Source organism: Modestobacter lapidis, assembly GCF_054780755.1.
The window spans coordinates 1-55,853 of record NZ_BAAGVS010000011.1; the positions used below are offsets into that span (position 1 = coordinate 1).

Here is a 55,853-nt window from a genome sequence, read left to right on the forward strand (position 1 = left end):
CGGCCACGACGGCGGCCGGATCGTCTGCGAGGGCACCCCCGCCGCCCTCGTCACCGACCGCTCCACGCTCACCGGCGAGCATCTCGCCGCCTACGTCAGCACCTGACCGAGGCCCGCACGGGCATCGCGGGACGAGGAGATCGGTGCTAGGTCGACCGGGGGTCCGAGCCGAGCAGCTGCGGCAGCCAGAACAGCACCGCGGCGGCCAGCGCGGTGGCCACCAGGAAGCTGCCGGTGCCGCCCTCGCCGACGTAGGCCCAGAGCAGGCCGAGCACCGGGGCGAGGAACGGCAGCACGCCGTCCGCGCGGGCCTGCCGGGCCATCCCGATGTCCGGGGCGGCCGGGTCGACGCCCACCTGCCGCAGGTCACCGCGCGGGGCGCGGTCGCGCAGCCGGCCCGCCGGCCACACCTCGGTGCCGCCGACCACCGGCAGCACCAGGCGGTCCCGGCCGGTGTTCCCGTGCACCGTGATCCCGCTGTCCGGGGCCAGCCGCTCCAGCTCCGGCGCCCAGTGCACCGGTAGCCAGCGGAGCCCGGCCGGCGTGGCCAGCTCCAGCCAGCTGCGCACGACCAGGCCCTGCCGGCTCACCACGTGCGTGGCACGCACGGAGCCGGCCGGACGGCGGCGAAGCCGGGGCCGGCCGAGCAGCCGGCCGGCGGTGAGCGCGGTGACTCCGGCCAGGACGACGAGCAGGGCGACCAGCCCGAAGACCAGGTCGGCGACCGAGCCCGAGGCGGCGTCCCCGTCGGCGTGCACCACCACCGGTCCGTGGTCGTCAGCGGGGTCTTCCGCGGGGTCCTCGTCGGGGTCGTAACGCACGGTGAGCGCCGCGCCGGACGGGACGTCGGCCGGGCGGCGCAGCACCAGCTTGCCGGTCCGGTCGCGGCCCTCCGCGTCCCGGAAGGTCACCGTCAGCCCGCGGCCGTCCGGCGGGCCGCCGTCCGCGCTGACCGTGGCGGGCGCCGAGGCGGTGGCGGCGGCCAGCGGAGCCCGGGCGCCCGGCAGCCGGGCGGCGAGCACGCAGACCGCGACCAGGCCGACGACCAGCACCGGGACCAGCCCGAGCAGCAGCTGGCGGACCGCGCGGCGGTGCCGGCGCGGCCGGGTCGGGGTGCTCATCGCCGGCCATGCTCCCAGGCCGGGCGGCAGCGACCGGGTGTCCGCCGACGGCGCGGGTGTCCCGCCCGGTGCGGCGGGCTGGCTAGGCTGCTCGCCGTGGCCAGCATCGACGCAGTCGGCGCGCGAGAGATCCTCGACTCGCGCGGAAACCCCACCGTGGAGGTCGAGGTAGCCCTCGACGACGGGACGATCACCCGGGCAGCCGTCCCGAGCGGTGCCTCCACCGGCGCCTTCGAGGCGGTGGAACTGCGCGACGGCGGAAGCCGGTACAACGGCAAGGGCGTGACGCAGGCCGTCGACGGCGTGCTCGACGTCATCGGTCCCGAGCTCGTCGGCTTCGAGGCCTCCGAGCAGCGGCTGGTCGACCAGCGGCTGATCGACCTCGACGGCACGCCGGACAAGTCCCGGCTGGGCGCCAACGCCATCCTGGGCGTGAGTCTCGCCGTGGCGAAGGCCGCGGCCGAGTCCGCCGGGCTGCCCCTGTTCCGCTACGTCGGCGGCCCCTCGGCGCACCTGCTGCCGGTGCCGATGATGAACATCCTCAACGGCGGTGCGCACGCCGACAGCAACGTCGACGTCCAGGAGTTCATGATCGCCCCGATCGGGGCGGCGACCTTCGCCGAGGCGCTGGCCGTCGGCACCGAGACCTACCACGCGCTGAAGTCGGTGCTGAAGAAGCGCGGCCTGGCCACCGGCCTGGGCGACGAGGGTGGCTTCGCCCCGTCGCTGCCCAGCAACCGGGACGCCCTGGACCTGATCGTGGAAGCGGTGGAGAAGGCCGGCTACAGCGTCGGAACCGACATCGCCTTCGCCCTGGACGTGGCCGCCACCGAGTTCCACACCGACGGCGGATACGACTTCGAGGGGCAGACCCGGTCGGCCGGGTACCTCGTCGACTACTACAAGAGCCTGGTCGACGCCTACCCGATCGTCTCGATCGAGGACCCCCTCGACGAGGAGGACTGGGACGGCTGGGTGTCGATGACCGAGGCGCTCGGCGACCGCGTGCAGATCGTCGGCGACGACCTGTTCGTCACCAACCCCACCCGGCTCGCCGACGGCATCGGCCGCGGCGCGGCCAACGCGCTGCTGGTGAAGGTCAACCAGATCGGCACGCTCACCGAGACCCTCGACGCGGTCAACCTCGCCCACCGCTCCGGGTACCGCTCGATGATGAGCCACCGCTCCGGCGAGACCGAGGACACCACGATCGCCGACCTGGCGGTGGCCACCGACTGCGGCCAGATCAAGACCGGTGCCCCCGCCCGCAGCGAGCGGGTCGCCAAGTACAACCAGCTGCTGCGCATCGAGGAGGAGCTCGACGACGCCGCCCGCTACGCCGGCGCCGCCGCCTTCCCGAGGCTGGCTGCCGCCCGGTCCGCATGAGCACGTCGGCCCGTACCCGGCCGGGGAGGGCGGGGGGCAGCCGCCGCCGGGCCTCTTCCCGGCCGGTGCGGGCCGGCGCGCGCGGCGCGGTGGACAGCCGGCCGGGACGGCGGAGCACCCGCGGCCCGGCCCGCAGCCCCGGCCAACCCCGGCGCGGCCCCCGGTTCACCGGCCGGGCGGTACTGCTCGGCGCCCTGGTGCTGCTGCTCGCGATGACCCTCGCCGGACCGGTGCGGCAGTACGTCGCCGGCCGCCAGGAGCTGGCCGAGCTCGCGGCCCAGCAGGACGCGCTCACCCAGCGGGCCGCGGACCTGCAGGCCCAGCTGGATCGGCAGGCCGATCCCGCCTACATCGCGCAACGGGCCCGGGAACGGCTGACCTACGTGCTGCCCGGTGACCGGCTCGTCGTGGTGGGCGACGTCGGCGACGCCGGTACCGGCGCCGGCGACGAGGAGCTCCCCGCCCCGGGCACCGGCCGGGGCGCCCCGGTTCCCTGGTACACGGCGCTGCTGGAGTCGGTGGCCGCCGCCGACGGGTGACGGACCCCCTCGCCCCCACCACCGTGCTTTTTCGGGCTCAAGTACGCGTGCTTGAGCCCGAAAGAGCACGGGGTCAGGGGGAGGGGGCGTGCGGGGGCGCGGAGCGCCTGCCGCAGACTCGACCGGGTGAGTCACCCCGGAACCCGCCCGCCGCAGCCGGAACCCGTGTCCCCGGCCGAGCGGGCCGTCATCGGCCGGCAGCTCGGCCGTCCGCCCCGCGCGCTGGTCGGCGTCGCCCACCGGTGCCCGTGCGGCCAGCCCGACGTCGTCGAGACCTCGCCGCGGCTGGAGGACGGCACGCCCTTCCCGACGCTGTACTACCTCACCTGCCCGCGGGCGACGGCGGCCGCGAGCCGGCTGGAATCCACCGGCCGGATGCGCGACTGGCAGGACGACCTGGCCGCCGACCCGGAACTGTCGGCGGCCTACCTGGCCGCGCACGAGTCGTTCCTGGCCACCCGTGACGCTCGCGACGTGCTGCCCACCCGGGCCAGCGCGGGCGGGATGCCCGACCGGGTGAAGTGCCTGCACGCGCTGGCCGGGCACGCCCTGGCCGCCGGGCCCGGGGTGAACCCGATCGGTGACCGGGCGGTCGAGGAGATGGGCCGATGGTGGACGGCCGGGCCGTGCGCCGTGCCGTCCGCTGCTCCTCCGGCCCAGCCCGCCACCCCCGCCGACGGGGCCGCCGGCCGGCCGAGGAGTGGCGCGTGACCCGGGTCGCCGCCATCGACTGCGGCACCAACTCGATCCGGTTGCTCGTCACCGACGTCCCGCCTGAGGGGCCGCACCGCGACCTGCTGCGGCGGATGGAGGTCGTTCGTCTCGGCGAGGGCGTCGACGCCACCGGCCGGCTGGCCCCGCAGGCGATCGAGCGCACCCGGGGCGTGCTGGCCCAGTACGCCGCGCAGGCCCGCGAACTGGGCGCCGAGCGGGTCCGGATGGTCGCCACCAGCGCGACCCGGGACGCCGCCAACCGGGCGGAGTTCGAGGCGATGGTCATCGCGACGCTCGGGCAGCTGCCCGACGTGGCCACCGGGGTGGAGGAGGCCGGGCTGTCCTACCTGGGCGCCACCGCCTCGCTGGCCACCGCGGCCGCCGCCCACGGGAGTGCGGCGCCACGGCCGCCCTACCTGGTGGTCGACATCGGCGGCGGCTCGACGGAGTTCGTGCTCGGCGACGCCTCGGGCGTGCGGGCGGCCCGCTCGGTGGACGTCGGCTGCGTCCGGCTCACCGAACGGCACCTGCGCAGCGACCCGCCGCCGCCGGACGAGGTGCAGGCCGCCGAGGCCGACATCCGGGCGGCCCTGGCGCAGGTGGCCACCGACGTGCCGGTCGGCGAGACGGCCACGCTCGTCGGGCTGGCCGGCTCGGTGACGACGGTGGCCGCGCTGGCCCTGGGGCTGCCCGCCTACGACGCGACGGCCATCCACGGGTCGCGGATCCCGGTCGGCGCCGTCCGGTCGGTGACCGCGGGGCTGCTCACCGCCACCCGCGCCCGGCGGGCGGCCCTGCCGGTGATGCACCCGGGCCGGGTCGACGTCATCGGCGCCGGTGCCCTGGTGCTGCGGGTGGTCATGGACGCCTTCGATCTCGACGAGGTCGTGGTCAGCGAGCACGACATCCTCGACGGCATCGCCCTCCGTCTCGCGCGTTCCTGACGCCGCCCGCGGCCCGAAGGACCCCCTCCTCCCCACCCCTCGCAAGCTCGGGGCGGTGCCCTGGCGGGGGCCTACGCGGCGCTGTCGGCGTTCAGGCCGGGCGGCAGCTTGCCGGTCAGCTTCTGGTAGGTCGCCGCCGCGCCCCGGGCGGCGACCAGCCGGGCGGAGGCGTACAGCACGCCGGTGGCCGCCGACCAGGCCAGCGCGTCGGGCCAGGTCACCCCCGGTGCCGCCGGGTTCTTCGGCGGCGGGTAGCCACGGAGCCTCAGCCACGCCGAATCGGCCGCCTTCTTGACGACGATGCCGCTGGGGATGGCCATCCCCAGCCCGAGCACCTTGTACAACAGCGGGGTCTTGACCTTCTGCTTCTTCGCCACGACGGCGATCATGCCGTGGGGGGCGCTGCCCCGCTCGCTCCGTTCCGTGCTGTGCTGTCGGCATGGCACGCGACGCCGACGGCTACCCGGTCACCGCCAGCCCGGCGGGCGTGCGGCGGAGCGCCGCCGCCACCCGCGACCTCGCCGTCCTGGACGAGCGGATCTCGGGCTGCCGGGCCTGCCCGCGCCTGGTGCGCTGGCGGGAAGAGGTGGCGATGGTCAAGCGGGCCTCCTTCCGCGGCGAGGACTACTGGGGCCGGCCGGTACCGGGGCTCGGGCCGGCCGACGCGCGGATCGCCGTCGTCGGGCTGGCCCCGGCGGCGCACGGCGGCAACCGCACCGGCCGGGTGTTCACCGGTGACCGCAGCGGTGACTGGATCTTCGCCGCGCTGTGGCGGGCCGGGCTGGCCAACCAGCCCACCTCCACCCACCTCGGCGACGGGCTCGAGCTCACCGACGTCCGGGTCTGCGCCTCGGTGCGCTGCGCTCCGCCGGCCAACGCCCCCACGCCCGGGGAGCGGGACACCTGCTCGCCCTGGCTGGCCCGCGAGCTGGAGCTGCTGCCCCGGCTGCGGGTGGTCGTCGTGCTCGGCGGCTTCGGTTGGACGGCGCTGTGGCCGGTGCTGGGCGCCGCCGGGTACGCGGTTCCCCGGCCGCGGCCGGCCTTCGGGCACGGCGTCGAGGTTCCCCTGGCCGGTCCGCGACGGCCGCTGACCCTGCTGGGCAGCTACCACGTCAGCCAGCAGAACACCTTCACCGGCAAGCTCACCGAGCCGATGCTCGACGCCGTGCTGGCCCGCGCGAACGAGCTGGCCGCCGGCGGGGGGACGACCTCGTCGTCGGGTCGCGGACCGGCCGGACGCGAATAGGGTGGTCGCATGGCCAAGCGACCGGTGATCCTGATCGTGGGTGGTGGCTACGTCGGCCTCTACACCGCGCTGCGACTGCAGAAGAAGCTGAGCCGCGGGCGGGCCGACGTCATCGTGGTCGATCCCCAGCCGCACATGACCTACCAGCCGTTCCTGCCCGAGGCGGCGGCCGGGTCGGTCGAGCCGCGGCACGTCGTCGTGCCGCTGCGGCGCACCCTCGACAAATGCCGGGTGATCACCGGCGCCGTCACCGGGCTGACCCACGCGGACCGGACGGCGCAGGTCACCCCCGCCGTGGGCGATGCGTTCGAGGTCCGGTACGACGTGCTGGTCATGGCCGCGGGCTCGGTCGCGCGCACCCTGCCGATCCCGGGGCTCCGGGAACGCGGGATCGGCTTCAAGAACGTCGGCGAGGCCATCTACCTGCGCAACCACGTGCTCGCCCGGCTGGACGCGGCCAGCTCCACCGACGACCCGGCGGTGCGCCGCAAGGCGCTCACGTTCACCTTCGTGGGGGGCGGCTACGCCGGCATCGAGGCGTTCGCCGAGCTCGAGGACATGGCCCGGTACGCCGTTGAGCGCGACTACCCGCGGCTCACCCCGGAGGACATGCGCTGGGTGCTGGTCGAGGCGACCGGCCGGATCCTGCCCGAGGTCGACCTGGACATGGGGGAGTGGACCGTCCAGCAGCTCATCGCCCGGGGGATGGAGCTGAAGCTGGAGACCCGGCTGGAGTCGGTGACGGCCGACGGCATCGTCACCACCGGCGACGGCGACTCCTTCGCCAGCGACACCCTCGTCTGGACGGCGGGCACCAAGCCGCACCCGATGCTGGCCGCCACCGACCTGCCCCTCGACGAGCGGGGCCGGGTGTGCTGTGAGGCGACGCTGCAGGTCGTCGGGATGGACGGCGCGTGGGCCGCCGGCGACCTGGCCGCCGTCCCGGACCTGACCAAGGACGAGCCAGGGGCCACCACCGCGCCCAACGCCCAGCACGCCGTCCGGCAGGCCAAGCAGCTGGCGGACAACATCGTCGCGGTGCTGGCCGGGCAGGAGCCGGCGCCCTACCGGCACGCCTACGCCGGTTCCGTCGCCAGTCTGGGCCTGCACAAGGGCGTCGCCCAGGTCTACGGCGTCAAGCTCAAGGGCTGGCCGGCCTGGATGATGCACCGCCTCTACCACGTCAGCCGGGTGCCCACCTTCAACCGCAAGGTGCGGGTCATCGCCGACTGGGCGCTGGCGTCGGTGTTCCGGCGGGAGGTCATCTCGCTGGGCCAGCTGCAGGATCCCCGCCACGAGTTCCTCGCCGCGGCGACCGGCGGTGCGCCGCTGCCGCCGCCGTCCGACGGCGACAAGGCCCAGTCCGGTGGGGGCCCGGCGGCCCGGGCCGGCTGAGCGGGCCGCCCCCGGTTCGGGCGCCAGGGTAGTTTCCGTCCCCGGTGTGGCCCCCGTAGCCCAATCGGCAGAGGCAGGCCCCTTAAAAGGGTTCCAGTGTCGGTTCGAACCCGACCGGGGGCACAGCGTGACGACGTGCCCGCTGGGTCGCCGAGCCCGACGTCACCTGCCGCAAGGTGGTTGACGGTGCACCGACGGCAGGAGACGGTCCCGGCGCGAGCCCGAGCATTCGGGCGTACGCCGACGAACAAGCGAGGCCGTCATGGTGCCGATCGCCCTCCGCAGCTGCGCCGACCCGGCTCGCGGGAGTTGAGGTGTCCCGTGCGTGGGCCCGTCGGCTGACGTGCGCCGCTGCCGCGCTGGCCGTCGGGCTCTCCCCGCTCGTCGTGACGACCACCGCGGTCGCGGCCGAGGACCCCGCCGTCGAGGCGCCCGCGCCGGAGTCGCCCGCGCCCGCCGAGGGGGCTGAGCCGCCGCTGGTCAGCGGGGTGGAGGCCAGCAAGGCCGCCCTGGTCCGCATCGAGACCTCGGCCGTGGCGGAGATCGTGCACATCGACCACTCGTCCGGCGACGTCGACCTGGTCCGGGGGCGCTACTCGGTCCCGGTCGCCTCCGGAACGGGCGTGTTCGTCTCCGCGGACGGCGTCATCACGACGGCCGGCCGGAACGTGATCCTCGACGAGAAGCAGGTCGGGATCTCCGCCGCCAACCAGCTGTTCACCGACCAGCTCGCGCAGACACTGGTCGGCAACGACGGTGACCTCTCCCGGCGCGCCCGGTCGACCGATCCCCGGTGGGACCCGCACCTCCAGCACTGCTACGACCGGGTGGACCACTGCGTGCTCTTCACGGTTCCCCAGTACGAGGTGTTCCCGTACACCACGACCGGGGTCAGCGCCCCGGCCGACCTGATCACGGCGCCCGGTGGGCCGGCCGACGTGGCGGTGCTCCGGATCAGCGGCGGCGGCGGAACGCCGACGGCGGAGCTTGCCCCGGCCGACCGGCCGGCGCCCGCGGAGGCGCTGCTGACCGGGTTCGACCAGCTCCCGCGCCCCGACCTCGCGGCCGCCACCATGCCGGTGCGGGCGGACGCCGCGACCGGTGGCCTCAGCGCCGAGGGCGATCTCGGCGGGGCGCTGGGCAACGGGATGACCGGGGGCGCCGTCCTCGACCCGGCCACCGGCGAGCTGGCCGGGCTGGCGACGACGGCGGACGACGGTGCCCCGCTGCTCATCCCGGCCGGGGCCGTCCGCACCGCGCTCGACGCCGCCGGCACCTCGCCGGACCCCTCGGAGTTCGACGCGGTGTTCCGCCGGGGCCTGGACCACATGGCCAGCGGGCACACGCCCGGCTCGGCCGTCGGCGCGTTCGAGGAGTCGCTGACCTACTACGACTCGGCGCTGGCCGACCAGTACCTGCAGCGGGCGCGGGAGCAGGCGGGCGCATCGGGCCAGGCGGCCTCGGCTGCCGGCGCGGACGACGGTGGATTCCCCGGCGGGCCGATCGGGTGGCTGGTCCTCCTGCTCGTCGCCGTCCTCGTCGCCGTGGCCGTCGCCCTGCTGCTCCGTCGCCGCCGCGCGGCGGCCGGCCGGCGCGGCGGAGGCGGTCCGGGCGGCGGTGCCCCGGTGCCGTCCGGACCGGCTCCGGGCCCGCCCGGGGCCGCGGCCCCCACGGCCGCTGCGGCCGGTGGCCTGACCGCTGCCCGCCCGGCCGGCTCGCCGGCCGGAGAGGTGCCACCGCCGCTGGACCCGACCGCCGAGGGGCGGAAGCCGGAGCCGGTCAGCGCGGCGGTGTCCGCGGTCGGCGCCGGGTCGTCGGCCCCCGGGGGCACGACGATGATCGCCCGGCCACCGCTGCGGGGCGCCCCTCCGGCCGCGGTACCCGGCGCCGGGTCGCCGCCCCGGCCGGCCCCGCGCAGCGGCGACAGCGCAGCGGGCGCCGCGGTGCCCGGCTCGGCCGGCCAGCCGGCCTTCTGCAGCGACTGCGGGCAGAAGCTGCGGGACGGCGCCCGCTTCTGCGGCGCGTGCGGTGCCCGGGCCGACTGAGATGGTGTCCCCGTTGCTCCTGCTCGAGCCGGGTGCGCAGTTCGGGAGCTACCTGGTCGAGTCGGTCGTCGGCCGCGGTGGGATGGGGGTGGTCTACCGCGCACGGGACACCCGGCTGGACCGGCCGGTCGCCCTGAAGCTCCTGGCACCGGAGCTCACGGTCAACGCCACGTTCCGCGCCCGGTTCGTCCGGGAGTCCCGGCTGGCCGCCGCCGCGGACCACCCGAACATCATCCCGATCTACGAGGCGGGGGACGCCGACGGGCTGCTGTACCTGGCGATGCGCTTCGTGCGCGGCGTCGACCTGCGGGCCGACCTCGACCGGCGGACGCTGCTGCCCGTGCCGGAGGCTCTCGACGTCCTCCGGCAGACGGCGGCCGCGCTGGACGCCGCGCACCAGGCAGGCCTGGTGCACCGTGACGTCAAACCGGCCAACATCCTGCTCGCCGACGCCCCGCCCGGGGTCCGTCGCCACGTGTACCTCACCGACTTCGGTCTGACCAAACGCTCGTCGTCGGTCTCCGGGCTGACCACGACCGGCCACTTCCTCGGCACGCTGGACTACGTGGCACCCGAGCAGATCCGCGGGGAGCCGGTCGATGCCCGGGCCGACGTGTACGCGCTGGCCTGCGTGGCCTACGCCGTCCTGACCGGGCGCCCGCCCTTCGACAAGGACGACGAGGCCGCCATCCTCTGGTCGCACATGTCGGCGGAGCCGCCGCGGGCCAGCGCGATGCGCCCCGAACTGCCGGCCGCCCTGGACTCCGCACTCGCCGCCGGCCTGGCGAAGGCCAGGGAGGACCGCCCGCCCAGTTGCGGCGCGCTGGTGGCGCTGCTGGGCGGGGCCGAGCCGGGGCCCGGCGCGCCGCCGCGGGGACGACGGGGCATCTGGCGCGGCCGCCAGGGCTCCACCGGGCTGCCGGCGCCGCGGTCGGGCTCGCACCCCGGCCCGGCCGCGGACCCGGCACCGGCCTCCTCCCTCGCCCCGGGGCACGCGTCGGCCTCGGCGCACGCGCCGGCCCCGGACGCGGCTCCGGATCTGGCGGTCGCCGCGGACGCCGCCCCGCCCGGTCGCGCACCGGCCCGCCGGCGGCTCGGCGGCCTCCGCCACGTGCTGGCCGTCGCGGCGGTGCTGGCGGTGGCCGTCGCCGCCGGCCTGGTGGTGCTGCCGCGGGGCGGGGAGGACTGGGGGCAGTTCAGCGACCCCGGGCTGCCGTACACCCTCGAGGTGCCGGCGGACTGGACGCCACGGACGATGGACGCCGGTGACAGCACGGTCACCGTGCTCGCACCGACCGACCTCCTCGGCCTCTTCGCCGACGATCCCGCCGCCATGGCCGCGGCGGCGGAAGCCGCCCGCAGCGATCCCGGCTCGGTGGTCGGGCTGGCGATCTACCACCGTCCCCGGCTCGACGGGGCCTCCCTCCGGTCGGTGGTGGGGTCCGCCCGGGCGCTCCTGCCGGGAGCCGAGGGGACGCTGACCCCCCGGGGCAGGGCGCCGGTCGGGGAGCTCGAGGCCGAGGTCATGACCGGCTCCTTCGCCCTCTCGGCCGAGCAGAGCCTGCGGGTGCGGGTGCTGGCGGTCGAGTCCACCCCGCACCAGCTGTTCGTCTTCTTCGCCCCGCCGGCGGTGTTCGCCGAGACCTCCGGGACGTTCGACCGGGTCGCCGGCTCGCTGCGCACCACGGGTTGACGCGAACTCGAGGAGGAGGGGCCATGACGCGGACTCCCGACGTGGGGGAGCGAGTGCTGCACATCGTCGGTGAGGGGCGTGCCTGGTCCTTCCGGCCGGCCCAGCCGGTGGTGGTCGGCCGCGACCCCAGCTGCGACGTCCACGTTCCCGACGCCCTGGTCAGTGGCATGCACCTGGGCATCCGCTGCGACGGGAACGGCTGGCTGCTGCGCGACCTGGGCAGCCGGAACGGCACCTGGGTCGACGGGGTGCCCGAGCAGCGCGCCCGGGTGGCGCCCGACCGGGAGGTCAGCGTCCGGGTCGGCGGCCAGGACGGCCCCGAGCTGCGCCTGAGCTGCGCTCCCGCCGCGCCGGCCGACGAGCAGCTCCCCGCGGCCCGGCGGGTCATCGTGGTCGGCCGCGATCCTGCCTGCGACGTCGTCGTGGCCACCGATCCGCTGATGTCCCGGCGCCACGCGGCGGTGGAGACCGGCGCCGAGGCGGCGCTGACCGACCTGGGCAGCTTCAACGGCACCTACCTCAACGGGCACCGCGTCTCCGGCCGGACGCCGCTGGCGGTCGGCGACAGCGTCGGGGTGGGCGGGACCAGCTTCCGGTGGGACGGGCGCACGCTCAGTCCGGTGGGCGTCCAGCAGGCGGCGCTCGTCGCCCGGCACCTGGCCGTGACCACGGCGAAGGGCACCCGGCTCCTGGACGACGTGACGCTCACCGTGCGCACCGGGGAGCTGGTCGCCGTCATCGGGCCGTCCGGCGCGGGCAAGTCGACGCTGCTGGGGGCCCTCACCGGGCTGCGCCCCGCCGGCGCGGGCCGGGTCACCTGGAACGGGCGCGACCTGTACGAGGAGTACGAGCAGTTGCGGTTCTCCGTCGGCCTGGTGCCCCAGGACGACATCCTGCACCGGCAGCTCACCGTGCGGCGGGCCCTGGACTTCGCCGCCCGGCTCCGGCTGCCACCGGACACGTCCGCCGCCGAGCGGGACCAGCGGGTGCGGGACGTGCTCGCCGAGGTGCGGCTGACCCCGCAGATCGACCAGCGGATCGACTCGCTGTCCGGTGGGCAGCGCAAGCGCATCTCGATCGCGCTGGAGCTGCTCACCGCACCACAGATGCTGTTCCTCGACGAGCCCACCTCCGGGCTGGACGCCGGGCTGGACCGGCAGGTGATGGAGGGGCTGCGCGTGCTGGCCGATGCCGGCCGGGTGGTCCTCGTCGTCACGCACAGCGTGCTCGCCCTCGACCAGTGCGACCGGGTGCTGCTGCTGGCGCCGGGAGGAAAGGTCGCGTTCTACGGGCCGCCCGAGCGGTTGCTGCCCTTCTTCGGCGTTCCCGACTTCCCCGGGGTCTTCGCCGCCCTGGACGACCCGGCCTGGGTGACCCGGTTCGCCGAGTCCTCCGTGCGCCGGGCCTACGTCGAGCCCACCTCCACCGGAACGCCCGCACCGGTACCCGCGGGGCATGCGCCGGTGCCCGCGCGGCCGGCGCCGCTGCGCCAGCTGGTCACCCTCATCAGACGCAACCTCGCGGTGGTGGCCGCCGACCGGCTGTTCCTGGTGCTCCTGCTGGGCATGCCCCTGCTGCTGGCCGCGATGGCGCACGCGTTCCCGGGGGAGGCCGGGCTGTCGATGGAGCGGGCGGGCGGCAACCCGCACGAGCCCACCCAGCGCATGATCGTGCTGGTCGTCGGGGCGGCTCTGATGGGCACCGCCCTGGCGGTGCGCGAGCTCGTGGCCGAGCGGCCGATCTACCGCCGCGAGCACGCGGTGGGCCTCTCGCCCGCGGCCTACCTGGCCAGCAAGGTGGTGGTGCTGGGCGGCTGCGTGGCGCTGCAGTCGCTGGCGTTCACCCTGCTGGCGCTGGCCGGGCTGCCCGGACCCGACGACACCCGGCTGCTGCCGTGGGGGCGGCTGGAGGTCGCGGTCGCGGTGGCCGGGGTCGGCGTGGCCATGTGCATCGCCGCGCTCGCCGTCTCGGCGCTGGCCCGGTCGGCCGACCAGACCATGCCGGCCCTGGTGGCCCTGGTCATGTGCCAGCTGGTGTTCTGCGGCGGGCTGTTCCCGCTGTCCGGGCGCGTGGGGCTGGAGCAGCTCGGCTGGGTGCTGCCGGCCCGCACCGGGTACGCCGCGACGGCCTCGACGGTGGGCGTGCAGCCCCTGGGCGGGGAGCAGACCGAACCCCTCTTCGAGCCCACCACCGGGCAGTGGTTGGTCGACATCGGGCTGCTGGCGGCGCAGTCGGCGGCCTTCCTGGCCCTCGCCGCGTGGGCGCTGTCGCGGTCGGTGGCCCGGGGGGAGGCCGGCCGCTGACCGCTCCGGGGCCACCCGTCCGGAGGACACCGGCCGGGTCAGGAACGCGCCGGGGCCCTGCGACGTTGGACTGACAGCGTGGGGTGGACCAAGCTGAGCCCCACGGACCGACCAGTCACCTCGAGGAGATGACGATGCCCAGCAGCAATCCGGCCTTCAGCCGGGGGTTCCCCGCCGCCGGCAACGGCCAGTACGCCAGTTGGGGCACCGCCCCCCAGCAGACGTACGGCGGGGCGCCCACGCAGCACGACCCGTACACCGCTCCGTCGCCGTACGCGGCCACGAGCACCACCTACCTGACGATGGACGACGTCGTCACCAAGACCGGCATCAGCTTCCTGGTGACCGTCCTGGCCGCCGCGGCGGTCTGGGCGATGCCGGGCGAGGCGGCCTGGGGCCTGGCGCTCCCGGCGGTCCTGGTGGCCTTCGTCGTCGGTCTGGTCATCTCGTTCAAGCAGATCGCCAGCCCGGTCGCCACGCTCGCCTACGCCGCCCTGATGGGTGCCGGCCTCGGCGCGATCAGCGAGGCGTTCAACAGCATCTACCCCGGCATCGTCATGCAGGCGATCATCGGCACCTTCGGTGTCTTCGGCGGCATGCTGCTGGTCTACAAGACCGGTGCCATCCGGGTCACCCCCAAGCTGACCCGCTGGATCGTCGGCGCCATGATCGGCGTCCTGGTCCTGATGGTGGCCAACCTGATCGGCGGCCTGTTCGGCGCCGACCTCGGCCTGCGTGACGGCGGCCCGGTGGCGATCATCTTCAGCCTCGTCGTGATCGGGGTGGCCGCGTTCTCGTTGCTGCTCGACTTCGACATGGCCGACGAGGCGATCCGCCGCGGTGCCCCCGCCAAGTTCGCCTGGTACATCGCCTTCGGCCTGCTGGTCACGGTCGTCTGGCTGTACCTGGAGATCCTGCGTCTGCTCAGCTACTTCCGCGAGTAAGAGCAGGACCACACGACCGTGGCCCGGTCCCCGCGAGGGGACCGGGCCACGGTCGTTCTTCAGGACAGGCGCTCGACCACCATCGCCATGCCCTGGCCGCCGCCGACGCACATCGTCTCCAGGCCGAACTGGCCGTCCCGCGCGCGCAGACCGTTGAGCAGGGTGCCGGTGATCCGCGCCCCGGTCATGCCGAACGGGTGGCCGACGGCGATCGCGCCGCCGTGCACGTTCAGCTTGTCGATGTCGATGCCCAGGTCGCGGTAACTGGGGATCACCTGCGCGGCGAACGCCTCGTTGATCTCCACCAGGTCGATGTCGGAGATCGACATGCCCGCCCGGGCCAGCGCCTGCTCCGTCGCCGCGACCGGGCCGTAGCCCATGATCTCCGGCGACAGGCCGGTGACCCCGGTGGAGACCACCCGGGCCAGCGGCGTGATGCCGAGCTCGCGGGCCCTGGTGTCGCTCATGACCACGAGGGCGGCGGCCCCGTCGTTGAGCGGGCAGGCATTGCCGGCGGTGACCCGGCCGTCGGGACGGAACACCGGCTTGAGGGCCGAGATGGCCTCGATCGTGGTGCCGGCGCGGGGGCCGTCGTCCGCGCTGACCACCGACCCGTCGGGCAGCGTGACCGGGGTGATCTCGCGGGCCCAGAAACCGTCCGCGATGGCCTGTTCGGCACGGTTCTGGCTGCGGACAGCGAACTCGTCCATCTCCTGCCGCGAGACGTCCTTCAGCAGCGCCAGGTTCTCCGCCGTCTGCCCCATCGCGATGTAGGCGTCGGGGAGCTCGCCGTCCTCCCGCGGGTCGCGCCAGCTCTCCGCACCGCTCTCGGCGGTCTTGGCGACCGTGGCCTGGGCGGCGCTGAACCGCGGGTTCTGGGTGTCGGGCAGCGAGTCAGAGCTGCCCTTGGCGAACCGGGACACCATCTCGACGCCGGCGGAGACGAACACGTCGCCCTCGCCGGCCTTGATGGCGTGCAGCGCCATCCGGGTGGTCTGCAGCGACGAGGAGCAGTAGCGGGTGACCGTGGTGCCGGGCAGGTGGTCCATGCCGAGCAGCACCGCGACGATGCGGCCCATGTTGTACCCCTGCTCGCCGCCGGGCAGGCCGCAGCCGAGCATGAGGTCGTCGATGTCGGTGGGGTCGAGCTGGGGCACCTGGTCCAGCGCGGCGCGCACGATGGTGGCGGCCAGGTCGTCGGGGCGCAGGTCCTTCAGGGAGCCCTTGAACGCCCGCCCGATGGGTGAGCGCGCGGTGGCGACGATGACGGCTTCGGGCATGGGTCCTCCACGATGAGGCGCCACCGGACGGGCGGCGACGGACGTCGGGTCGACGCCGAACCTACTCCCCGGTAGGCGGCTCAGCCGGGTCGCCGGAGGCGGCCGGACGAGCCGTTCCCCCGGGGGCGGCGATGGCCGGCGGACGGCGCCGCCGCAGCCGCGCCCAGGGCCCGCGGGGGCCGGTCTCCTCGCCGCGCACATCGGTGGCCTGCACCTCGGTACCGGTGCGCCCGGCGGCACGGGCGGCGGCCTGGGCGACCGGACGGACGGTGTCCCGGCGCATCCGCAGGCCCCGGTCGGCTGCGGCCGGCCACACGCCGACGGCGTCGGCGACCGAGGGCAGCAGCACCGCGGCGGCGGCGGCGTACCCGGCCGCGGAAGGGTGGAACTCGTCGCTGCTGAACAGCTCCCGGTCGGTGGCGAACTTCGGGCCGAGCACGGAGCCCAGCGACACCGTCCGGCCGCCCTCGGCGACCACGGCGATCGTCTGGGCGGCTGCGAGCTGCCGGCTCCAGCGCCGGGCGAGGACCCGCAGCGGCTGACGGATCGGCCGGATCGTGCCGAGGTCCGGGCAGGTGCCGACGACGACCTGGCAGCCGGCGGCGACCAGCACCCGGACCGCCTCGGCGAGGTTGCGCACCGAGTCGGCGGGGCGGGCCCGGTTGGTGACGTCGTTGGCCCCGATCATGATCACGGCCACGTCGGGCTCCTCGGCCAGGGCCAGTTCGACCTGTGCGGCCAGCCGGGCCGAGGTGGCGCCGGTGCCGGCCAGCCGCACGAACCGGACGGGCCGTTCGGCGAGCTCGGTCAGCGCCGAGGCGATCAGCACGCCGGGGGTCTGCTCGGCCCGGTGGACGCCCAGCCCGACGGCGCTCGAGTCGCCGAGCATGGCCAGCACGATGGGCCTGCCCCGGCCGCTGCCGTAGCGCCCGTTGCCGTTGGGCGGGTCGGCCGGCGCCCGCCGGACCTCGATCGTCCGCCGGGCGTCCCGGGCCTCATGGCGCAGCAGACCCACGAGCGCGGCGCCGGCGATGCCGAGGCCGCCGCCGCCGTACATGGCGCCGGTCACCAGCCGCCGTGCCCTGCTCGCGCGTGTCACCCCGTCCGCCTCTCCCTCGCAGGTGCCGCCCTGGAGCAGCGGCACCTGATCAGCAGGCTAGCCACCGCCTACGGTGGGGCCGTGCCCGACCGAGCAGACCTCACCCCTTCCGACGACGGGGCCCGACGGCAGCAGATCGTCGACGTCCTGGTGGACGCCTTCGCCGACCTGATGACCGCCGACGCCGACGCCTTCCGGACCAAGTTCCGCAAGATGGCTGCCGACCCGTTCGCCTTCTACCGCGGATCGGCACCGCTCTTCTACGCCGACATGGTGGCGATGGGCGACCGCTGGTGCGACGAGCGGACGTCGCGGGTGTGGATCCACGGTGACCTGCACGCGGAGAACTTCGGCACCTACATGGACAGCATCGGGCGGATCGTCTTCGACGTGAACGACTTCGACGAGGCCTGTCTCGGCCACGTCAGCTGGGACCTCCGCCGCTTCGCCGCCAGCCTGGCGCTGCTGGCCTGGCGCAAGGCGCTGTCCGACGACGTCATCGCCGAGCTGATCGGGATCTACCTGGCGGCCTACCTGGACCAGGTGGAGGCGTTCCGGACCGCCGACGACGACCGCGACTTCGCCCTGCTGCGGGAGAACACCGAGGGGGCCGTCCACGACCTCGTGCTGTCCACCGCCGAGCGGACCAGGGTGGGGCTGCTCGACCGGTTGACCGTCATCGAGGACCACCGGCGCCGCTTCGCCGACACTCCACGGCACCGCCGGCTCGACGAGGCCGAGCACGATCGGGTGCTGGCCGCCATCGAGCGCTACCGGGAGACCATCCCGCCGGGCAAGCGCCGCCGGGACATCGCCTACGACGTGAAGGACCTGGTGGGCACCGGCGGGTTCGGCATCGGCAGCGCGGGGCTGCCCGCCTACACGGTGCTGCTCGAGGGCTACGACCAGGCCCTGGAGAACGACGTCGTCCTGTCGATCAAGCAGGGCGGGGTGCCGGCGGCCGGCCGGGTCCTCGCCGACGCGGGGTTCGCGGCCTACTTCGCGCACGAGGGGGAGCGCACGGCGGCCAGCCAGCGGGCGCTGCAGTCGCACGCCTCGCCCTTCCTGGGCCACACCGAGATCGACGGCGTCGGCTTCGTCGTGTCCGAGCTCTCGCCCTACGAGCGGGACCTGGAGTGGGACGACCTGACCGAGCCGGCCGAGATCGCCCCGGTCGTCGCCCAGCTCGGGCGGGCCACCGCCAAGACGCACTGCGTCGGGGACGCCGACAGCGACCACACGCTGGTCGACTTCCAGACCGAGGAGGCGATCGCTGCGATGGTCGGGAACCGCCGCGCGGAGTTCGTTGCCGACATCGTCGACTTCGCGCACGCCTACGCCCGCCGGACCCGGGAGGACCACCGGTTGTTCGTCAACGCCTTCCGGGCCGGGGAGATCCCGGGAATCAGCTCCAGCGGGACCCAGCCGCTCACCTGATCGGCAGCTCCACGACCATGCCGCGGTGCGGGCCGACCGGGCGCAGGTCGTAATCGCCGGTGACGACGGTGAAGCCGATCCGCTCGTAGAAGCCGACGGCGGCCGCCCGGGCGTCGCACCAGACGAGGTCCGCGCCGCGCTGGACGACCCGGGTCAGGCCCTCGGCGACCAGCGCGCGGCCGGCGCCGAGCCCGCGGACACGGGGATCGGTGGCCATCCCGCGCAGCTGCCACGGGGCCTCGGCCTGCCGCCATGGGCAGTCCCGGGGGTGGAAGCGCACGACGCCGACGATCTCGCCGCCGTCCAGCCGGGCGGCCAGGTGCAGGGCGTACGGGGCGTCGTCCCCGTCGATCTCCGGCGGGCGCCCATGGCGGAGTTCCTGGGCGCGCAGCGGGTAGGTGGCCGCGGCGTCGACCTGCTCGACGGTGATCATGCCCGGACTCGCCTCGGTGCTCACGGGTCCATTCTCCCCGACGCCGTCCAGACGGCCCCGGTTCAGGTGGTGGTCCTTTCGCTCACCGAGATCGCCGCCCCCTTCGGACCCGCAGCAGAAGGACCTGCTCCTCCCCAGCCCTCGCAAGCTCGGGCCGGGCCCCGGGAGCAGGCCTCACCGAGATCGCCGCCCCCTTCGGACGCGCAGATAATCGGCGACGACGAACTCGCCCAGCCGTTCGCTGTCCGGGGTGAACACCCGTCCGCCGGCCCGCGCGGTGATGTCGTGGACGAAGTCGACCAACCCGGGCTCGGGGTCGAGGGCGAAGACGTTGAGCGTGGCCCCGGAGCGGGCGCAGCGCTCCACCTCCGCGACCGTCCGGGCGATCGTCTCGGGCATCGGCGGCCAGCAGAAGTAGGGGGTGCCGTCGTCCTCGAGGTGTGCGGTCGGCTCCCCGTCGGTGACCACCAGGATCACCGGCTCGGCGTCCCGGTGCCGGGCCAGGAACCTGCGGGCCAGCATCAGCCCGTGCTGCAGGTTGGTGCCCTGCAGGGTGTCGACCGACAGCTCGGCGAGGGTCTCCGGGCGCAGCACCTGCGCGGTCGAGGAGAAGCCGATGATCTCGATCGCGTCCTGCGGGAACCGGGTGGTGACCAGCGAGTGCAGCGCCATCGCGGTCGACTTGGCCGCGCCCCAGGTTCCGCGCAGCGCCATCGAGTAGGACAGGTCGACCAGCAGCGCGACCGCGGCCCCGGCGCGCCGCTCGGTCTCCACCACCTCGAAGTCCTCGACGGCGATCTGCACCCGCCGCTGGCCCTCCTCCCGCGGCTCGCCCGCCTGCCGCAGGACCGCGTTGCGGACGGTGCGGACGACGTCCAGCGGCTGCTCGTCGCCGAACCGCCACTCCCGCGAGCTACCGGTCAGCTCCCCGGCCGACCCCGCGTCGGTGACATCGTGGTCGCCGCGGCCCGCCGACGACAGCGTGGCGAACACCCGGCGCAGCGCGGTGGCCCCCAGCCGGCGGACGGCCTTGGCGGACAGTTCGAGCCTGCCCTCCGAGCGCTGCAGGTAGCCCTGCCGCTCGAGCTCGCGCTCCAGCCGGCGCAGCGCCGCCAGGTCGTCCAGCGCCGGGCGGCCCAGCGCCTGCTCCAGCAGCTCCTCGTCGACATCGGCCAGCGATGCCCCGGCGTAGCCCTGGGACAGCTGCGAGGACAGCGCCTCCAGGTCGGCGAGCTCGGCGACGGCGGTGGTCGCGTCGCCGAGCCCGAGGCCCTGTTCGCCGTCCGGCAGCGGCCCGCGCTGGCCCCACGGCAGGTCGGGCCGTGCCTGGCGCAGCGCATCGGACAGGTGTGACATCTCGCTCTGCAGCCCGAGGTCGCCCATCGCCTGGGCCATCAGGTCCTGCAGCTCGGCCCGCTGGTCGGCCGACAGCCCGGCCATCATGCGTTCCTGGGCGGCCGCCCGGCGGGCCAGCGAGTCGATCAGCTCGTCGACCGACTGCGGGTCGTCGGGGAAGAACTGGCCGTGCCTGCTCATGAAGTCGGCGAACTGCTGGTCGGTGTCCTCGCCCCGGTTGTGCGCATCGACCAGCGCGGACAGGTCCGCGACCATGTCCTTGACCGCCTGCATGGCGGCGCCGTCGCCGTCCTGCATCTGCTGCAGCGCCTGCTTCATGCCCTGGAAGGAGCTGTCGAGCACCTCCTGGCGGAGCAGGTCCTGGATCTGCTGGTAGGCCGCGGCGGCCTCCGGCGAGCGCCACCGGTGGTCCTTGAGGGCGCGGACGGCGCCGGCGGTGTCCTGCGGCAGCGAGTCGAGCTCGGCCTCGGCGAGCCTGGCGGCGTCGTCGGGGTCGGGGAAGAGCTCGCGCCGCTCGGCGGCAACGGCGCGGTCGAGCAGCTCCCGGACCTCCTCCAGCGTGCCGTCCATCCGCCCGGCCTGGCGAGCCTGGCGCAGCCGGTCACGGACCGAGCGGCGCAGCTGGTCCAGACCCGGGCGGCCGTCGACCCCGCGGCGCAGCAGGTCGCGCAGCGCCTCGCGCACGCCGCTGCCGCCCAGCACCGAGTCGCCGAGCTCGTCGACGGCGGCGGCCACGTCGTAGGGCGGGGCCAGCGGATCGGGCCCGCCGTGCCAGCGCCCGTACCGGTACCCCTTGCCAGGGCGGCGCACCATCAGTCCTCCTCGCTGGCGCTCGTCGGCCGACGGCCGACCGCTCTGCTCATGGACGAGCTCGCAAGCTGGCTCATCTAGGCCCCGTACACGGTGCGACCGCCGTCGGTGTCCTTGGCCAGCCGGCGGGTCAGGTACAGCCCCTCCAGGGCGAACTCGACCGCGGCGGCGGCCTGCTCGGCGGCCTGCTCGCCCTCCGGAACACCCACCCGGCCCAGCAGCTCGGCGAGCTTCGGGATGGTCCCGAGCTGCCCCAGCAGGGCGGCGGCGGGCACCAGGTCACCGGACTCGACGACGTCGCCACCGGTGAAGTGTTCCTGCAGGCCGGTCAGGTCGAGCCCGCCGCAGCGGGCGCGGAACGTCTGCGCGGTGGCCTGCCGGAGCAGGTGCTCGAGCACCTCGACCTCCCGCTCGTCGTCGGGGTCGGAGCCGGCGTCGGCGAACTCCACCTTGCCGCGGCTGGCCGGCACGATGGCGGGCAGGTCGACCACCCGGGCGACCGGCCGGGTCTCCCCGGCGACCGCCGCGCGGCGGACGGCGGAGGCGGCGATCGTCTCCAGCCCGGCGATGGCGAACCGGGCGCTGACCCCGGAGCGCTGGTCGACGTGGCTGGACTCGCGCACCAGCCGGGTGAACCGGGCGACGATCTCCACCAGGTGCTCGGGGACGACGGGGGCGTCGAACCCGCCGGGCCCAGCGGCCGCCCCGAGCCACGTGGTCTGCGCCTCCTGGTGCAGCAGCCGGATCTCGTCGGCGAGCTCGAGCGGGTAGTGGGTGCGCACCTCGGCGCCGAACCGGTCCTTGAGCGGGGTGATGATCCGGCCGCGGTTGGTGTAGTCCTCGGGGTTGGCGCTGGCCACCAGGAGTACGTCCAGCGGCAGCCGTACCCGGTAGCCGCGGATCTGGATGTCTCGTTCCTCGAGCACGTTCAGCAGCGCGACCTGGATCCGCTCGGCGAGGTCGGGCAACTCGTTGATGCTGAAGATGCCGCGGTTGGTGCGCGGGACGAGCCCGTAGTGCACCGTCTCCGGGTCGCCCAGGGTGCGGCCCTCGGCCACCTTGATCGGGTCGACGTCACCGATCAGGTCGCCCACCGAGGTGTCGGGGGTGGCCAGCTTCTCGCCGAAGCGGTCGCTGCGGTGCAGCCAGCCGACCGGGGTGGCGTCCCCGTGCGCGGCGATCTGCCGCCGCGCCCAGACGCTGATCGGAGCGAGCGGGTGCTCGTTGAGCTCGCTGCCGACCAGCACCGGCGTCCACTCGTCGAGCAGGCCGACCAGGGTGCGGATCAGCCGGGTCTTGCCCTGGCCCCGCTCGCCGAGGAGCACCAGGTCGTGCCCGGCGATCAGCGCCCGCTCGACCTCGGGCAGCACGGTGTCCTCGAACCCGACGATGCCGGGGAGGGTGGGCTCCCCGGCGGCGAGCCGGGCGAGCAGGTTGGCGCGGATCTCGGCCTTGACCGGCCGGGGCGTGGCTCCGCTGTCGCGGAGCCCGCCCAGCGTGGTGGGAGCGGGGGCGGGAGCTGCGGCGTCCGTCACCTCGTCCACGGTACGACGGTGGTGCGCCCTGTCGTCCTCCGGACGACGCCGCGACCAACTGCCGTCCCCCGGCACGGCAGCCGTCGTCCGGTCCTCCTCGACGCCCGGGTGCTGCGATGATCGCGACATGCCCGCTGCCGCCGTCCCCCTCGTGACCGGTGCCGACGTCGAGTCGGCCGCGGAGCTGCTGCGCGGCGTCGTCCGGCACACCCCGCTGGAGCACTCGCGGGCGCTCGCCGACCGGGTCGGCGGCCCGGTCTGGCTCAAGTGCGAGAACCTGCAGCGGGCCGGGTCGTTCAAGATCCGCGGGGCCTACACCCGGATCTCCCGGCTCGGCGACGCCGACCGGGCGCGGGGTGTGGTCGCCGCCAGCGCCGGCAATCACGCCCAGGGCGTGGCCCTGGCCGCCCGGCAGCTGGGCGCCGGGGCGACCGTATTCATGCCCGAGTCCGCGCCGCTGCCGAAGGTGGCCGCCACCCGGGGCTACGGGGCCGATGTGCGCCTCGGCGGGCCGACGCTGACCGAGGCGCTGCTCGCTGCGACGGAGTTCGCCGAGGAGACCGGCGCGGTTCTCATCCACCCCTTCGACCACCCCGACGTGATCGCCGGACAGGGCACCGTGGGCCTGGAGGTGCTCGAGCAGTGCCCCGACGCCGCCACCGTGGTCGTCTGCACCGGCGGTGGTGGGCTGGTGTCCGGGATCGCCGCCGCGGTCCGGGCCCGCCGGCCGGACGTGCGGGTGGTGGCCGTGCAGGCGGCCGGGGCCGCTGCCTTTCCGGCCTCGCTGGCCGCGGGGCGGCCGGTCCGGCTGGCGTCGATGACCACCATGGCCGACGGGATCGCCGTCGCCGCCCCCGGCGACCTGACCCTCGCCCACGTCGCCGGCCTGGTCGACGAGGTCCGCACGGTCAGCGAGCACGACCTCTCCCGCGCCCTCCTGTTCTGCCTGGAGCGGGCCAAGCTGGTCGTCGAGCCCGCCGGGGTGGCCGCGGTCGCCGCCGTGCTCGCCGATCCCGCGGCGTTCCGGCCGCCGGTGGTGGCGGTGGTCTCCGGCGGCAACATCGACCCGCTGCTGATGCTCAAGGTGGTGCAGCACGGCATGGCCGCCGCCGGCCGGTACCTGTCGCTGCGGGTCCGGGTGCCCGACCGGCCGGGATCGCTGGCCGCGCTGCTCGCCGAGCTGGCCGGCCTGGCGGCCAACGTGCTGTCGGTCGAGCACGAGCGGACGACGGCGCAGCTGGATCTCGGGGAGGTGGAGATCGCGGTGCACGTGGAGACCCGCGGCCCCGACCACGCCGCGCACGTGCTATCCGCCCTGGGCACCGCGGGGTACGCCGTCCGCGCCGACTGAAGAAGTCGAAGGACCCCGTCCTCCCCGCCCCTCGCACGCTCGGGGCGGGCCCCTGGACGGGGCCGTGCCCCCCACCGCTCGCGAGCTCGCAGCGGGACCGTGCAGAGCGGCCGTCTCCCGGCCCGACCGATGAGTTCGGCCGGTCGCCCCGGTCCGGTACCCGAGCGCCGTACCCGGCGCCGGAGTCGAAGGAGATGACGTGCAGCTGCTGCCCCGGCCCGCCGGGCCGGAGAAACCAGTTCGGAACTGTCGGTGGGGAGCCCTAGCGTGCCTGGCATGACCAACGCCGTCGTCGTCGAAGGCCTCGTCAAGCGGTTCGGTGCCACCACCGCGCTCGACGGGGTGGGGTTCACCGTCGCCGAGGGCACCGTGCTGGGGCTGCTGGGGCCCAACGGCGCCGGGAAGACGACGGTGGTGCGCATCCTCAGCACGCTGATGCGGGCCGATGCCGGCCGCGCCGAGGTGGCCGGCCTGGACGTGGTCCGGCAGGCCGGTGAGGTCCGGGCCTCGATCGGGCTCACCGGGCAGTACGCCGCGGTCGACGAGTACCTCACCGGGAGCGAGAACCTGGAGATGGTCGGGCAGCTCTACCGGCTGGGCAAGCGTGAGTCGCGGGCCCGGGCCGGGCAGCTGCTCGAGCGGTTCGAGCTCACCGACGCCGCCCGCCGCCCGGCGAAGACGTACTCCGGTGGCATGCGCCGCCGGCTGGACATCGCCGCCTCGCTGATCGCCCGCCCTCGGGTGCTCTTCCTCGACGAGCCGACCACCGGGCTCGACCCGCGCAGCCGGCTGGGCATGTGGGAGTTCATCGCCGACCTCGTCCAGGACGGGACGACGATCTTGCTCACCACCCAGTACCTGGAGGAGGCCGACCGGCTCGCCGACCGGATGGTGGTCATCGACCGCGGCCAGGTCATCGCCCGCGGCACCGCCGACGAGCTGAAGGCCCAGGTCGGTGGTGAGCGGCTGGAGCTCACCGTGGCAACCGTCGAGCAGCTGGTCCTCGCCGCCGAAGCGCTGCGCCCGCTGGCGCAGGCCGAGATGCGGCGGGACGAGCAGACCCGGCGGCTGTCGATGCCGGTGAGCGGAGGCACCGAGACACTCGCCGAGGCGCTGCATCGGCTGTCGGCCACCAGCGTGCAGGTCCTCGACATCGGCCTGCGCCGCCCCGACCTCGATGATGTCTTCCTCACCCTCACCGGGCACGCCGCGGAGGACGCGGCCCCGCCCACCGATCCGGCCGATCCCGTCGAGCCATCGCTTCCCGTCGGTACAGGAGCACCCCGATGAAATACCTGACAGCGCGGCAAGGCCGTTCCGCTCCCGCGCCGGAGGCAGGTCGATGAGCACCGTGGCCCAGACGATCTCCGACAGCGTCACCATCACCCGGCGCAACCTGATCAAGGTCAAGCGCGTCCCCGACCTGATCGTCTTCGCGACGCTGTCGCCGATCATGTTCGTGCTGCTGTTCCGCTACGTGTTCGGCGGCGCGATCCAGGTACCCGGCGACGTCCCCTACGCGGAGTTCCTGCTGCCCGGGATCTTCGCCCAGACGGTGGTGCTCGGGTCGACCGTCACCGGCGCCAGCATCGCCGAGGACCTGCAGAAGGGGCTCATCGACCGGTTCCGGTCCCTGCCGATGTCCCGCTCGGCGGTGCTCATCGGCCGCACCGTCGCCGATCTCGGCCTCAACGTCATCTCGATCGTCGTGATGGCGCTCACCGGCCTGGTCGTGGGCTGGCGGATCAGGTCCTCGGTGCCCGAAGCGGCGGCGGGCTTCCTGGTCCTACTCCTGCTGGCCTTCTCCATCAGCTGGCTGATGGCCCTGGTCGGTCTCCTGGTCCGCACCCCCGAGGTGGTCAACAACGCCAGCTTCATGGTGCTCTTCCCGCTGACGTTCATCGCCAACACCTTCGTTCCGCTGGAGAGCTTCCCCCCGGTGCTGCGCACCTTCGCCGAGTGGAACCCGGTGTCCGCGGTCGTCCAGGCGGCCCGCAACCTGTTCGGCAACACCCTCCCCGGTGCGCCGGTGCCGGACGCCTGGTCGCTGCAGCACCCGGTGCTCTACACGGTGCTCTGGACCGCCCTGATCCTGGTCGTGTTCGTGCCGCTGTCGGTCCGGGCCTATCAGCGGACCTCCACCCGCTGAGAAAGGTCGAAGGACCCCGTCCTCCTCCTCCCTCGCAAGCTCGGGTGAGCCTCGGGACGGGGCCATCCGGAGCTCGCGACGGGTCCCTGCCGGAAGGCCGCGCGCGCAGGCGGAGGATGGGGGCGATGAGCACCGCTGATCCGGTCACCGCGCCGGCCGCCGCCACCCTGCCCCCGTCCAACCCGCTCGCCGAGCCCTCCGCGCTGCCCTACGCCCTGCCGCCGTTCGCCGAGATCACCCTCGACCACTGCCGGGAGGCACTGCTCGCCGGGATGGCGGGGCAGCGCGCGGAGGTGGCCGCGCTGGTCGCCACCCCCGAGCCGCCCACCGTCGAGAACACGATCGTCGCCCTGGAGCGCTCCGGGCAGCTGCTGGGCCGGGCCGAGGCGGTCTTCTACAACCTCGCCTCGTCGAACTCCTCCGACCGGCTGCGGGAGATCGAGCGCGAGATCGCTCCGCTCGCCGCCGCGCACTCCGACGCGCTGCGGCTCGACCCGGCGCTGTTCGCCCGGGTCGACGCGGTCCACCAGCAGCGGCACGGCGCCGGGCTGGACGCGGAGTCCCTGCGGCTGGTGGAGCGCTACCACCTCGATTTCGTGCTGGCCGGTGCCGGGCTGGACGAGGCCGGCCGCGAGGAGCTCCGCCGGCTCAACCAGCGGCTGTCGGAGCTGTCGACGACGTTCGGCCAGAACCTGCACGTGGCCACCGAGGCGGCGGCCGTCCTGGTCACCGACGCCGCCGAGCTCGACGGGCTCACCCCCGCCGAGGTCGGGGCGGCGGCCGGCGCGGCCACCGAACGCGGCTCGGCCGGGGCGTACCTGATCCCGCTGGTCCTGCCCAGCGGGCAGCCGGTGCTCGCCAAGCTCCGCAACCGCGCACTGCGACGCCGGGTGCACGAGGCGTCGGTCACCCGAGCGTCGTCCGGTGAGCACGACAACGGCCCGGTCGCCGCCGAGATCGCGCACGTCCGGGCGGTGCGGGCCCGGTTGCTGGGGCACGCGACGCACGCCGACCTGATCGCCGCGGACCAGACGGCGAAGACCTCGGCCGCGGTCGACGAGCTGCTGGCGGCCCTGGTTCCCCCCGCCGTCAGCAACGCGCAGGCCGAGGCCGCAGTGCTCGCCGAGCTGGCCACGGCCGACGGGATCGAGCTGGCGCCCTGGGACTGGGCCTTCTACTCCGAGCGGGTGCGCGCCGAGCGGTACGCCGTCGACCGCGCCTCGCTGCGGCCGTGGTTCGAGCTGGACCGGGTCCTGGTCGACGGCGTCTTCCGGGCCGCCGAGCTGCTCTACGGCTACACCTTCACCCCGCGTCCCGACCTGGCCGGCTACCACCCCGACGTCCGGGTGTGGGAGGTGCACGGGGCCGGCGGGGAGCCGGTCGGGCTGTACCTGGGCGACTACTTCGCCCGCGAGGGCAAGCGCGGTGGCGCCTGGATGAACTCCTTCGTCACCCAGTCGCAGCTGCTGGACACCCGGCCGGTCGTGGTGAACAACCTCAATGTGACCCGCCCGGCAGCGGGGCAGCCGGCGCTGCTGACCCTCGACGAGGTCACCACGCTGTTCCACGAGTTCGGGCACGCGCTGCACGGGCTGTTCTCGCACGTCACCTACCCCCGCTTCGCCGGTACCAGCGTGCCCCGGGACTTCGTGGAGTTCCCCAGCCAGGTCAACGAGATGTGGGCGCTGTGGCCGGAGGTCCTGGCCGGTTACGCCCGGCACGTGGAATCCGGTGAGCCGCTGTCGGCGGACGTGGTGGGGGCGATCGAGGCCGCGTCGCTGTGGGGTGAGGGCTTCGCGACGCTGGAGTACCTGGCGGCGACCCTGCTCGACCAGGCGTGGCACCGGCTGGACCCGGAAACCGCCGTTCCGGATGCCCAGGCGTTCGAGGCCCGCGCACTGGCCGACGCCGGGGTCTCCTCCGCTCTCGTCCCGCCGCGCTACCGGACGACGTACTTCCAGCACGTCTTCGCCGGTGGCTACTCGGCGGGCTACTACTCCTACATCTGGTCGGAGGTGCTCGACGCCGACACGGTCGAGTGGTTCCGGGAGAACGGCGGGCTGACCCGGGCCAACGGTGACGTCTTCCGCGACCGGCTGCTGTCCCGCGGTGGATCGGTGGACCCGCTGGGCGCCTTCCGCGCCGTCCGCGGGCGCCCCGCCGACACCGGCCCGCTCTTGAGGCGGAGAGGACTGGCCGCGTAGATCGAGAATCGGCGCGGAAGCGCCTGAGGAGTTCTGGGTGGGGGCCGTAGGCCTCCGACCGGAACTCCTCGCAGCGGCTCATCGGCGGTCGGGGACGGTTCCTGGCCGCGGTGCGATCCGGAGGATCGCAATGTGCACAGCCCGCACTCACAACCAAGGGAGGGCGAGCACCAGGTCCAGGTCGTCGGGGGCGGCACCCTCGCGGACCAGGCGGTTGGGCTGCCGGTGGCCGCAGACGGTGCAGCGGTGCACCACCTGCCAGCCCTTGCCCGACTTCTCCACCAGCCCGATCGGCTCCATCTGCCCGCGGCACTCGCTGGCCCGGTCACCGGGCAGTTCGTCGACGTGCAGCGACCACAGGCACCACGGGCAGTGGTTGCGGTAGTGACCGTCGGTGTTCGCCGGCACCGGGGTGGCGCAGTGGGCGCACGGAAAGGAGGTGTTCTCCGCCTGACGGGACCGTGCGCCCACCTGCCGTGCCCCGCTCGTCAGGGGACGAAGGGCTCGACGCCCAGCACCTTCACCGAGATGTCCCGGCCATTGGGTGCCTGGTACGTCACCGTCTCGCCGGGGGCGGCCCCGACGATCGCCGAACCCAGCGCCGACTCGGGGGAGTAGACCGTCAGCTCCGTGGTGCCGGCGATCTCGCGCGAGCCGAGCAGGAACTTCTCGGTGTCGTCCTCGTCGCCCTCGAAGGCGATCGTGATGACCGTGCCGAGCGCGGCGTTCGTCGCCGTCGTGGGCGGCTCACCGACGCGCGCCTTGCGCAGCAGGTCGGTGAGCTGCCGGATCCGGCCCTCCTGCTTGCCCTGCTCCTCGCGGGCGGCGTGGTACCCGCCGTTCTCCTTGAGGTCGCCCTCTTCGCGGCGGTCGTTGATCTCCTTGGCCATGGCCGGGCGGTTGGCCACCAGCTGGTCGAGCTCGGCCTTCAGCCGGTCGTGGGCCGTCTGCGTCAGCCAGACGCCCGGGTCCTGCTCGTCAGTGGGGGTGGACACGATGTGGAGACTCCCGAGTTTCGGATGGCGGCCGTCCGGTGACGGACCGCCGTTGTCGAAGCGAGAAAACTAACACCGCGGCGGCCGCCGGTGCAGGTACCGCCCGGGCCGGAGGCGCCCGGCCGGGTGCCCCGGCCGTCCTCCGGCCGGGGCACCCGCCGGTCCCGGCGCTCGCGGGGGACAATGGGCGACGTGACAGAACCGGACCAGTTGCGCCTGCTCGCGGTGCACGCCCATCCCGACGACGAGTCGAGCAAGGGTGCCGCGACGATGGCCAAGTACGTCGCCGAGGGCGCCCGGGTGCTGGTGGCCACCTGCACCGGCGGAGAGCGCGGCTCGGTGCTCAACCCCGCGATGGACCGCCCCGAGGTGTGGGAGCGGTTGCCGCAGCTGCGGATGGAGGAGATGGCCCGGGCGCGGGAGATCCTCGGCGTCGAGCAGGAGTGGCTCGGCTTCGTCGACTCCGGCCTGCCCGAGGGCGACCCGCTGCCCCCGCTGCCCGAGGGCTGCTTCGCCCTCGTGCCCACCGAGGAGGCCGCGGCGCCGCTCGTGGAGCTGATCCGCCGCTTCAGGCCGCAGGTGGTGACCACCTACGACGAGCGCGGCGGGTACCCGCACCCCGACCACATCAAGACCCATGAGGTCTCGGTGTACGCCTTCGAGGCCGCCGGCGACCCGGAGCGCTACCCGGACCTGGGCGAGCCCTGGCAGCCGAGCAAGCTCTACTACCAGATGAGCTTCACACTGCCGCGCACCAAGGCGCTGCACGAGGCGATCCTGTCGATGGGGCTGGAGTCGCCGTACGCCGAGATGCTGGAGAAGTGGGACCCGGCCAGGGACATCTCCCACCGGGTCACCACCCGGGTGCCCTGCGCCGAGTACTTCCCGGTCCGCGATGCAGCACTGATCGCGCACGCCACCCAGATCGACCCGAGCGGGCGGTGGTTCACCGTGCCGCTGGACATGCAGACGAGGGCCTGGCCGACCGAGGACTACGAGCTGGCGCGCTCGCTGGTCGACTCGACGCTGCCGGAGGACGATCTGTTCGCCGGCGTCCGCAGCCCGGTGCGTGTCCCGTGACCGGCGCACTCATCACCGGTCTCACGGTCCTGGCCGCGCAGCAGGAACAGCTCCCCGAGGACGTGGGCAAGGCCGGGCCGATCGGTCTGACGTTGATCGTCGCCCTGCTGATCGCCACGATCCTGCTGGTGCGGTCGATGGGCGGGCATCTCAAGAAGCTGCCGAGGAGCTTCGGGCCCGACGACGAGCCGGTCGAGATCCCCGACACCCCGGCGGAGTTGATCGACGGGCCCCGCCCGGGGGACGAGTTGCTCGACACCCTGCGCCGGGCGCCGCTGGCCATCGAGCCGCCGCGCCGTCCCCAGGACGGCAACCCCCGGGACGGCGGCCAGGTTCCCGGCTCCTGACCGGGGACCGGCCGGGCCGCCCGCCGGACGGCCTGCAGACGCCGAGCGGGGCGCCCGCCCGGCGTCTGCAGGGTCCTGCGGTGGGGATCACCAGTGGTGCGCCACGTCGATCACCAGTCGGGGCCCCTGGTCGGAGAACGGCGTACCCGGCAGGGTGAACACCCGGAAGGGCAGTCGGGCCCGGACGCCGACGCCCAGGGTGGTCTGGCCCTCGAAGGACCCGGCCCAGGCGACCTGCCGGAACGTGGTGAACCCGCGGACGTCCACGACCTCCCGGGGGTCGGCGGGCGCGTAGGTGGCGCCGTGCTCGTCGTAGGCCGGGGCCCCGACGATGATCTGCAGCGCCGCACCGCCCCGGACCGGGACAACGGCTCCGGACCCGTCGGCGATGACCTGGGGCACGTAGCGCACGTCGTACGAGCCGAACGAGCTGTCCTGGCCGCCCAGATCGATGACCAGGCGGTCGTAGCAGTCGTGCCGGCCGGCACGGACGTCGTTGACCACCTCGCGGTCGGCGAGGTCGTCGTGCGCCTCGGGGAGCGAGCCCCAGGTGATGCCGCAGTAGGGGGCGGCCGCCGCGGCGGGGCCGGCGGCGCCGACCAGGACCGCGGCGACCGCGGTGAGGACGACGGAGAGGATGGCGAGGGGACGGCGACGGGGCCGGGGACGGTTCACGGTTCCTCCAGGTGTGAGGTGAGCCACTGGAAGCGTCCCGCGACACGCCGGCCCATTACCAGACCGTGGCTGCCACGACAACCCATGACCTGTGCCGAGTCGGTTGTCAGATGTCGTCGAAGCACCGGTGCGTCGCGGCGGAGCCGATCCGCGGCGTTGCCCTCCGCAGTGGACCGGCAGACCGTCGTCCTGGGCCGGTCGACGAGATATCTGGCGAACCGCAGCTTCGGCCCGCAGTCGTCGGGGTAGCTCAGGCATCAGCCGTGCGGGAACCGGTTCCGGTCGGGGAAAGAGGCACCAGGCATGCGGAGGCAACCCGTGGCAGCCGGGCTGGCCCGGGCGCACGGCGCGTTCAACGTGCTGGGTGGGCTGTGGCCGCTGCTGCACATGCGCAGCTTCGAGGTGGTCACCGGGCCGAAGGTCGACCGGTGGCTCGTGCGGACGGTCGCCGGCCTGATGGTGGCCAACGGCGTGGTGCAGTGGCGGGCCGAGCCGTCGGACGACGGCCTGGCCGGCGCTCGCCGTGTCGGTGTCGGGACGGCGCTGACGCTCGGGAGCATCGACCTGGTCTACGTGGGCCGGCACCGGATCAGCCGGATGTACCTGGTGGACGCTGTGCTGGAGGCCGGCTGGGTGCTCGCGTGGGCACGTTCCCTGCGATCGCCCGGCTGACAGCAGCGGACGTCGCGCTCACCAGGCAGGCGTCGTCGCGCTGCGGCTACTCCCGGACGACCCAGACCTCGGCCGGCCCCTGCGGGGTGTCCTGCATCTGCACGGGCTCGAAGCGCTCGTACACCCCGAACCACCGTGGCCCGTCGTAGACGAGGACCGAGGACGCCAGCATCTCGGCGACCACGTCATCGACCTCGCCGTGACGCGGGCCGCCCCAGTGGAAGATCAACGACATGAGGGGACCGTAGACGAGCCCCCGCGCCGGGGTGCCACCGCGGGTTCACCGCCGTGGGCGGCCGGGTCGATCCGGGGGACCGCGGCAGCAGGTGCTGGTCCGGACCGGCGCGCCGCGGTGGTGTCGTCGATGATCGGGCCCATGCCGGACGCCCAGCGAGCACCTGGCATCGCCGTGCCCGGCACGGCGCGTCGCCGCCCGGCCGGACCCGAGGGCGTGCGGTGAGGCTCTCCGATGTCGCCGGCGAGCTGTACGGGCTGCCTCCTGATGAGTTCACCGCCGCCCGCGACGCCCGACGGAAGGAGGCCCGTGCCGACGGGGACCGCGATCTGGCGCAGGCGATCGGGAAGCTCCGCAGGCCCTCCGCCGCGGCGTGGGCAGTCAACACGCTCGTGCGGCGGGAGCCCGACGAGCTCCGCCAGCTGGTTGCCCTGGGTGCCGACCTGCGGGAGGCGCAGCGCACTCTCGAGGGGGAGCAGCTGAAGGAGCTCACCCAGCAGCGCCGGCGGGTGGTGGCGGCCCTGGTACGCCAGGCACGCACGCTGGCGCAGGAGCTCGGCCGGCCGGTGAGCGACGCGGTCGCCGGTCAGGTCCAGGACACGCTGCGGGCGGCGATGGCCGACGAGGACGCCGGCCGGGCGACGCTGTCCGGTCGACTGACCTCACCCCTGTCGTACACCGGTGTCGGAACGGCCGACGTGCACGGGGCGGTCGCCGCCCTCCCGGCGGGTGAGCCGGGTGAGGCCACCTCGGCAGCGGGGCGGGCCGGCGACGAGCGGACGTCGACGCGCGAGCGGCAGCGACGGGCCGCGCAGGAGCAGTTGGCCGGCGCGCGGGAGGAGCTCGTGGACGCCGAGGCCGCCGCAGCGGAGGCCGAGACGGAGGCCGAGGGGGAGCGGGACCGACTGGACGGGCTCAGCGCTCGGCGGGACCAGCTGCGTGCCCGGATCGGGGAGCTCGAGGACGAGCTGCGCCGGGCTGAACAGGAGGCCGGTGAGCTGACGGGCGACCTGCGGCAGGGCCAACGGCGCCGGGACGCCGCGGAGCGCCGCGCGCAGCGCGCCGGCCAGGTCCGGGACCGGGTCCGGGCGCGCGTGGAGCGACTGGAGAGATCCGCCGCCGGACGCCGGACGAAGGGCTGACCTGCCCGGCATCGGCACGACGTCGAACCGGCGGCATGGGGCGTCCCCGCGCGGGTAGGGCGGCTGCACGTCGATGAGAGGAGGCGGTCGTCATGGCACGAGCCATCTGGACGGGAGCCCTGACCTTCGGGCTGGTCAACGTACCGGTCGGGCTCTACTCCGCCACCGAGGACAAGACGGTGCACTTCAACCAGTTCGAGCGGGGCACCTCCTCCCGGATCCGCTACAAGCGGATCAACGAGGACACCGGCGACGAGGTCGACTACGACGACATCGTCAAGGGCGAGGACATCGGTGACGGCCGGTACGTCATCGTCACTCCCGAGGAACTGGAGGAGATCGAACCGGGGCGGTCCCGGATCATCGACATCTCCGACTTCGTCGACGTGGCCGAGATCGATCCCATCTACTACCAGAAGACCTACTACCTGGCGCCGCAGAACGACGAGGCCCAGCGTGCGTATGCACTCCTCCTGCAGGCGATGGAACGGGCCGGCCGAGTGGGTGTGGCCACGTTCGTCATGCGGTCCAAGCAGTACCTGGCCGCGATCCGGCCACAGGGTGAGGTGCTCACGCTGGAGACGATGTTCTTCGCCGACGAGGTGCGCGACCCGGTCGAGGAGATCGAGCAACTGCCGGTCGGGCACTCCTTCAAGGCCCGCGACCTCGACATGGCGGTGTCGCTGATCGAGTCCATGACCACCGGGTGGGACCCCGGCAACTACCGCGACACCTACCGCGACCGGGTCAACGAGCTCATCGAGGCCAAGCGTCGCGGTGAGGAGGTGGTGACCGAAGGGGGGCCGGCAGGCGAGTCGAACGTCCTCGACCTGATGGATGCGTTGCGCGCTAGCGTCGCAGAGGCCAAGGGCCACCGGCCGGGCAACAGCAAGGACGTCGGAAAGCTGACCACCCGCCGGTCCGGCCGGGAAGCGAGCGAGGACCCAGCCGCCCGGGAGCAGGACGGGCCGGACGGCGACCTGGAGCGCATGACGAAGAAGGACCTCTACGACCTGGCCCAGGGTCTCGACGTCCCCGGGCGGTCCAAGATGACCCGCGAGGAGCTGGCGGAGGCCGTGCGGAGCGCGCGCAGCGCGGCCGGCAGCAAGGCCTCCTGACCGGGAAGCGAGCGGAGAGCCCAGGTCTGACGCCGGGGGCCGGGTCCGATCAGGCCGCTCAGGCGTCCTCGCGGTCCGGGCTCTCCAGCCGGAAGAAGTTGCTCTGGTTCCCGTCCTTGCGCTCCTCCTGGTACAGGAAGTTGAGCTTGCGGGCGTCGAAGGTGGCGAACCATTCGTCCCAGCTCACCTGCCGCAGGTTCTCGGAGTCGCCGGCGAAGTCGAAGCGCAGCACGCCGAGGTGGTCGCCGTGCTCGGTGCCGTCGACGGTGGCCGGCACGCCGTTGCGCTCCTCGGCCCAGTGCCGGATCACCTCGTGGCTCGTCGTGGCGAGGCTGCGGCCCTGGCGTTCCGGGTCCTCGTCCAGCGAGGTCACCTCCTGGGAGTACTTCAGGGACCGCGACGTCTGGTCTCCGGTGCGCAGGTGCCCGTCATCGGGACCGCGATCGCCGGGGTGTCCCGCCTCGCTCTCTCCGGTGCTGCCGTCCGAGCCGTCCCGAGCGTCCTCCCGGTACGCCTCCGACATGGCGCTGACGAGTTCCTCCTTCTTCATCGAGGAGGTTCCGCTGATGCCCGCTTCCCTGGCCTGCTCGCGGAGGTCGTCGACCTTGGTCCCGCGCAGCTCCGTCTCGCTGAGTCCCGGGGTGTTCGGCGTCTCGTTGCTCACGGTGTTCTCCTTTCCCGGTGGGCGGTGATGATCACGGCCCTACCCGCCAGTGCCGGACCCACGCGCACGGCGGGGTCCTGGCTCGGCCGCACCGCGGGGGGCTGCCAGCCCGCCGTCACAGGGCCGGCAACCGGCCATGCCGCGGTCAGTCTGGCGGGCAGTCGCGCGCTGCAGCCGCCTCGAAGTCAGGGACGGGTCGGGCCTCGGCCTCCTCGACCGTGTCGGCGATCCCGTTCTCCGCGATGTCCCCGATCAGCCAGTCCATCTCGTCGATCTCCCGCTGCTGTGCCTCGATGATCTCGACGGCCAGCTGGCAGACGCGCACGTCGTCGAGCTCGGCCCGCTCGGAGCGGGTGATCGCCATCGAGTGGTGGGGGATCATCGCGCGCATCCAAGCGGTGTCCTGCACGGTGGTCTGGCTGCGGTCGAGGAAGATCCCGAAACCCAGGAGCAGCAGGCTCGCTGCCACGATGGCGATGTTGGCCTTCATGTTCTTGTACATGTTGGACATCCACGCGAGCATGACCAGCCCCATGGCCCCGCCCATGGTGATCGCCATGAAGACGCGGCTCTGGCTGAAGCGGATGTGGCTCCACTCCCAGGTGCTGACGAACATGATCCAGTACATGAGGACGATGGACGTCAGGATCGCGGCCCCGAACCGCAGGTACATCTTCGCCTGGGGCGACATGCCGCCGCCCTGATCGTTCTCGTTCGCCTCGTCGCTCTTCTTCGTCGCCATGAATCCGATCTCCGTTCTGCGGTTGTCGGGGTGGGAGGAGTCGCGCACGTCGTGGGACTCGCGGCCACGAGAGCCGCTGGCTGCATCCGGTCACACCGCAGGCGCGTGGCTGCCGTGGTCGGCAGTCCGCGCGGAAGGTCGAGACTTTAGGCAGACGGCGACCTTGTGGAACGGCGTCCGCATGCCCGTACGGTTGTCCGGATAAACGCGAGTGACTCGGTGCCCTCGTCGGAACCGTCGGAACAGGTACCGTCGTGCCGCCATCGAGCCTGCAGGCATGCGGGGCAGGTGTGGAGCGGGGGTGTCATGCGAGGGCGGCGGATCTGGGCACTGCTCGTGGTGGCCGCCGTCCTGGCCATGCACGGGGTGCAGTGCATGAGCGGATCTTTCGGCCCCGCCCACGTGGCTTCCGCCGTCCCTCTCACCGTGCTGGACGGCGGCTCGACCGTGTTCCCCGATGGAACCCCCCACGTCGCCGCCCTCGGCGCGGATGCGATCACGCCACTCCACCCCGCTCCTGGCGGCCTCCCAGCCCATGGACCCGAGTTCTGGACCATCTGTCTTGCTGTGGTGTTCGCGGCGTTGGCGCTGGTGAGCGTCGCGTTGCTGTTCCGTGGGCGAGCCGCCCTCGTCGTACGAGGCCCGCCCCGCTCGTTGCATGGGCTCCGGCAGCGCTACCGGCTGCACCCGGCGCCGGATCTCTCCGCTCTCTGTCTCCTGCGGATCTAGGCCGAACGCCCCGACCCCGCCAGCACCTGCTGGACGGGGGGCGATCAGGCACGCCCAGACCTCATTGACAGGAGACTCGCAATGACCCGCACGACAGCTCGACTCGTCCGCATCGCCGGTGGCCTGCTCGCCGGCGCAGTCCTTCTCGGCGGCTGTTCCAGTGCCGTCGACGGCACCGCGGCCGATAGCAACACTTCCGCCGACAGCTCGGCGACCGTGTCCGAAGAGTTCAACGACGCCGACGTCGCCTTCGCTCAGGGGATGATCCCGCATCACGAAGGTGCCCTGGTGATGGCTGAGATGGCTGTGGAGCGCGCCAGCGATCCTCGCGTGCTGGGCCTGGCCGAGCGCATCCAGGCCGGTCAGGGCCCGGAGATCGATCTGATGACCGGCTGGCTGGAGGAGTGGGGAGAGCCGGTGGAATCCGGTGGCATGGGCGGTATGGATCATGGATCAGATGGCATGGGCCACGCGCCCCAGGACATGCCCGGCATGGGCTCCGGCGGCATGGGAGACATGCCCGCCGGTCCCGACTTCGACCGGATGTGGCTCCAGTCGATGATCGGCCACCACGACGGTGCGGTGGTCATGGCGCAAATCGAGATCGACGACGGCGCGAACGAGGAAGCGATCGACCTGGCTCGGCTCATCGTCGAGACCCAGAACGACGAGATCAACGAGATGCAGCAGCTGCTGAATGAACTCGGCGGCTGAGTCGGTGGCTGCGGGGGCGGCGGCCGGTCCGCCGCCCCCGCGGCGCCCCTGCTTGCCGGGTCCACCTCCCGGCCCTCAGACGGATCCCTGGAGTTCGCCGTGCGTAGCCAGATAACCCCTCGTTCTTGCCGTTCCTCCCGGACGATGGTCACCGGCTCGGTGATGACCGCCCTCGTGGTTGCCCTGGCCGCATGTTCCTCGTCGGAGTCCGCCCCCTCCGGCCCAGTCGAAGCACTTCCTGCGGGGTCATTGCCCGCAGCTCACGTCCACGGAGTTGGGATAGATCCTGGAGACGGAGACGTGCTGGTGGCGACGCACGAGGGCCTCCTCGAGGTCGGTGACGGCGGCCAGGTCACCCCCGTCGGCCCGGTGATCGACCTGATGGGGTTCAGCGTGGCCGGTCCCGCCCGGTACCTGGCCTCCGGTCACCCCGGCCTGCGCGTCGACCTGCCGCAGCCCGTCGGCCTCATCGAGTCCACCGACGGCGGTCGTACCTGGACGCCGCTGTCCCGACAGGGGCAGTCCGACTTTCACGGCTTGACCGCCAGCGACGCCGGTGTGCTCGGCTTCGACGGGGCACTGATGCGTAGCGACGACGGCCGAGCGTGGGAACAGCTGGACATCCCGGCCGAGCCGCACTCGCTGGCGGCGTCACCGGACGGCATGCACGTGCTGGCGGCGACTCAGCAGGGCCTCCTGCGCTCCGTCGATGCGGGGTCCTCGTGGTCCCCGTCGGTTGGGGCGCCCGTCCTCCAGGTGGTCGACTGGGCCGACGGTGACAGCGCCGTCGGGGTGACGCCGACCGGGGTGGTGTGGTCCAGCACCGACCGTGGTGAGACGTGGCAGGAGGCGGGGCGGCTGGACGCCGCTCCCGAAGTTGTGGTGGCGTCTGCGGAAGGCGATCGGATGCGGCTCGTGGTCGTGACTACCGACGCCCTCGTCGAGTCGTTCGATGGTGGCTCTACTTTCGAGGTCCTGCTGGAGCGTTGAGGTCGGCCCCGGGGGCGCCAGGCCGTGGTGGACCGTGGCGCCCCCGGCGTCGACCGTCCGTGCGGCCGTCAGCCCAGCGAGCTGATGAGGTCCCGGCACGCCTGCTCGCAGCGCCGGCAGGCCTCGGCGCAGACCCGGCAGTGCTCGTGCATCGAGGCGTGGCCCTCGCACTCGTCACCGCACGCCTTGCAGGCCGCGGCGCAGGCCTCGAGCACCGCGCGGGTGAGGTTGGCGTCGTAGCCGGTGTGCCGGGAGAGCACGCGGCCGGTCGTGTCGCAGATGTCGGCGCAGTCGGTGTTGCTGCGGATGCACTTGGTCAGCTCGGCGACCTTGTCCTCGCTGAGGCAGGCGTCGGCGCACGCGGTACACGCCTGGGCGCACTCGAAGCAGGCTTCGATGCAGGCCAGGAGCTTCTGCTTGTCGACCCCGCCGAGGTCCTTGGGGTAGGTGTCGAGCATCTGGGCTGCCACGGTCATGGGTACTCCTCGGATCTGTGGCGCCGGACGGCTCGGACGCCGTCTGGGACGATCGCCGACAAGTTCGGCGCTACCCGCAGATCCGTACGGGTATGAGTGCACCGGAGGTGTTTCTCGATGTCCCCACCTGACCACGCGCACCCGGTCGACCCCGAGCGGGTCGCACACGCCCGTGCCCGGCTGCCCAGCCGGGACGAAGCGGCTCAGCTGACCAGCGTGCTGAGCCTGATGGCCGATCCCACCCGGGCCCGGGTCCTGTTCGCCCTGGACATGGTCGAGGAGCTCTGCGTCGGCGACCTCGCCCTCGCACTTGAGACCAACGAGGACGCCGTGGGGTACGCCCTCCGGTTGCTGCGCACGGCAGGCCTCGTCACCAACCGGAAGCAGGGCCGCGTCGTCTACTACCGCCTCGCCGACGGTTTTCCCGAACCGCTCCGCGAGCACTGCCTTCGCCAGCTGATCGTGCTCGCCGAGGCGCCGGCACCGGACGACGACTGACGGGATGCCGGCCTTGGGACGCAGCTCTTTCCGTGCGTCTCACGGCGCGCGGCCTGCGTCGGCGCGCGGGCATCCTCGACCGCCCCTACAGTCGGCTACATCCGCACAGTTGTCCGGATGTCAGCGCCATCACCTGGCCGGTCCCGGCCGGTCGGTTTCGACTTCTTGCGGAAGGCGAGAGGGCGTCCATGATTGCCGTGCTGTCGTTGCTGGCCCTGATTCTGGCCGGCGTCGTCGGGCTGTACGCCGCGTCGTCCGCGGTGCGCCCCGCCCGCGAGTCAGCGACCGTCCTGCCCTACGAATCCGGGCTGGTCCCGCAGCAGCACGCCGTCTCCCGCTACCACACCCGCTGGTACGCGGTCACCGTCCTGTTCCTCGCCTTCGACATGGAGATGATCTTCATGTACCCGTGGGCGGTCGTCGTCGCGGACATGGGCACGACTGCCGTCGTCGAGATGTTCGGCTTCCTCACCATCCTGCTCGTCGGCGTCACCTACGTGTGGCGGGAAGGCGCTCTGCGATGGACCTGAGTGCGCGACTGCGCGGCTGGGCGTTGGCCCGGCCACGAGTCCTGCTCGTCGACACCCCCGGCGCGACGCCGTTCCGCTGGGCCGTCGAGGCCGACCTCGATCGCCGCGGCTGGTCGCACGCCCGGTCGCCGGCGGACACCGATCTTCTCGTCGTCCTGGGCCCCCCTGGACCGGGCCTGGCCGCGGCTGTCGAGGTCCTCTGGAGCCAGGTACCCGAACCCCGGCATCGGGTGGACCTGCGCCGGCCTGACGACATCGGCGCCGCTCTGGACGAGGGCGGGGCCGCGCTCATCCGCCCGGCAGGCTCGGGGCCGGGCGCCGACGATCGGCCGTCCCCGGCAGAGCTGCTCGGCACGGACGGGGACGCCGGTCACGAGGGCATGGACCACGGTGGTGGTCACGAGGGCATGGACCACGGTGGTGGTCACGAGGGCATGGACCACGGTGGTGAGGTCGCCGGGCTGCCGATGGCGATGACGGGCCCGGATCGGGACGGGCTCGAGCTAGACGTGCTCACGGTGGTGCTCGGGCCGGTGCTACCCGGCTGGCCCACCGGGCTGGTCCTGCGGGCGGAACTGCAGGGTGACGTCCTCACGTCCGCCGAGCTCTGCTGGCTCGACGCCGCGTCTCTCCCCGCCGCCGAGCTCGACCTGGATCCGCAGCAGGCGGCGCTGGATCGTCTCGTCCGCTTCCTCGTCGTGGCCGGTTGGCCGACGGCCGCCCGCGATGCACGTCGCGCCCGGGACGGCTTCAGCGCCGGCGACCCCGATCGACGCGTCGCGGCACAGCGGCGCGCAGCGGCGGTGGCGCGGAGGGTGCGCCGCTCGCGCGCGCTGGCGTGGACGGCCGGTGGCATCGGGTGCACGGCGCCGGAAAGTGGCCTCGGCGGAGACACCCTGGACCGGGTTCGGCGGTGGTGTGAGATCGCGGTGGGGCAGCCGGTGGCGGAGCTTGCCGGGCCGTCGCTGGACGAGGTCGCGGCGCTGGTGCAGGGCGCCGAGCTCGGAAGTGCACGATTGATCGTGGCCGGCTTCGACCTCCAGCCCGTCACCGTGGTCCCGCCGTCGGAGTCCGCCCATGCCTGACGAGACGTTGGTGGACGTGTGGGGGTTGGCGCCTGCCGTCCTGGTGATCATGGTGGGCGGGCTGGCCCTGGGCCTCGTGGTGGCGGCGGTCGACCGGGCCGTCGTCTCCGGGGAAGCCGGGAGAGCGGTCGTCGAGCCGCTGCTTGCCGGCGCGCGGGGGCTGGTGGAGCAGCGGCGGACGACCTTGGCGCCGGATCGGCTGCTGTGGCGGATCGGCTGCGCCGCGGTGCCGACGCTGGCGCTGTTGTCGCTGGCCGTGGTGCCCGTGGGCGGCCGGACGCTGTGGTCGACCAGCGCGGACCTCGTGTGGTTCAACGCCATGGAGGCGTTGCTGTGGGCGGCGGTGTGGCTGGTCGGGTGGGGTCCGAACGCGGTCCACGCGCTGACCGGCGGATACCGGTTCCTCGCCCAGGGCCTGGCCTACGAACTGCCGCTGATGTTCGCGTTGATCACGGCGGGCCTGGCGGCCGGGTCGCTGCGGACGACGGACGTCGTCGCCGCGCAGGAGGGCCTGTGGTTCGTGGTGACGATGCCGGTCGCCTTCGTCGTCTTCGTGGCCGGCGCCGCGGCCTTCGCGTTCTGGGGCCCGTTCGCCGCGCCCGCCGCGGCCGACATCGCCGGCGGCGTCACCTCGGAGCTGTCGGGTGTCGACCGGCTGCTCGTCGACCTGGGCCGGGCGGTGTTCCTGGGCGCCGCCGCGGCCATGGCTGTCGCCCTGTTCCTGGGCGGCGACGCCGGCCCGTGGCTGCCCGGCCCGTTGTGGTTCCTGCTCAAGACCCTCGCCGTCGTGACGGCGCTCGTCTGGGCCGGCCGCCGGGTGCCGGTGCTGCGGCCCGATCGCACGGTGGAGGTCGGCTGGATGGTCCTCGTTCCGCTGACCCTGCTGCAGGCGCTCGCCGTGGCCGTGCTGGTCCTGAACGGCTTCTACGCATGAGGAGGGCGCGATGCTGACCGACCTCGGCGGCTGGGTGATCGCCACCGTCGTCGCCCTCGGGATCCTGTCGGTCGCCGCCGGGATCGCCGTGTTCGTCGTCGACTCGATGGCGCGGGCGACCTTCGCCCTGCTGGCGTCGTTCCTCGCCGTGGCGGGGGTGCTGCTGGCCCTGGACCTGGTCTACCTGGCCGTCGTGACGGCGCTGATGATGACGATCGAGATGGCGATCATGGCCGTCTTCATGATCATGTTCATGATGAACCCGGCCGGCCTCATGCCGATGACGATGGTGCACAACGCCAAGGGCTCGGCTGTGATCGGGGCCGGTGCGTTCGCCGGGCTCACCGTCGGCATCTGGACGGTCGACTGGCCGACCCGGGACGTCTCCCGCCCCGCCGACAGCACCCGCCAGCTCGGCGAGGCCATCATGGGCAGCCACATGCTGGTCATGCTGGTCATCGGCATCGGGCTGTTCGCCACGATCATCGCCGGCACCGTCCTGGCCACCGCACGCGGGCGGTACGACCGCTTCGGTGCCGATCTCGCCGCCGAACATCCGGACGACCCGGTGCCCGGGGGACTGCCCCGATGACCGCCGAGCTGGTGCTCCAGGTCGTGCTGACCGTCGCCGCCGGCCTGATCGGTGTCGGGTTGTTCGGAGCGCTGTCCCAGCAGACGATCGTCATGGTGATGATGGGCCTCGAGCTCGTCCTCAACGGGGTGCTGCTGGCCGGGGGAGCTGCCTGGTACTTCCTCGCGCCGGACCTGCCCGACGCCCAGATGCTGGTCGTCGTCGCGCTGGTGGTCATGGCGGTGGAGATGGCCATGGGCTTCGCCGTCACCATCGCCTTCTACCGGGCCCGGCAGATCGACATGATCGACATGGCCTCGGACCTGCGCGGATGAGCGCCGCCCTCGGCGCGCTGGTGCTGCTCCCCGCCCTGAGCGGGACGGGGCTGCTGGTCGCCGGTCGGCGGGCCGACCGTGCCGCCGGTCCGCTGGCCGTTGCCGTCACCGGGGCCGGTGCGGCGCTGTCAGCTTGGGTGGCCGGAACCCGGCCGCGGCTTTCGGTGCCCTTCCTCGGCGTCATCGAGGGCGGCGACCTGCGCCTGGTCGTCGACGGGCTGTCCGCCGTGCTCGTGGTCCTGGTCGCGGGGATCGCTCTGCTGGTCACCGTCTTCGCCCTCGCGGATCTGCCGGCGGATGCCGCACGAGGGCGCTTCTTCGGCTACCTGCTGCTCTTCGTCGCCGCCATGCTGGCCACGGTCACCGCGGCCACACTGCCCGCGCTCCTCCTGGCATGGGAGGTGATGGGCGCGACCTCCTACGCGCTGATCGGCTTCCGGTGGGAGGAGCCGGGCAAGCTGGCCGCCGGCACCCGCGCGTTCGTGACCACGCGCGCCGGGGACCTCGGCCTGTACGTCGCCGGCGGGGCCGCGCTGGCGGCCACGGGCAGCCTGGTCCTCGCCGATCTGGCCGGTGCCGACGGCGGCTGGGCGCATCTGGCCGCCGCCGGCGTGCTGGTCGCCGCGCTCGGCAAGTCGGCGCAGCTGCCCTTCTCGGCCTGGCTCTCGGCCGCCATGCAGGGCCCGAGCCCGGTCAGCGCGCTGCTGCACTCGGCCACGATGGTGGCCGCCGGCGGATACCTGCTGATCCGGATGCAGCCACTGCTGGCAGCGACCGGCTGGGCCGCGACCGCGGCCGCCTGGGCCGGTGCGTTGACCGCACTCGTGCTGGGCGCCGTGGCCCTGGCTCAGTCCCATCTCAAGCAGTTGCTCGCGGCGAGCACCGCCGCACAGATCGGCTTCGTCGTGCTCGCCGCCGGGGTGGGCGCCACCGCGGGCGGCACGGCTCAGCTCGTCGCGCACGCCGCGGTCAAGGCCGGCCTCTTCGTCGCCGCCGGCGCCTGGCTCACCGCGCTCGGCACCAGGAACCTCGCCGACCTGCGTGGCGCCGCCCGCCGGTACCCGGGGATCGGCGCAGCCGCCACCGTCGCCGCCCTCGCCCTGGCCGGTGTGCCTCCCCTGTCGCTGTGGGCGACCAAGGACGAGGTGCTCGCCGGTGTCGACGGACGGGCGCTGACGGTGGTGGGTCTCGCCGCCGCTGCGCTCTCGGCGGCGTACGCCGGTCGGATCCTGGCCGTCGTCCTCGCTCGGCCGACCGGGGACGAGGCGTTCGACGACGAGGAGCCGGGCACCCGGCGCGTCCCGGCGCTCACCACCGTCGTCGCCGGCGTGCTCGCCGTGTTCGCCGCCGGGCTGGGCGTGCTCGCGCTGCCGGCCGTGGCCGAGCAGCTCAAGGCGGTCCTGGGCGCGGAGGGCCAGCCGTCCCCGGGCCTGGGGGAGCTGCTGTCGTCCGGGGCGCTCGCGCTCGCCGTCCTGGGGCTGACCATCGCCGTGGTCAGCACCCGCCCCGCCGTTCTGCAGCAGCTCTCCCGGGGTCCGCTCGGGTCGTGGGCCGGGCTCGGGCGGCTGCTGTCCCCGCGACCGGCGATGGCGCTGGCCCGGGCGCTGGCCACCGTGGACGACCGGGTGGTGGACCGGGCGGTGATGGGAGTGGCTGCCGGCGCCCGCCGGCTTGCCGCATCGGCGTCCCAGGCGGACGACCGTGTCCTGGACGGCGCGGTGTCGGCGGTCGCCTCGGCGACCCGCGGTGCAGCCGCCGGGGCCGCGCGGATGGACGCCGGAGTGGTGGACGGCGCGGTCCGCGGCACGGCGAGGGCGTTCCGTCGCGCGGGGAGCGCCGCCCGCCGTCCCCAGACCGGGCTGCTGCACCAGTACTACGCCCAGGCCGTCGTCGGTCTGGGCGTCCTGCTCGTTCTCCTGCTCGTGGTGAGGTAGTCGTGCTGCTGACGGTCGTGATCTTCCTGCCGGTGGTGATCGCCGGCGTGCTGCTGGCCGCCCGCGGGCTCGGTGCCCGGGCGGCCATCGGGCTGTGGGTGGCCGCCTCCGCCGTCGACCTGGCGCTGGTCGGCTGGATGTGGTGGCGCTTCGAGCCGGGGGAGGGCGCCTCGGGGGTCGTCGACGGCCTGGCGTACGAGGCCGACCTGCAGTGGATCCCGACCGTCGACGCCGGCTACCACGTCGGCGTCGACGGGCTCTCCCTGCCGCTGCTGGCCCTCACCGGGGTGCTGTTCCTGGCCTGCGCGATCTACTCGCTGCGCGAGCCGGACCGGCCGCGTACCTATGCGGCGCTGTTCCTCTTCCTGCAGACCGCGTGCCTGGGCACGTTCGCCTCGCTGGACCTGATCCTGTTCTTCGTCTTCTTCGACCTGACGATCGTCGGGATGTACTTCGTCATCGCCGGCTGGGGCCACGGCAACGCCCGGCGCAGCGCGCTGAAGTTCTTCCTCTACACGTTCATCGGGTCGCTGGCGCTGCTCGTCGGCTTCATCGGGCTGTTCCTCGGCAGCGACGAGCGCACCTTCGACATGGTGGCGCTGGCGGCGAACCCACCGCTCGCGGACTCCCCGGTGGCCGGAGGGCTGGTCCTGCTGGCGATCGGCCTGGGGCTGGCGGTGAAGACACCGCTGTTCCCGTTCCACACCTGGCTGCCCGACGCGCACACCGACGCGCCGGCGGCCGGGTCCGCCGTTCTCGCCGGGATCCTGCTCAAGCTCGGCACCTACGGGTTCGTGCGGATCGCCATGCCGATCCTTCCCGAGGCCTGGCAGCGGTGGGCGATGGTGGCCGTCGTCGTCGGGGTGATCAGCGTGCTGTGGGGCGCGTTCGTCGCGCTGGCCCAGACCGACGTCAAGCGGATGATCGCCTACACCTCCGTCAACCACATGGGTTACGTGCTCCTCGGCCTGGGCGCGGCCGGCCTGGTCGCGTCCGCCGACGAGGGGGCGCGGACCGTCGCCACGGTGGGGGCGATGTACCAGATGGTCAGCCACGGCCTGCTCACCGGCGCGCTGTTCCTGCTCAGCGGGGTGCTGTGGTCCCGCGGGCACACCTACGCCTTCGACCGGTGGGGCGGCCTGGCGCGGCCGGCGCCGGTCTTCGCCGGCTGCCTCGCGCTCGCCGCGTTCGGTTCCCTCGGGCTGCCCGGGTTCTCCGGCTTCATCGCCGAGTTCCAGATCTTCACCGGTGCCCTGCAGGCCACGCCGGTCGCCACGGTGATCGCCGTCGTCGGCATCCTGGTCACCGCTGGACTGTTCCTGGTCGCCCTGCAGCGGCTGCTCACCGGCGACCCCGTCGACCCCGTCGTCCCGGCCGAGGCGGACGCCGACGGGACGGGGGAGCGGCCGGCTCCCGACCGGACGGACGGGCACACGGTGACCGCCACCCGCCCGGAGGTGTCGGCCCGGGTGGTGGACCTGCGCGGCCACGAGGTGGCCTCGATCGTCCCGCTGCTCGTGCTCGCGCTGGTCCTGGGCCTGCTCCCACGGATCGTGCTGGATGTCCTCGAGCCGGCCGCCATGGCGGTGGTGGAGCTGGTGGCCCGGTGACGGGCATGTCCGGGGGCGGTGAGCGGGTGCTCGCCCTGCTGCCCGAACTGCTCCTGCTGCTCGGCGCGGTCGGTGGGTTGCTGCTGGGGCTCTGGACGCCGCAGCACCGGCAGCGGCGGGTCCGGCTCCTGGTCACCGCGGCCTGTCTGGCCAGCGCGGTCGCCGCAGCCGTGGCGCTGCCCGAACCGGCCGAGCGGGTGTTCGAGGACACCTGGGTCGTCGACACCACCACCGGCGTCGTTCGGATCGTCGTCGCGCTCGGGGTGGCGGCGCTCGTCTGGCTGGCGTCGGCCTCGTTCGCCGGACACCCGCGCGAGACCGAGGCCTACGTCCTCATGCTGCTCGGTGGGCTGGGCGCCGTCGCGCTGGCCGCCAGCGGCGACCTGCTGCTGCTCGTTGCCGCCTACCTGCTGGCCAGCGTCCCGCTGTACGCGCTCGCCGGCTTCGCCAAGGATTCTGCCGGAGTCGAGGCGGCGATGAAGTACTACCTCATGGGCGCCTTCGTCGGCGTCCTGATGCTGGTCGGCGTCGCCGCCCTGGTGCTCGCCACCGGCACGACCGGTTACTCCGACCTCGCCGTGCTGCTCCCTGGCGCCTCCCCGGGTCTGCTCGCGGTGGGCATCCTCGGCGTGCTCGCCGGTGTCGGGTTCAAGGCCGGTGCGGTGCCGGTGCACTTCTGGGTTCCCGACGTCACGGCCGGCACCACGCCTCCGATGGCTGCCTACCTCACCACGATCCCCAAGATCGGCGCGGTCGCGGCCGCCTTCCGGCTGCTCGCCGAGCCCTTCGCCGACGTTCCCCTCGACGTGCCCCTGCTGGTCGCCCTCATTGCGGCAACCAGCATGACCCTGGGCAACCTGGCTGCCTTTCACCAGACCGACGTTCTGCGCCTGCTGGCGTACTCGACGGTGAGCCAGGTCGGCTACCTGTTCATGGTCGTGGCCGTCGCGGCGCGCACCGACCTCGCCGTGCCGGCCCTGGCGATCTACCTGGCCGGCTACGCGGTGACCAACGTCGGCGCTTTCGCCGCCGTGGCGGCGGCCCCGGTGGCTCGCACGATCACCGACTGGGCGACCGCGGTCGGGCGCCACCGCTCGCTGGTCGTCAGCCTGGTGGTCTGCCTGCTCGGCCTGGTCGGAACACCACCGACCGCCGTCTTCGTCGGCAAGCTCGCGGTGTTCGCCGCAGCCTGGGACGGCGGGCTCGCCTGGCTGGTCGTCGTGGCGGCGATCAACACCGTCGCCAGCCTCTTCTACTACCTGCGCTGGATCGCCCCGGCGTTCGCCGGTGTTCCCGTCGCACCGGCGACGGGGGAGGGCGAGCCCGGCAGTGGTCCGCGGACCGCGGCCGGCACGGCACAGCGGATCCAGCGCGGCCCCGTGGTGGTCCTGCACGCGGCCGCCGTGCTCTCGGTCCTCCTCGGCGTAGGCGCCGGGGTGTGGCTCGCGGCGGCCACCAGCGCGAGCTGAGTAGCGGTGTCGGTGGGCGGAGCCGGCAGGAGGGTTGGTGTGGTCACGGCCGGGCATGGTGTCCGAGCGAATCGCGTGGTCGGTCGCCCCGAGACGGTATCCGCGGAGCCGTTCGGACGACGGGCTGATCGGTCTGGCTTTGGCTGCCTGACCGTGCCTTTCGGGCAGACCACGACCCTGGGTTCCATGCGAGAGGCGGTCAGGATGGCCAACCGGCTGGCAGGGGCGACGAGCCCGTACCTGCTGCAGCACGCGGAGAATCCCGTCGACTGGTGGGAGTGGGGCGAGGAGGCGTTCGCCGAGGCGCGACGCCGGGATGTCCCCGTCCTGCTGAGCGTGGGGTACGCCGCCTGCCACTGGTGCCACGTCATGGCGCACGAGTCGTTCGAGGACGCGGCGACCGCGGCGCAGCTGAACGCCGGCTTTGTCTGCGTGAAGGTCGACCGGGAGGAGCGCCCCGACGTCGACAGCGTCTACATGGCCGCCACCCAGGCGCTGACCGGGGCGGGTGGCTGGCCGATGACGGTGTTCACCACCCCGGAGGGCAAGCCGTTCCACTGCGGCACCTACTACCCGCCGCGCCCGGCGCACGGCATGCCGTCCTTCCGCCAGCTGCTCGCGGCGGTCGGTGACGCCTGGTCCACCCGCCGGGACGAGCTGGAGGACGCGGGCACGAGGATCACCGAGGGCATCGCCGGCCGGCTGGACCTCGGTGCGCCGTCGCCGCTGTCGGCCGAACTGCTCGACGGTGCCGTCGCCACCCTCGCCGACGGCTACGACCGGCAGTTCGGCGGCTTCGGGGGCGCACCCAAGTTCCCGCCGTCCATGGTGCTGGAGTTCCTGCTCCGGGCCTCCGCCCGGCGCGGTGACGAGAACTCGCTGCGGATGGTCGTGGGCACCGCCGAGGCGATGGCCCGTGGCGGCATCTACGACCAGCTGGCCGGCGGGTTCGCCCGCTACTCCGTCGATGCACGCTGGGTGGTGCCGCACTTCGAGAAGATGCTCTACGACAATGCCCTGCTGCTGCGGGTGTACTCGCACCTGTGGCGCAGCACCGGCCTCGGCTGGGCCCGCCGGGTGGCCGACGAGACCGCCGCCTTCCTCGTCCGCGACCTCGGCACCGCCGCGGGCGGCTTCGCCTCGGCACTGGACGCCGACACCGAGGGCGTCGAGGGGCTCTCCTACGTCTGGACGCCGGAGCAGCTGGTCGAGGTGCTCGGCCCCGAGGACGGCGCCTGGGCGGCCGAGACCTTCGCGGTGACCTGGGAGGGCACCTTCGAGCACGGCAGCTCCACCCTCCAGCTGCTGCGGGACGTCGACGATCCCGGCCGGCTGGCCGACGTCCGGGGCCGGCTGTCCGCGGCCCGGGCGCGGCGGCCCCAGCCGGCTCGTGACGACAAGGTGGTCACCGCCTGGAACGGCCTGGTCATCGCGGCGCTCGCCGACCACGGGGCGCTCACCGGCGATGCGGCGGCCGTCGATGCCGCCCGCGCGGCCGCCGAGCTGCTGCAGGGCACCCACTGGGTCGACGGCCGGCTGCGCCGGGCGTCCCGGAACGGCGCCGCCGGCCCCCACGCCGGGGTCCTGGAGGACTACGGCGACCTGGCGGAGGGCCTGCTGGCGCTGCACTCGGCCACCGGTGAGGGCCGCTGGCTGGCCTGGGCGGGAGAGCTGCTCGCCGTCGTCGCCGACCAGTTCGTCGACGCCGACGGTCGCTGGCACGACACCGCCGCCGACGCCGAAGCCCTCGTCCACCGCCCCTTCGACCCGGCCGACGGGCCGGCCCCGGCCGGCATCGCGGCCGCCGCCGGCGCGCTGGTCGGCTACGGGGCGCTGGCCGGCTCGGCGGAGCACCGCGGGCGGGGCGAGGAGGCGCTCGGGTCGCTGGCCCGGCTGGTCGAGCACGCACCCCGGGCAGCCGGGTGGGCGGCGGCGGTCGGGGAGGCGCTGCAGGCCGGTCCGCTCGAGGTGGCGGTCAGTGGCCCGGCCGGCCCGGAGCGCGATGCCCTGGCCGCCGCAGCGCGCGCCTCGGGCAGCCCGGGAGCGGTCGTCGTCGTCGGGGAACCGGACGCGCCGGGGGTACCACTGCTCGCCGACCGCCCGGCCCGGGACGGTCGCCCGGCGGCGTACGTCTGCCGGGGCTTCGTCTGCTCGGCGCCGGTCGGGGACGTGTCCGCGCTCAGCGCAGCGATGGAGCCGCCGCGGGGCTGATTACACAATTACAGTGTGCGCATCGACGTTCCCGGGAGGACACCATGCACGCACTGCACCGCTTCGCATCGGACGGCTTCCCCGGGCGGGGGCGGCCGCGGGGCCGCGCGGCCGACGCGGCGCCGCCGGTGGACCGCGCGGAGGTGGCCGGCTGGTTCGCCGGCCGGCTGCCCGACGGCTGGTTCACCGGGCCGGTCGAGCTGAGCCTCGACCGGGACGAGATCACCGTGGTCGGCGCCGTCGCCGAGCCGGACGCGGGTGAGGGTGACCCGGCCGCGGCCCGGGCCGGACGGATCGCCCGGTTCCGCGAGCAGACCCGCGAGCAGCGGATGGCCATCGCCGACGCAGCCCAGGCCCGGTACGGCCGTTCGGTGGCGTGGGGCGCCCGGTGCGGCGACACCCGCGAGCTGTTCACCACGCTGTCGGTGCCGGTGATGACCCGGCTGCGCCAGCCGGAGCGCCAGGTCCTCGACACCCTGGTCGACGCCGGCGTGGCCCGCTCGCGCTCGGACGCCCTGGCCTGGGCGGTGCGGCTGGTCGGGCAGCACACCGACGCCTGGCTCACCGACCTCCGCCGGGCCATGGAGTCGGTCGAGGAGGTGCGCGCCCGCGGCCCCCGGACCGGCTGACGCGCTGGGCTCCCGGCTCCCGGATCGCGGCGAGCACGCAGGGTGGGATGTCCGGCGTCGCCGCCCGCTTCCCACTGTTCGGCTGATCGCGGCGGGCCCTGCGCCGGGCCGCCGGCGGCGACCGGGGACACTGGGTCGTGTGACCACCGACGTCGAGCCCACCGAGACCGACGTCCTCGTGGTCGGCGCCGGTCCGGCCGGATCGGCCGCCGCGGCCTGGGCGGCCCGCCACGGTGCGGACGTCGTGCTGGCCGACGCCGCCGTCTTTCCCCGGGACAAGACCTGCGGCGACGGCCTCACCCCGCGGGCGATCGCCGAGCTCGACCAGCTGGGGCTGGGTGACTGGGTGCGCTCCCACGGACGCAACCGCGGGCTGCGTGCCGCCGGCTTCGGCCAGGAGCTGCTGCTGCCCTGGCCCGGCGGGTCGCTGCCCGACCACGGCGGCGCCGTGCCGCGCACCCAGCTGGACGCCCGGATCCGCCAGGTGGCCCTCGACGACGGCGCGCAGCCGCTCGAGAGCGCCAGGGCCGTCGACGTCGAGCGGGACGGCGACCGGGTGTCCGGGGTGGTGTTCCGCCGTCCGGACGACACGACGACGACGGTGTCCTGCCGCCGGCTGGTCGTGGCCGACGGCGCCCGCTCGCCGCTGGGCCGGGTGCTGGGCCGCGAGTGGCACCGGGACACCGCCTACGGCGTGGCCGCCCGCGGCTACGTGTCCTCCGGGCGCAGCGACGACGAGTGGATCTCCTCCCACCTGGAGCTGCGCGGTGCGGAGGGGGAGCTGCTGTCCGGCTACGGCTGGGTCTTCCCGCTCGGCGGGGGCGAGGTGAACATCGGCGTCGGCACGCTGGCCACCGCGCGCCGGCCGGCCGGCGTCCAGCTCAAGGGCCTGCTCGAGCTCTACACCGACCAGCGCCGCGACGACTGGCGGATCGAGGGCGCGGTCCGGGCCCCGGCGAGTGCGCTGCTGCCGATGGGCGGGGCAGTGTCCGGGGTGGCCGGGGCGAACTGGGCGCTGGTCGGCGACGCCGCCGGCTGCGTCAACCCGCTCAACGGCGAGGGCATCGACTACGGCCTCGAGACCGGCCGGATGGTCGGCGGGCTGCTCGAGGAGCGCGACTGGTCCCGGGCGTGGCCGGTGACGCTGCGCCGGCACTACGGCGAGGCCTTCTCCATCGCGCGGCGGCTCGCCGGCCTGCTGACAGTGCCGCGGTTGCTGCCGGCCGCCGGCCCGGTCGGGATGCGCTCCCGGGTGCTGATGACGGTGGCGCTGCGGGTGATGGGGAACCTGGTCACCGACGCCGACCGCGACCTGACCGCCCGCGCCTGGCGGGCCGCCGGGAAGCTGTCGCTCAAGCTGGACGAGCGCAAGCCGTTCGGCTGAGCGGGGGGCCGGAGGCTCCCCCGAAGGCGAACTCGACGTGAGACGACATGGACGGACCTGCGGTCCGGAGGACCGATGTGGTCGGACGGTGTGGCGGCCGGAGGCTGTCCGCCGTCAGGCCACGAAACGGCTCGGTGCAGCTGGGGCACGGCACCTGGCCGCGGTGTCTGACCGGAGGTCAGACGAAAGGGGAGTTGTACAAGGCGAAGTAGACGGCGATGTAGTGGCAGGTCGCCGCCACGATGGTCGCCGCGTGGAACACCTCGTGGTAGCCGAAGGTGCCCGGCCACGGGTTGGGCTTCTTGAGCCCGTAGGCGATGCCGCCCGCGGTGTAGAGCACGCCGCCGACGGCGAGCAGCACCATCGCGGTGACCCCGGCGAGCCGAAGGATGTCGGTGAGCACGAACACCGCCACCCAGCCCAGTGCGAGATAGATCGGCACGCCCACCCAGCGCGGCGCCGTGGGCCACACCAGCTTCAGCGACATCCCGGCCAGGGCGCCGGCCCAGACCACGCCCAGGATCCACAAGTTGGTGGGCGCGGAGACCGCCAACATCGCGAACGGCGTGTAGGTGCCGGCGATGAACAGGAAGATCATCGAGTGGTCGAGCCGCTTCATCACCTTCCAGCCCCGCGGTGACCAGCGCCGCCGGTGGTAGGCGGCGCTGATGCCGAACAGCCCGAGGATGGTCAGGCAGTACAGCGAGACGGGGATGCCGGCCCGTGGGCCGTGGGCCCAGGCGAGGGGGATGAGCACCGCCCCGGCGACGATCGAGCCGAACGCCGCGAACAGGTGCAGCCAGCCGCGCATCCGGGGCCGGGTGTCGGGGTGGTCGTAGTCGCGGTCGCCGTAGTCGGCGACGGCCCACCCACCGGCCTGCTCGACGGCCTGGACCTGCTCGCCCTCGGCGACGACGGCATCGACGGCCTCGCCGAGCGGTGCCTCCAGCTGGGCTCCGTCGGCGGTGACCCGGGCGCGGCCTGCGCGGTCGGGAGAGAGCGTCATGCACCGAGGTTACGGAGCCGTAGGGAGCCCGTCATCCTGTGCGGGCTGTGATCCGGCCGGTGGTCTGCGGCGTGCCGGGAGGCGCCGGGCCGGAAGGGTCCTAGGCTGCCTTCCGTGAGGGTGCGCGCGCGGGTCCGCGAGGTGCTCACCATCCTGTACGAACGACGGTTGGCCCGTGCGGTCCTGGGCGGCGACACCCCCCGGCACGTCGGCGTGATCATCGACGGCAACCGCCGCTGGGCGAAGTCCATCGGCCTGGAGGACGTCAACGACGGCCACCGGGTCGGTGCCGACAAAATCGCCGAGCTGCTGCGCTGGTGCGACGAGGCCAAGGTCGAGGTGGTCACCCTCTTCCTGCTGTCGACCGACAACCTGCAGCGCCCCGAGCCGGAGCTCACCCCGCTGCTGCGGATCATCGAGGGGGTCGCCTGCGACCTGGCGCAGCCGGGGCGCAACTGGCACCTGCGGGCGTTCGGTGCGCTGGAGCTGCTGCCGGCCGAGACCGTCGCCGTGCTCAAGGAAGCGGAGGAGGACACCCGCGACCGTCCGGGCGCCAGCGTGAACCTCGCGGTCGGCTACGGCGGGCGACGGGAGATCGCCGACGCCGTCCGCTCGCTGCTGGCCGAGCACGCCCAGCGGGGGACGACGCTGCCCGAGCTGATCGAGGTGCTGGACGTCGAGCACATCTCCGAGCATCTCTACACCCGCGGCCAGCCCGACCCCGATCTCGTCATCCGCACCAGCGGCGAGCAGCGGCTGTCGGGCTTCCTGCTCTGGCAGACGGCGCACTCCGAGTTCTACTTCACCGACGTCTACTGGCCGGAGTTCCGTCGGGTCGACTTCCTGCGTGCGCTGCGTGACTACGCCGCCCGGAACCGGCGTTTCGGCGGTTGACGCGCCGGCGAGGCAGCGACCGGGGAGCGGAACCCGGGGCGGCGGCGGTCGTGTGCTGCGGCGGCTGGGAGACTCGGGGCCATGGCAGCCGGCGCGGTCGACGTCCCCCTGGAGTACGTGCGGCTGGGGCTGCGGTTCGACCGGGTGGAGCCCGGCTTCGTCGACGCCTACACCGGCGACCCGCGGCTGCGCGCGCAGGTGGCCGACGAGCCGGCGCCCACGCCGCAGGGGCTGCGGAACCAGGCCCGCGCCCTGCTCGCCGAGCTCGACGTCGCGGGGCTGCGCCGCGACCGGGCCGGCTACCTGCGCGGTCAGCTGACCGGGTTGGAGTGCACCGCCCGGAAGATGGCGGGGGAGCCGATCGGCTTCGTCGACGAGGTGCGCGCCTACTTCCAGGTCGACGTCGCCCTCGGTGACCCGGGCGAGTACGCCGCCGCGCACGCCGAGCTGGAACGGCTGCTGCCGGGCAGCGGCACGCTCGCCGAGCGCTACGCCGTGCACCGCCGGCGCGAGGAGTGCCCGCCGGCCCGGCTGGAGGTCGCCGTGCACGCGCTGTCCTCGGCCCTGCGTGACCGGGTCCGCGGCCGGTACGGGCTGCCCGAGGCCGAGACGGTGCGCTACGAGGTGGTCACCGACAAGCCGTGGTCGGGCTTCAACTACTACGAGGGCGGCTACCGCTCCCGGGTGGCCATCAACGCCGACCTCCCGCACCGGCTGGGTCAGCTGCCGCACCTGGTCGCGCACGAGTCCTACCCCGGCCACCACACCGAGCACTGCCGCAAGGAGCAGGGGCTCGTCGAGCGCGACCAGCACCTCGAGCACACCATCTTCCTGGTCAACACCCCCGAGTGCCTGATGGCCGAGGGGCTGGCCGACCTGGGCGTGGAGGTGGCCGTCGGCGACGGGTGGGGCGCGTGGTCGGCCGAGGTCCTCGCCGACCTGGGCCTGCACTTCGACGGCGCGCTGGCCGAGCGGGTGGCCGCCGTCGCGGCACCGCTCAACCGCGTGCGCCAGGACGCCGCGATCCTGCTGCACGACCGGCACGCCGATCCCGACGTCGTCATCGCCCACCTGCAGCGGTGGGGTCTGGTCAGCCACGACCGCGCCGTCCAGCAATTGCGCTTCCTCACCGACCCGTTGTGGCGGGCCTACATCTCCACCTACGTCGAGGGGTACCAGCTGCTGAGCCGCTGGCTCGCGGCCCGCCCGGTGGAGCAGCCGGTCGCCGACCGCTTCCTGCGGCTGCTGGACGAGCCGCTCACCCCGGCCGGCGTCACCGCCGAACTGACGGCGGCCTGAGCCGGGGTGGTGCGGCCGACGGCGGGGCAACGACGGTTCCTCGGGCTCTGGACGGCGGGGTGGCTGGCCGTGCTGCTGCTGGCCGGCCTGCTGTGGGTGGGTGACCTGTCGCTGCAGTGGCCGGTGCTGCTCGCGCCGGTACTGGGGGCGCTGGTGAGCCTGCGCCACCGGGACGACGGCGCGGCGCCCGGCCGCTGACCGTGGGCACGGGCGTGCTCGGCCGGGGGCTTCGGCGTCCGGCGCTTCCGGCAGGAATCCAGCTGAACGTGAGGTGTCCGCGAGGTCACCGTTGTCCCACGTGTCACCCGTTGGCGTGTTGTGGGGCTCCATTCGTCGGTACCGGCGCCTAGCGTCCGCGGTGGAGGACGGGTGCCACCCCGTCGTCCACGGGAGGCCCGGATGGTGCGACTGCGTACGTCGTCCAGAGGGGCCGCGTCCAGGCCCCTGCGCCGGGACCCGGCCACCTTCGAGCCGGGGCGCGTCCCGCGCCCCACGGGAGTCGACTCGTGAACAAGCGCCGCACGTTCGTCCTGGACACCTCCGTCCTGCTCTCCGACCCGGGTGCGCTGCTGCGCTTCGGCGGGCACGACGTGGTGCTGCCCCTGGTGGTCATCAGCGAACTGGAGGCCAAGCGCGACCACCCGGAGCTCGGCTGGTTCGCCCGGCAGACCCTGCGGGCGCTCGACGACCTGCGGGTCCAGCACGGCCGGCTCGACGCTCCCGTCCCGGTCGGTGACCAGGGCAGCACGCTGCACGTGGAGCTGAACCACAGCGATCCGTCGGTGCTGCCGGTCGGTTTCCGCAACGACAGCAACGACAGCCGGATCATGGTGGTGGCGCTGAACCTCCGCAGCGAGGGCCGGGACGTCTGCCTGGTCACCAAGGACGTCCCGCTGCGGGT

54 protein-coding genes and 1 tRNA gene (1 of these 55 running past the window's edge) are annotated in these 55,853 nt (G+C 73.8%); 40 read left to right on the forward strand and 15 right to left on the reverse strand.

The window, feature by feature from the left end:
* Positions 1–146 precede the first annotated feature (146 nt).
* Positions 147–1,121 (reverse strand): hypothetical protein, encoded by a 975-nt coding sequence (locus ACYVG5_RS12695; protein WP_222049561.1) that lies wholly within the window; start codon positions 1,119–1,121, stop codon positions 147–149.
* Between the two features lie 96 nt (positions 1,122–1,217).
* Between ACYVG5_RS12695 and eno the strand changes: the two genes are divergently transcribed.
* From eno to ACYVG5_RS12715, 4 genes are all read left to right on the forward strand, one after another.
* Positions 1,218–2,507 carry a phosphopyruvate hydratase gene (gene eno, locus ACYVG5_RS12700; protein WP_222049562.1) on the forward strand — a complete coding sequence of 430 codons (1,290 nt, stop codon included), beginning with the start codon at positions 1,218–1,220 and terminating at the stop codon, positions 2,505–2,507.
* Positions 2,504–3,046, forward strand: a complete 543-nt coding sequence (locus tag ACYVG5_RS12705; protein ID WP_246630693.1) for an FtsB family cell division protein — start codon at positions 2,504–2,506, stop codon at positions 3,044–3,046. Before eno ends, ACYVG5_RS12705 begins: the two co-directional genes overlap by 4 nt.
* Before the next feature lie 126 nt (positions 3,047–3,172).
* On the forward strand, positions 3,173–3,757 hold the full coding sequence (locus tag ACYVG5_RS12710) for a DUF501 domain-containing protein (protein ID WP_222049563.1): 585 nt from the start codon (positions 3,173–3,175) through the stop codon (positions 3,755–3,757).
* The gene (locus tag ACYVG5_RS12715; RefSeq protein ID WP_460683233.1) at positions 3,754–4,704 is read left to right on the forward strand and encodes a Ppx/GppA phosphatase family protein; all 951 of its coding nucleotides are present in this window, start codon (positions 3,754–3,756) and stop codon (positions 4,702–4,704) included. Before ACYVG5_RS12710 ends, ACYVG5_RS12715 begins: the two co-directional genes overlap by 4 nt.
* A gap of 71 nt (positions 4,705–4,775) precedes the next feature.
* Here the strand turns inward: ACYVG5_RS12715 and ACYVG5_RS12720 are convergent, their stop codons facing one another.
* The gene (locus ACYVG5_RS12720) at positions 4,776–5,081 is read right to left on the reverse strand and encodes a DUF4235 domain-containing protein (RefSeq protein ID WP_460683234.1); all 306 of its coding nucleotides are present in this window, start codon (positions 5,079–5,081) and stop codon (positions 4,776–4,778) included.
* A gap of 62 nt (positions 5,082–5,143) precedes the next feature.
* Here ACYVG5_RS12720 and ACYVG5_RS12725 point away from each other — a divergent pair, with 62 nt between their 5' ends.
* The 7 genes from ACYVG5_RS12725 (at position 5,144) to ACYVG5_RS12755 (ending at position 14,330) form a co-directional block, all read left to right on the forward strand.
* Entirely contained in the window at positions 5,144–5,950 is an 807-nt protein-coding gene (locus tag ACYVG5_RS12725; RefSeq protein WP_222049565.1) for a uracil-DNA glycosylase, read from the forward strand.
* 9 nt (positions 5,951–5,959) lie between these two features.
* Positions 5,960–7,345 (forward strand): NAD(P)/FAD-dependent oxidoreductase, encoded by a 1,386-nt coding sequence (locus ACYVG5_RS12730; RefSeq protein WP_222049566.1) that lies wholly within the window; start codon positions 5,960–5,962, stop codon positions 7,343–7,345.
* Between the two features lie 49 nt (positions 7,346–7,394).
* Positions 7,395–7,468: transfer RNA gene (locus ACYVG5_RS12735), tRNA-Leu, on the forward strand.
* Positions 7,469–7,659: 191 nt separating this feature from the next.
* Positions 7,660–9,390 (forward strand): zinc-ribbon domain-containing protein, encoded by a 1,731-nt coding sequence (locus tag ACYVG5_RS12740; protein WP_222049567.1) that lies wholly within the window; start codon positions 7,660–7,662, stop codon positions 9,388–9,390.
* 4 nt (positions 9,391–9,394) lie between these two features.
* Entirely contained in the window at positions 9,395–11,083 is a 1,689-nt protein-coding gene (locus ACYVG5_RS12745; RefSeq protein ID WP_460683235.1) for a serine/threonine-protein kinase, read from the forward strand.
* Between the two features lie 23 nt (positions 11,084–11,106).
* Positions 11,107–13,386, forward strand: coding sequence for an ATP-binding cassette domain-containing protein (locus ACYVG5_RS12750; RefSeq protein WP_222049569.1), 2,280 nt, complete (start codon positions 11,107–11,109; stop codon positions 13,384–13,386).
* Between the two features lie 134 nt (positions 13,387–13,520).
* Complete coding sequence (locus ACYVG5_RS12755) at positions 13,521–14,330, forward strand: Bax inhibitor-1/YccA family protein (RefSeq protein WP_222049570.1); 810 nt, start codon at positions 13,521–13,523, stop codon at positions 14,328–14,330.
* Positions 14,331–14,389: 59 nt separating this feature from the next.
* Here the strand turns inward: ACYVG5_RS12755 and ACYVG5_RS12760 are convergent, their stop codons facing one another.
* Positions 14,390–15,610, reverse strand: coding sequence for an acetyl-CoA C-acetyltransferase (locus ACYVG5_RS12760; RefSeq protein ID WP_222049571.1), 1,221 nt, complete (start codon positions 15,608–15,610; stop codon positions 14,390–14,392).
* Positions 15,611–15,671: 61 nt separating this feature from the next.
* On the reverse strand, positions 15,672–16,709 hold the full coding sequence (locus tag ACYVG5_RS12765; protein WP_222049640.1) for an SGNH/GDSL hydrolase family protein: 1,038 nt from the start codon (positions 16,707–16,709) through the stop codon (positions 15,672–15,674).
* Positions 16,710–16,790: 81 nt separating this feature from the next.
* Here ACYVG5_RS12765 and ACYVG5_RS12770 point away from each other — a divergent pair, with 81 nt between their 5' ends.
* Complete coding sequence (locus tag ACYVG5_RS12770; protein ID WP_460683236.1) at positions 16,791–18,146, forward strand: DUF2252 domain-containing protein; 1,356 nt, start codon at positions 16,791–16,793, stop codon at positions 18,144–18,146.
* Here the strand turns inward: ACYVG5_RS12770 and ACYVG5_RS12775 are convergent.
* The 3 genes from ACYVG5_RS12775 to ACYVG5_RS12785 form a co-directional block, all read right to left on the reverse strand.
* Positions 18,139–18,603 (reverse strand): GNAT family N-acetyltransferase, encoded by a 465-nt coding sequence (locus tag ACYVG5_RS12775; RefSeq protein WP_222049572.1) that lies wholly within the window; start codon positions 18,601–18,603, stop codon positions 18,139–18,141. The two genes, ACYVG5_RS12770 and ACYVG5_RS12775, sit on opposite strands and share 8 nt — an antisense overlap.
* 150 nt (positions 18,604–18,753) lie before the next feature.
* Positions 18,754–20,748: a VWA domain-containing protein gene (locus ACYVG5_RS12780; protein WP_222049573.1), complete on the reverse strand. Its 1,995-nt coding sequence runs from the start codon at positions 20,746–20,748 to the stop codon at positions 18,754–18,756.
* Positions 20,749–20,822: 74 nt separating this feature from the next.
* On the reverse strand, positions 20,823–22,289 hold the full coding sequence (locus ACYVG5_RS12785; protein WP_222049574.1) for a sigma 54-interacting transcriptional regulator: 1,467 nt from the start codon (positions 22,287–22,289) through the stop codon (positions 20,823–20,825).
* A gap of 118 nt (positions 22,290–22,407) precedes the next feature.
* On the opposite strand from ACYVG5_RS12785, the gene ilvA reads away from it, so the two are divergent.
* The 4 genes from ilvA (at position 22,408) to ACYVG5_RS12805 (ending at position 27,984) form a co-directional block, all read left to right on the forward strand.
* On the forward strand, positions 22,408–23,631 hold the full coding sequence (gene ilvA, locus ACYVG5_RS12790; protein ID WP_222049575.1) for a threonine ammonia-lyase: 1,224 nt from the start codon (positions 22,408–22,410) through the stop codon (positions 23,629–23,631).
* A gap of 276 nt (positions 23,632–23,907) precedes the next feature.
* Positions 23,908–24,921 (forward strand): ATP-binding cassette domain-containing protein, encoded by a 1,014-nt coding sequence (locus ACYVG5_RS12795; RefSeq protein WP_222049576.1) that lies wholly within the window; start codon positions 23,908–23,910, stop codon positions 24,919–24,921.
* 52 nt (positions 24,922–24,973) lie between these two features.
* Complete coding sequence (locus tag ACYVG5_RS12800) at positions 24,974–25,780, forward strand: ABC transporter permease (protein WP_222049577.1); 807 nt, start codon at positions 24,974–24,976, stop codon at positions 25,778–25,780.
* 125 nt (positions 25,781–25,905) lie between these two features.
* Positions 25,906–27,984: a M3 family metallopeptidase gene (locus ACYVG5_RS12805; protein WP_222049578.1), complete on the forward strand. Its 2,079-nt coding sequence runs from the start codon at positions 25,906–25,908 to the stop codon at positions 27,982–27,984.
* Between the two features lie 147 nt (positions 27,985–28,131).
* On the opposite strand, the gene ACYVG5_RS12810 is transcribed toward ACYVG5_RS12805, so the two are convergent.
* Together ACYVG5_RS12810 and greA are read right to left on the reverse strand one after the other, a co-directional pair.
* The gene (locus tag ACYVG5_RS12810) at positions 28,132–28,455 is read right to left on the reverse strand and encodes an RNHCP domain-containing protein (RefSeq protein ID WP_222049579.1); all 324 of its coding nucleotides are present in this window, start codon (positions 28,453–28,455) and stop codon (positions 28,132–28,134) included.
* A gap of 17 nt (positions 28,456–28,472) precedes the next feature.
* The gene (gene greA, locus ACYVG5_RS12815; RefSeq protein ID WP_222049580.1) at positions 28,473–28,979 is read right to left on the reverse strand and encodes a transcription elongation factor GreA; all 507 of its coding nucleotides are present in this window, start codon (positions 28,977–28,979) and stop codon (positions 28,473–28,475) included.
* 192 nt (positions 28,980–29,171) lie between these two features.
* On the opposite strand from greA, the gene mca reads away from it, so the two are divergent.
* Positions 29,172–30,059, forward strand: a complete 888-nt coding sequence (gene mca, locus ACYVG5_RS12820) for a mycothiol conjugate amidase Mca (RefSeq protein ID WP_222049581.1) — start codon at positions 29,172–29,174, stop codon at positions 30,057–30,059.
* Positions 30,056–30,406 carry a hypothetical protein gene (locus ACYVG5_RS12825; protein ID WP_222049582.1) on the forward strand — a complete coding sequence of 117 codons (351 nt, stop codon included), beginning with the start codon at positions 30,056–30,058 and terminating at the stop codon, positions 30,404–30,406. Before mca ends, ACYVG5_RS12825 begins: the two co-directional genes overlap by 4 nt.
* Positions 30,407–30,493: 87 nt before the next feature.
* On the opposite strand, the gene ACYVG5_RS12830 is transcribed toward ACYVG5_RS12825, so the two are convergent.
* Positions 30,494–31,081: an AMIN-like domain-containing (lipo)protein gene (locus tag ACYVG5_RS12830; protein WP_222049583.1), complete on the reverse strand. Its 588-nt coding sequence runs from the start codon at positions 31,079–31,081 to the stop codon at positions 30,494–30,496.
* Positions 31,082–31,399: 318 nt separating this feature from the next.
* Here ACYVG5_RS12830 and ACYVG5_RS12835 point away from each other — a divergent pair, with 318 nt between their 5' ends.
* The gene (locus ACYVG5_RS12835) at positions 31,400–31,753 is read left to right on the forward strand and encodes a hypothetical protein (protein ID WP_460683237.1); all 354 of its coding nucleotides are present in this window, start codon (positions 31,400–31,402) and stop codon (positions 31,751–31,753) included.
* Positions 31,754–31,799: 46 nt separating this feature from the next.
* Here the strand turns inward: ACYVG5_RS12835 and ACYVG5_RS12840 are convergent, their stop codons facing one another.
* On the reverse strand, positions 31,800–31,988 hold the full coding sequence (locus tag ACYVG5_RS12840) for a hypothetical protein (RefSeq protein WP_222049585.1): 189 nt from the start codon (positions 31,986–31,988) through the stop codon (positions 31,800–31,802).
* A 221-nt stretch (positions 31,989–32,209) separates the two neighbouring features.
* Here ACYVG5_RS12840 and ACYVG5_RS12845 point away from each other — a divergent pair, with 221 nt between their 5' ends.
* Entirely contained in the window at positions 32,210–33,130 is a 921-nt protein-coding gene (locus ACYVG5_RS12845; RefSeq protein ID WP_222049586.1) for a hypothetical protein, read from the forward strand.
* A 92-nt stretch (positions 33,131–33,222) separates the two neighbouring features.
* The gene (gene ku, locus ACYVG5_RS12850) at positions 33,223–34,248 is read left to right on the forward strand and encodes a non-homologous end joining protein Ku (protein WP_222049587.1); all 1,026 of its coding nucleotides are present in this window, start codon (positions 33,223–33,225) and stop codon (positions 34,246–34,248) included.
* 58 nt (positions 34,249–34,306) lie between these two features.
* Here the strand turns inward: ku and ACYVG5_RS12855 are convergent, their stop codons facing one another.
* Together ACYVG5_RS12855 and ACYVG5_RS12860 are read right to left on the reverse strand one after the other, a co-directional pair.
* Positions 34,307–34,912: a Rho termination factor N-terminal domain-containing protein gene (locus ACYVG5_RS12855; RefSeq protein WP_222049588.1), complete on the reverse strand. Its 606-nt coding sequence runs from the start codon at positions 34,910–34,912 to the stop codon at positions 34,307–34,309.
* Between the two features lie 145 nt (positions 34,913–35,057).
* Positions 35,058–35,654 (reverse strand): DUF305 domain-containing protein, encoded by a 597-nt coding sequence (locus ACYVG5_RS12860; protein ID WP_222049589.1) that lies wholly within the window; start codon positions 35,652–35,654, stop codon positions 35,058–35,060.
* Positions 35,655–35,960: 306 nt separating this feature from the next.
* Between ACYVG5_RS12860 and ACYVG5_RS12865 the strand changes: the two genes are divergently transcribed.
* From ACYVG5_RS12865 to ACYVG5_RS12875, 3 genes are all read left to right on the forward strand, one after another.
* Positions 35,961–36,383, forward strand: coding sequence for a hypothetical protein (locus ACYVG5_RS12865; RefSeq protein ID WP_222049590.1), 423 nt, complete (start codon positions 35,961–35,963; stop codon positions 36,381–36,383).
* A gap of 81 nt (positions 36,384–36,464) precedes the next feature.
* Positions 36,465–37,097: a DUF305 domain-containing protein gene (locus ACYVG5_RS12870; RefSeq protein WP_222049591.1), complete on the forward strand. Its 633-nt coding sequence runs from the start codon at positions 36,465–36,467 to the stop codon at positions 37,095–37,097.
* Between the two features lie 162 nt (positions 37,098–37,259).
* Positions 37,260–38,087, forward strand: coding sequence for a F510_1955 family glycosylhydrolase (locus ACYVG5_RS12875; RefSeq protein ID WP_246630695.1), 828 nt, complete (start codon positions 37,260–37,262; stop codon positions 38,085–38,087).
* A gap of 68 nt (positions 38,088–38,155) precedes the next feature.
* Here ACYVG5_RS12875 and ACYVG5_RS12880 read toward each other — a convergent pair whose 3' ends face one another.
* Positions 38,156–38,563, reverse strand: coding sequence for a four-helix bundle copper-binding protein (locus tag ACYVG5_RS12880; protein WP_222049593.1), 408 nt, complete (start codon positions 38,561–38,563; stop codon positions 38,156–38,158).
* Between the two features lie 117 nt (positions 38,564–38,680).
* On the opposite strand from ACYVG5_RS12880, the gene ACYVG5_RS12885 reads away from it, so the two are divergent.
* The 12 genes from ACYVG5_RS12885 to ACYVG5_RS12940 all read left to right on the forward strand — a co-directional run bounded on the left by ACYVG5_RS12885 (position 38,681) and on the right by ACYVG5_RS12940 (position 51,753).
* Entirely contained in the window at positions 38,681–39,061 is a 381-nt protein-coding gene (locus ACYVG5_RS12885) for an ArsR/SmtB family transcription factor (RefSeq protein ID WP_222049594.1), read from the forward strand.
* A 188-nt stretch (positions 39,062–39,249) separates the two neighbouring features.
* Positions 39,250–39,591, forward strand: coding sequence for an NADH-quinone oxidoreductase subunit A (locus tag ACYVG5_RS12890; protein WP_222049595.1), 342 nt, complete (start codon positions 39,250–39,252; stop codon positions 39,589–39,591).
* Positions 39,582–40,676, forward strand: coding sequence for a hypothetical protein (locus ACYVG5_RS12895; RefSeq protein WP_222049596.1), 1,095 nt, complete (start codon positions 39,582–39,584; stop codon positions 40,674–40,676). Before ACYVG5_RS12890 ends, ACYVG5_RS12895 begins: the two co-directional genes overlap by 10 nt.
* Positions 40,669–41,610 carry an NADH-quinone oxidoreductase subunit H gene (locus ACYVG5_RS12900; RefSeq protein ID WP_222049597.1) on the forward strand — a complete coding sequence of 314 codons (942 nt, stop codon included), beginning with the start codon at positions 40,669–40,671 and terminating at the stop codon, positions 41,608–41,610. The genes ACYVG5_RS12895 and ACYVG5_RS12900 overlap by 8 nt, the downstream gene beginning before the upstream one ends.
* A gap of 10 nt (positions 41,611–41,620) precedes the next feature.
* Positions 41,621–42,202 (forward strand): NADH-quinone oxidoreductase subunit J, encoded by a 582-nt coding sequence (locus ACYVG5_RS12905; RefSeq protein ID WP_222049598.1) that lies wholly within the window; start codon positions 41,621–41,623, stop codon positions 42,200–42,202.
* Positions 42,199–42,516, forward strand: a complete 318-nt coding sequence (locus ACYVG5_RS12910) for an NADH-quinone oxidoreductase subunit NuoK (RefSeq protein ID WP_222049599.1) — start codon at positions 42,199–42,201, stop codon at positions 42,514–42,516. Before ACYVG5_RS12905 ends, ACYVG5_RS12910 begins: the two co-directional genes overlap by 4 nt.
* Positions 42,513–44,450 carry a proton-conducting transporter transmembrane domain-containing protein gene (locus ACYVG5_RS12915; protein WP_222049600.1) on the forward strand — a complete coding sequence of 646 codons (1,938 nt, stop codon included), beginning with the start codon at positions 42,513–42,515 and terminating at the stop codon, positions 44,448–44,450. Before ACYVG5_RS12910 ends, ACYVG5_RS12915 begins: the two co-directional genes overlap by 4 nt.
* A 2-nt stretch (positions 44,451–44,452) precedes the next feature.
* Positions 44,453–46,060 carry a complex I subunit 4 family protein gene (locus ACYVG5_RS12920; protein ID WP_222049601.1) on the forward strand — a complete coding sequence of 536 codons (1,608 nt, stop codon included), beginning with the start codon at positions 44,453–44,455 and terminating at the stop codon, positions 46,058–46,060.
* 5 nt (positions 46,061–46,065) lie between these two features.
* The gene (locus tag ACYVG5_RS12925; protein WP_246630712.1) at positions 46,066–47,529 is read left to right on the forward strand and encodes an NADH-quinone oxidoreductase subunit N; all 1,464 of its coding nucleotides are present in this window, start codon (positions 46,066–46,068) and stop codon (positions 47,527–47,529) included.
* A gap of 186 nt (positions 47,530–47,715) precedes the next feature.
* Complete coding sequence (locus ACYVG5_RS12930; RefSeq protein WP_246630696.1) at positions 47,716–49,740, forward strand: thioredoxin domain-containing protein; 2,025 nt, start codon at positions 47,716–47,718, stop codon at positions 49,738–49,740.
* 44 nt (positions 49,741–49,784) lie between these two features.
* Positions 49,785–50,369 (forward strand): hypothetical protein, encoded by a 585-nt coding sequence (locus tag ACYVG5_RS12935; protein WP_222049603.1) that lies wholly within the window; start codon positions 49,785–49,787, stop codon positions 50,367–50,369.
* Between the two features lie 139 nt (positions 50,370–50,508).
* Positions 50,509–51,753 carry a geranylgeranyl reductase family protein gene (locus tag ACYVG5_RS12940; protein ID WP_222049604.1) on the forward strand — a complete coding sequence of 415 codons (1,245 nt, stop codon included), beginning with the start codon at positions 50,509–50,511 and terminating at the stop codon, positions 51,751–51,753.
* Between the two features lie 178 nt (positions 51,754–51,931).
* Here ACYVG5_RS12940 and trhA read toward each other — a convergent pair whose 3' ends face one another.
* Positions 51,932–52,759, reverse strand: a complete 828-nt coding sequence (trhA, locus tag ACYVG5_RS12945; RefSeq protein WP_222049605.1) for a PAQR family membrane homeostasis protein TrhA — start codon at positions 52,757–52,759, stop codon at positions 51,932–51,934.
* A 114-nt stretch (positions 52,760–52,873) separates the two neighbouring features.
* Between trhA and ACYVG5_RS12950 the strand changes: the two genes are divergently transcribed.
* The 4 genes from ACYVG5_RS12950 to ACYVG5_RS12965 form a co-directional block, all read left to right on the forward strand.
* Complete coding sequence (locus ACYVG5_RS12950; protein ID WP_222049606.1) at positions 52,874–53,653, forward strand: isoprenyl transferase; 780 nt, start codon at positions 52,874–52,876, stop codon at positions 53,651–53,653.
* Between the two features lie 81 nt (positions 53,654–53,734).
* A complete protein-coding gene (locus tag ACYVG5_RS12955) occupies positions 53,735–54,952 on the forward strand; it encodes a DUF885 domain-containing protein (RefSeq protein WP_222049607.1) in 1,218 nt (405 codons plus the stop codon).
* A 6-nt stretch (positions 54,953–54,958) separates the two neighbouring features.
* The gene (locus tag ACYVG5_RS12960) at positions 54,959–55,150 is read left to right on the forward strand and encodes a hypothetical protein (protein WP_222049608.1); all 192 of its coding nucleotides are present in this window, start codon (positions 54,959–54,961) and stop codon (positions 55,148–55,150) included.
* Positions 55,151–55,458: 308 nt separating this feature from the next.
* Positions 55,459–55,853 carry the 5' portion of a PhoH family protein gene (locus tag ACYVG5_RS12965; protein ID WP_222049609.1) on the forward strand. Its footprint extends 901 nt past the window's final position, so only the first 395 of its 1,296 coding nucleotides appear in the window; the start codon lies at positions 55,459–55,461; its stop codon lies beyond the right edge, outside the window.

What these genes read in the sequence shown, in the direction of transcription:
- trhA (WP_222049605.1), bottom strand. Translation starts at nt 52,759, where the DNA reads ATGACGCTCTCTCCCGACCGCGCAGGCCGCGCCCGGGTCACCGCCGAC.
- ACYVG5_RS12725 (WP_222049565.1), top strand. Translation starts at nt 5,144, where the DNA reads ATGGCACGCGACGCCGACGGCTACCCGGTCACCGCCAGCCCGGCGGGC.
- ACYVG5_RS12880 (WP_222049593.1), bottom strand. Translation starts at nt 38,563, where the DNA reads ATGACCGTGGCAGCCCAGATGCTCGACACCTACCCCAAGGACCTCGGC.
- ACYVG5_RS12800 (WP_222049577.1), top strand. Translation starts at nt 24,974, where the DNA reads ATGAGCACCGTGGCCCAGACGATCTCCGACAGCGTCACCATCACCCGG.
- ACYVG5_RS12780 (WP_222049573.1), bottom strand. Translation starts at nt 20,748, where the DNA reads ATGGTGCGCCGCCCTGGCAAGGGGTACCGGTACGGGCGCTGGCACGGC.
- ACYVG5_RS12865 (WP_222049590.1), top strand. Translation starts at nt 35,961, where the DNA reads ATGCGAGGGCGGCGGATCTGGGCACTGCTCGTGGTGGCCGCCGTCCTG.
- ACYVG5_RS12840 (WP_222049585.1), bottom strand. Translation starts at nt 31,988, where the DNA reads ATGTCGTTGATCTTCCACTGGGGCGGCCCGCGTCACGGCGAGGTCGAT.
- ACYVG5_RS12910 (WP_222049599.1), top strand. Translation starts at nt 42,199, where the DNA reads ATGACCGCCGAGCTGGTGCTCCAGGTCGTGCTGACCGTCGCCGCCGGC.
- ACYVG5_RS12915 (WP_222049600.1), top strand. Translation starts at nt 42,513, where the DNA reads ATGAGCGCCGCCCTCGGCGCGCTGGTGCTGCTCCCCGCCCTGAGCGGG.
- ACYVG5_RS12930 (WP_246630696.1), top strand. Translation starts at nt 47,716, where the DNA reads ATGCGAGAGGCGGTCAGGATGGCCAACCGGCTGGCAGGGGCGACGAGC.
- ACYVG5_RS12925 (WP_246630712.1), top strand. Translation starts at nt 46,066, where the DNA reads ATGTCCGGGGGCGGTGAGCGGGTGCTCGCCCTGCTGCCCGAACTGCTC.
- ilvA (WP_222049575.1), top strand. Translation starts at nt 22,408, where the DNA reads ATGCCCGCTGCCGCCGTCCCCCTCGTGACCGGTGCCGACGTCGAGTCG.
- ACYVG5_RS12905 (WP_222049598.1), top strand. Translation starts at nt 41,621, where the DNA reads ATGCTGACCGACCTCGGCGGCTGGGTGATCGCCACCGTCGTCGCCCTC.
- ACYVG5_RS12795 (WP_222049576.1), top strand. Translation starts at nt 23,908, where the DNA reads ATGACCAACGCCGTCGTCGTCGAAGGCCTCGTCAAGCGGTTCGGTGCC.
- ACYVG5_RS12760 (WP_222049571.1), bottom strand. Translation starts at nt 15,610, where the DNA reads ATGCCCGAAGCCGTCATCGTCGCCACCGCGCGCTCACCCATCGGGCGG.
- ACYVG5_RS12955 (WP_222049607.1), top strand. Translation starts at nt 53,735, where the DNA reads ATGGCAGCCGGCGCGGTCGACGTCCCCCTGGAGTACGTGCGGCTGGGG.
- ACYVG5_RS12870 (WP_222049591.1), top strand. Translation starts at nt 36,465, where the DNA reads ATGACCCGCACGACAGCTCGACTCGTCCGCATCGCCGGTGGCCTGCTC.
- ACYVG5_RS12935 (WP_222049603.1), top strand. Translation starts at nt 49,785, where the DNA reads ATGCACGCACTGCACCGCTTCGCATCGGACGGCTTCCCCGGGCGGGGG.
- ACYVG5_RS12890 (WP_222049595.1), top strand. Translation starts at nt 39,250, where the DNA reads ATGATTGCCGTGCTGTCGTTGCTGGCCCTGATTCTGGCCGGCGTCGTC.
- ACYVG5_RS12895 (WP_222049596.1), top strand. Translation starts at nt 39,582, where the DNA reads ATGGACCTGAGTGCGCGACTGCGCGGCTGGGCGTTGGCCCGGCCACGA.
- ACYVG5_RS12695 (WP_222049561.1), bottom strand. Translation starts at nt 1,121, where the DNA reads ATGAGCACCCCGACCCGGCCGCGCCGGCACCGCCGCGCGGTCCGCCAG.
- ku (WP_222049587.1), top strand. Translation starts at nt 33,223, where the DNA reads ATGGCACGAGCCATCTGGACGGGAGCCCTGACCTTCGGGCTGGTCAAC.
- ACYVG5_RS12860 (WP_222049589.1), bottom strand. Translation starts at nt 35,654, where the DNA reads ATGGCGACGAAGAAGAGCGACGAGGCGAACGAGAACGATCAGGGCGGC.
- ACYVG5_RS12755 (WP_222049570.1), top strand. Translation starts at nt 13,521, where the DNA reads ATGCCCAGCAGCAATCCGGCCTTCAGCCGGGGGTTCCCCGCCGCCGGC.
- ACYVG5_RS12750 (WP_222049569.1), top strand. Translation starts at nt 11,107, where the DNA reads ATGACGCGGACTCCCGACGTGGGGGAGCGAGTGCTGCACATCGTCGGT.
- ACYVG5_RS12805 (WP_222049578.1), top strand. Translation starts at nt 25,906, where the DNA reads ATGAGCACCGCTGATCCGGTCACCGCGCCGGCCGCCGCCACCCTGCCC.
- ACYVG5_RS12875 (WP_246630695.1), top strand. Translation starts at nt 37,260, where the DNA reads ATGACCGCCCTCGTGGTTGCCCTGGCCGCATGTTCCTCGTCGGAGTCC.
- ACYVG5_RS12730 (WP_222049566.1), top strand. Translation starts at nt 5,960, where the DNA reads ATGGCCAAGCGACCGGTGATCCTGATCGTGGGTGGTGGCTACGTCGGC.
- ACYVG5_RS12705 (WP_246630693.1), top strand. Translation starts at nt 2,504, where the DNA reads ATGAGCACGTCGGCCCGTACCCGGCCGGGGAGGGCGGGGGGCAGCCGC.
- ACYVG5_RS12885 (WP_222049594.1), top strand. Translation starts at nt 38,681, where the DNA reads ATGTCCCCACCTGACCACGCGCACCCGGTCGACCCCGAGCGGGTCGCA.
- ACYVG5_RS12900 (WP_222049597.1), top strand. Translation starts at nt 40,669, where the DNA reads ATGCCTGACGAGACGTTGGTGGACGTGTGGGGGTTGGCGCCTGCCGTC.